Source organism: Brevibacterium sp. 50QC2O2 (assembly GCF_024580675.1).
Classification (GTDB): Bacteria; Actinomycetota; Actinomycetes; order Actinomycetales; family Brevibacteriaceae; genus Brevibacterium; species Brevibacterium moorei.
Genome location: NZ_JANIJZ010000014.1, coordinates 1 through 57,162 on the forward strand (window position 1 = coordinate 1; position 57,162 = coordinate 57,162).

Here is a 57,162-nt window from a genome sequence, read left to right on the forward strand (position 1 = left end):
AGGGACCCGATCGCGTCGAAGACCTCGTAGAAGGCCTCCTTCATTACCTGTCGTTCTGCTCTGGTCGGCATCGTGGCCGTACCCCCATGTGGTGAGGGGTGTTGCAACGACCACGTGAACCCGCCCGAACGGCCCAATCTGAAACAAACGGCCCAATGATCTGTACGCAAGAAGAGGAGACCCCATGTCGGACACATTGCACGAACTGTTGCGCTCCGGCGCACCCACCCGGGCTCATCTGCCCGCCCTGGCCCGGGCCGCCCAGGCGCTGCCCGTGGCCGAGCTCCTCTACGTCATGCGCTCACTGCCACCCGCCCGCGCCGCAATCCTCTACCGGGTCCTGGAGAAGGACACCGCCCTGGACGTGTTCGACCAGCTCAGCGCCGCCGACCAGGCCGAGCTGATCGGCGGGCTGCGCACCGACGAGATCGCCGAGCTGATCGGCAACCTGGACCCCGACGACCGTGCCCGGCTGCTCGACGAGCTGCCCGCCAAGGTGGCAGACCGGCTGCTGGCCGGCCTGGACCCGCAGGAACGCGCGAACACCTCGGTGGTGCTGGGGTATCCGAAGGACTCGATCGGCCGCCATATGTCACCCGAGGTCCTCCTGCTGCGCGCGGATTCCACCGCCGGGCGGGCCCTCGCGCGGGTCCGCGAGCGCATCGCCGAGCCCGAGACCGTCTACCTGCTGCCGGTGGTCGCGGCCAACCGGAGGCTGGTGGGCGTCCTCGGCCTGCGCCGGCTGCTCGCCGCCGACCCGGAAACACCGCTGCGCGAACTCATGCAGGAACCGGTCGCGGCCTCGGCCACGGATGACAGGGAGCCCGTGGCCCGACTGTTCCTGCGCGAGAAGCTCATCGCGATGCCGATCGTCGACGGCGAGGACCGGGTCGTCGGGATCCTGACGGTCGACGACGCGATCGACATCATCGCCGCCGAGGACGCACAGGACGCCGCGCGCTCCGGCGGCTCCGAGCCCCTGGCCGGCTCCTACCTGTCCACCCCGATCCTGCGGTTGGTGCGCTCGCGCATCGTGTGGTTGGTCGTGCTGGCGGTATCGGCCATCCTGACGGTGCAGGTGCTGGACCTGTTCGAGGACAAGCTGCACCAGGTCGTGGCCCTGGCGCTGTTCGTCCCGCTGCTCACCGGCACCGGCGGCAACACCGGAAACCAAGCGGCCACGACGGTCACCCGCGCCCTGGCCGTGGGCGAGGTCAGGTCCCGGGATCTGCTGCGCGTCGTCTGGCGCGAGGTGCGGGTCGGGGCGATCCTGGGCCTGGTCCTCGGCTGCCTGGGCTGGTTGGTCGCCGGCCTGGTTTATGGTTTTGCGATCGGAGCGGTGATCGGCCTGACCCTGCTGGGCATCTGCACAATGGCTGCGACCGTGGGCGGCTTGATGCCGCTGGTGGCCAAGGCCGTGGGTGCCGATCCCGCAGTGTTCTCCAATCCGTTCATCTCCACCTTCTGCGATGCCACCGGACTGCTGCTGTACTTCGGCATCGCGACGGCGGTACTGGGCTTGAGCTGAGACCTCTTAGCCACACCTAAACAAAACCGCTAGGCTGGCTTCCATGACCGAAGACAACGCAGCCGTCGCCCAGACCCCTGAGACCCCGACTTCGCCCGTGAACCACCACATTCCGCACACTGTGGAATCCCGCGCTCTGGTCCCCACCGAGCGCCCTGGCCGCTACGGCAAGCAGCTCGCAGCGCATATGGGCCGCAAGGTCCCCGCCACCTGGGACGAGGTCACGCAGACCGGGGTGATCACGTTCTTCGACGAGGCCGCCCGCGCCCGCCTGGCCGCTACCGACGACGGCCTGGACATGACGATGACCGCGATCGACGCGGCCGCCCTCGACAGGTTCGAGTGGGTACTGGGGATCCACCTGATCCGCTTCGGCGCACGCGAGGACATGGAGTGCCACTGGATCCGCTCCGATGGCGCACCGGGGACTTCGCAGACCCCGCATGATCTCGAGGAGCGCGCCAAGGAGAAGGCCGCGCAGAAGGAGGCCGCGCAGCAGCAGGAGAGCTGAGGCGCGCGGGCCGGGTGCGACTCAGCCCCGGCGCCGAGCGCCCTGCTCGGCGGCTTCCTCGACCATATCGGTGAGCAGCTCGATGGTGCGGCGCACGGCTTCCTTGTCCGCGTCGCTCCAGCTCTTGGCGTGCGGTTCCAGGGCGGTCTCCGCCATATCGCGCAGATGGATGAGGCGCTCACGCCCCTCATCGGTCAGCGACACCTTCGATACCCGGCCGTCGGAGGCCGAGGCCGCGCGCTGCACCGCACCCTTGGCGGCCAGCCGGTTCACGATCTTCGTAGCGGCCGGCTGCGAACACCCGTAGGCGCGGGCCAGGCCACCGATCGTCACGGGTTGGTACTGGTCGACAATGGCCAGTCCACGCCAGTCGGCGACATCTTCGGGTGGGTTGACCTCGCGTGTCACCCGGCGGACGAAGCGGCCCGCAACAATGGTCAGGTCGGTCAGCAAACGATCGTCTTCCACGGGGTCAGTCTACCCGGGCAGTCCGCGGCCTGTCCCGGTCAACCACGGGACAGGCCGCAGACGTCCACTATGTGAACTCTCAGTTCCGGTGCACGGACTGCTGGGACTGCGCGGACCGCTTGGACAGCGGTGCGCAGACGATCGAGCCCACCAGCGCGACCAGGATGCCGATGACCGGCGGGATGCCGATCCCCAGGGCGCCCAGCACATAGGCCAGCACGCAGGCCACCACGTAGATGCCCAGGTTCACCCAGTTCACGCCCGGCAGGGATTCGCCCTCGGGCATCTGGGTGCGCCGCCAGCGTGCCAGGTAGTCGCCGATGATCACGCCGCCCAGCGGCGGGATGAAGGTGCCCAGCAGGCCCAGGTAGTCCGGCAGGTGCTCGTTCACGCCCACCAGCGCAAGCACTGTGCCGATAACGGAGCCGGCGATGACGAACGGGGTCTTCGAGCGCTTGGAGAACAGTTCGGCGCCGGCCACCCCGAAGGCGTATGCCGCGTCTGCGTTGGACTTCCACAGGTTGCCGAACAGCAGGAACAGCCCCCAGCCGATCAGGCCCAGATTGAACAACACGAGCACGAAGTCGCCCTCGCCGAAGGTGATCGCGCCGATAGCACCGAAGAAGATCATCAGCCCGTTGCCGATCAGGAAGCCGATCACGCATGCCCAGACGGCCGGTGCCCCTGACTTGCCGAAGCGCGTCCAGTTGGGAGCCTGGGTGCCGGCGGACACGAAGGTGCCCACCACGGTCGTCACGGCCACGGCCAGGGTCATGTGCCCCGGCGGGTCGATCGCGGCCAGGCCGGACCAGCCGCCGACCTCCTCCAGTGAGCGGAACATGACCCAGAAGGCCAGGATCAGGATGAGCGGGGTCGACACCAGCGACACCCAGTACATGCCGTGGTAGCCATAGCAGGCGGTGGCGCACATGAGCACGCTGACGACCACCATGACCGCGGCGCGCGCGGCGTAGGACTCCCAGCCGAAGGCCTGGGACGTCAGGTCGCCGATCGTGCCGACGACCACCCCGTACCAGCCGATCTGCGTGCCGCCCAGCAGCACCGAGGCCAGTTTCGACCCCTTGGTGCCCAAGGTATAGCGGGACATGACGACGGTGGTCAGGCCGGTCCGCGCGCCGATCCAGCCCAGGGTCGCGACATAGGCGCCCAGCACCACGGAGCCCACCAGGATGACCATGAGCAGGCCGGACAGGTCGAAGGACTCGCCCAGGCTGGCGCCGGCCAGCATCGTGGGGGTGAAGATCGTGAAGCCCAGCAGCACGACCATGAGCGAGAAGAACCCCTTGCGGGCGTGCCGGGGCACGGGGGTGACGGGGTAGTCCGGGTCGACGGGAACCTGCTCCGCGCTCATGCGAGTTCTGCGGTTTCCACGCCGATGTCCTCGGCCCAGATCTGCGGGCGCTCGTCGAGCATTTTCTGCATCAGCGCCACGCAGCGGGCGTCGTCGGCGTTGATGACCTCGACGCCGTTGGCACGCAGCCAGTCCTCGGAGGCCTCGAAGGCGCGGTTCTCGCCCATGACCACGCGCGGGATGTCGTAGAGGATGGCGGAGCCGGCGCACATGGTACACGGGGACAGGGTCGTGTAGAGGGTGGATTCACGATAGACATTGGCGGGCAGACGGCCGGCGTTCTCCAGGCAGTCGGTTTCGCCATGGCGGATCGCGCTGTCCATCTGCACGCGCTGGTTGTGGCCCACCGCCAGGACCTTGCCGCTCTTGTGGACCAGGGCCGCGCCGATCGGCACGCCGCCCTCGTTCCAGCTGATCTCGGCCTGTTCGATCGCCAGGTCCAGGTACTTCTGATCGTCGGCGCCAAGCGCGCTGGGTGCTGTTGCAGTCATACCCACAACTTTAGAGGAAGCTGAGTGTTCGGCTACAGCACGGGTTTGCCACCGGAGCGCGCCGCGTGCCCGCGCCAGTGGAACCACCCGAGGACCACGCCGGTGAGCAGCAGGGCGACGCCGATCCAGAACAGCACGTGCGCCGGGCCGATCCACTGCACGGTCGTGGTCTCCCAGGTCGGGGCGCCGGCGGGTCCGCCGCCGGGGTCTCCTCCCCCGGACTGCCGGCAGACGAGAACGGGCGGGAAGAAGCGGAGTTCGATCATAGATGAGGACGTTTCACCGAGCGCCGCGCCCGGATCGCACCCGTTCCAGCTCTCGGCGGAGTGTTCGGCTTGCCTCGACTGGAGCAACAGCATCGGGTAGGTCAGCAGCAGGCAGAGCACCCCGAAGGTGGCGCAGACCCGCGCCGGACCGGATGTGTGCTTCTCATTGCGCATGCCCGCCAGCTTAACCCGACGGCGAGACGCCCTTGCGGAACTCGATTCCAGGGTTTACTTTTGAATACGTGTTCCGGGGACGGTGAGATTCCGTACCGGCGGTATAGTCCGCGACCCGAACGCCGTGTCCCGAACGGGGCCCGCGCGTCCGGTTGACTCGGTGGGATTCCGAGACCGACAGTGAAAGTCTGGATGGGAGGAACAACAGGCACCGTGCCTGTTCGCATTCGCGACGCCCTGGTTCCTCGAGTCCTCCTCGAAGTCCGGTACCGCCGCATGTGGATGGCCCGGGTGGCGGCGCATACCGTCACAGCACTCGCACCGTTCGGCGCACCTCCCTCACCTCGGGTAGAAGGTGAGGTTGAGAGTGAACCGGACGGTTTTTTCGTCCCCCGGGGCCATGGGCTTCACAGCCGCCGAGGCCGCGGCGATGGACGCCGCCCTGGCGGCAGCAGCACTCGGAGTCCGCGGGGCGAACCCGCTGGTGGGGGCCTCGGTCCTGGGCGCCGACGGTGACTGCGTGACCGGCTACCACCGGGGAGCCGGCACCCCGCATGCGGAGATCGACGCACTGGCGCGCGCCCGGGCGGCGGGCATCGACCTGGGCACGGCGACGCTGCTGGTGACGCTGGAGCCCTGCAATCACACCGGCCGCACCGGCCCCTGCGCCCGGGCCATCATCGCCGCCGGCATCCCCCGGGTGATCTTCGCCCAGGCCGACCCGGTACCCGGTCACGGCGGCGGCGCCGAAACCCTGCTCGACGCCGGCGTCGAGGTTCGCTCCGGTCTGCGCGGCGCCGCCGCCGGCGCGCTGAACGCGCGGTGGTTCGCCGCCGCTCGGGGCGCGCGACCCTTCGTCACCGCCAAGATCGCGCAGTCCCTGGACGGGTTCTCGGCGGCGGCCGATGGCACGAGCCAGTGGATCACCTCGGCGCAGGCCCGCGAGCACGCCCACGGGGTGCGCGGCCGGGTCGATGCGATCCTGGTGGGCACCGGCACGGTGCTGGCCGACGACCCACGGTTGAGCGCGCGCCTGCCCACGGGCGAGCCGGCCGAGCGCCAGCCGGTACCGGTGGTCATCGGCTCCCGGGACGTGCCCGCAGATGCACAGCTGCGCGCAAATCCGGGCCTGCGGCAGTACCGGCCAGCGGGCTCGGGGTTGCGGTCCGAGGCCGCGGGCGGTGCCGGCGAAGGTGCAGCCGAGCCGGAATTCTTGCTCCGGGTCCTGCGGGATCTCAAGGCAGACGGCTGCGACCATGTGCTGGTTGAGGGCGGGCCAGGCCTGGTCGGCTCGTTCCTGCAGGCGGGACTGGTCGACGAGCTGCTGGTCTATACCGCTCCCCTGCTCCTGGGCGCGGGCACGCCCAGTGTTCGCCTGCCCGGCATCGGAACCCTGCGCGATGCCCTGGCCTTCACCCCGGACCCGGCCTCGGCACCGGCCTCTGCCCCAGTCCGCTTGGGGCCCGACATGCTGACCCGCCTGGTGCCCGTAGAGGCAGACGGGCCGGGCTCGGCGGGCCCCGGTCCCAGCTCCGGGCAGCCACCCGCCGACTCGGCACCACAGACTTCCACCGACAACTCTCAAGGAGACGCATAGTGTTCACCGGAATCATCGAGGCCCTCGGCACCGTCACCGCCCTGGAGTCCCTGCCCGACGGCAGTGCCCGCATCACGATCGACGCGGGCCGGCTGATCGAGGACCTGCCGCGCGGGGGCTCGCTGGCGGTCAACGGCGTCTGCCTCACCGCGGTCCCCGCACCCCGCGCCGAGTCGTCACAAAAGTGCGACGAAACCTCCGCCGAACGCACATTCATGACGACTCGGCGGGGGGCGGACGGAGTCTTCACCGCCGATGTCATGGGCGAGACCCTGCGGTTGACCTCGTTGGGGGACCTGGCTCCGGGCAGCCGGGTCAATCTGGAGCGGTGTCTGAGCCCCTCCGGGCGCTTCGACGGGCACATCGTGCAGGGCCATGTGGACGGCACCGGCGTGCTGGCCTCGATCGCCGACCACGGATCCTGGGCCGTCTACCGCTTCACCGTGCCGAGCGACCTGGCGCCGTTCACCGCGCTCAAGGGCTCGATCGCCATCGACGGGGTGTCCCTGACGATCAGCGGGGTCAGCCCGGCGCCCGGGACCTCGGCGCCGGAGGACGGTGCCGCGCACTGGGTCGAGGTCAGCCTGATCCCGGCCACCCGAGAACACACGATCCTGGGCGAGGCCGCACCGGGGCGCCGCGTCAACCTCGAGGTCGACGTCATCGCCAAGTACGCCGCCCGCCTCACCGCATTCGCAACCGTACCGACAGCACAGAACGCAAGCACAGAAGGAGCCACCGCATGACCACCACATCCACCACCCCACAGGCTCCGGCCACCCAGCCGGCAGGGACCTCGGCGCCCGAAACGCCGGACACGCCCACCGCTCTGAACACCATCGACCAGGCCATCGCCGCCCTGCGCGCGGGCCGGCCGATCATCGTCGTCGACGATGAGGACCGGGAGAACGAGGGCGACCTCATCATGCCCGCAGCGACCGTGACGGCCAAGTGGATGGGCTTCATCATCCGCCACTCCTCGGGCGTGGTGTGCGCGCCGATGACCGCCGAGCGCGCCCGGGCCATGGAGCTGCCGCCCATGGTCGCGAACAACCAGGACCCCAAGGGCACTGCGTACACCGTCAGCTGCGACGCCTCGGCCGGCACCAGCACGGGGATCTCGGCGGCGGACCGCGCACTGACCGCCCAGGTGCTGGCCGACCCTGCCGCACTGCCCACACAACTGCACCGGCCCGGGCACGTCTTCCCGCTCATCGCCAAGGACGGTGGGGTCCGCGAACGCGCCGGCCACACCGAGGCCGGGGTCGAGTTCGCGCGCCTGGCCGGTTTCGAGCCTGTGGCCGTCATCGCCGAGGTGGTCCACGACGAGGGCCCGATGATGCGGCTGGACGACCTGCGGCCCTTCGCACGCCTGCACGGGCTGATGCTCGTATCGATCGAGGAGCTCATCGCCTACCTGGACGCCCGCGATATGGCGGGAGCCACGGAGGCCGCAGCCGGGGACGGGATCACAGCCGGCGCAGCCACCTCGACCGATCCCGTCGTCCTGCCGACCGAGTTCGGCACCTTCACCGCACGCGCGTGGACCGTCGACGGGGTCGAGCACCTGAGCCTGAGCGCAGCGGGGAGCGCTGCTGGTGCCTCGGCTGCCGGAGCAGACGTGGCCGAAGCCGGCGCCACGGCTGACTCTGCCGGAGCAGACGTGGCAGGAGCGGAGGTGGCCGGAGCCGGGGCCTCGGCCACGGAATCCGATGCGCCGGTGGCCGGCCATGCCGGCCAATCCGCGCCGTTGGTGCGGGTGCACTCGGAGTGCCTGACCGGCGATGTGTTCGCCTCGCACCGGTGCGACTGTGGCGAGCAGTTGGCCGCGGGGCTGCGCGCGATCGCCTCGGCCGGGGGCACGCTGATCTACCTGCGCGGGCAGGAGGGCCGCGGGATCGGCCTGTTCAACAAACTGCGCGCCTACGCGCTGCAGGACGGCGGGCTGGACACCGTGGACGCGAACACGCACCTGGGACTGCCGGTGGACGCCAGGGACTACGCGGCGGCCGCGGCGATCCTGACCGGCATGGGGATCCGGCGGGTGCGCCTGCTGACGAACAATCCGGCGAAGGTCTCGGCCCTGGCCGAACACGGGATCGAGGTCGCCGAGCGGGTGTCCGTGGACATTCCGGCGCGGGCGGAGAACGCCGCCTATCTGCGCACCAAGCGCGACCGCATGCACCACCTGATCGGCGGAACCGGAGTCGCCGGGGCCGGAGTCGGCAGTGCCGGAGTCGCCGGGGCACCCGACGCCCGGCACGCCCAGCCTGCGCACCCGGACCTCGCCGCAGAGCACAGCGCACCCGCATCCGCACTCATCGAAAGGAAGGCCTCCTGATGGCCCAGCACGGGGCACCCACCGCACATCTGGACGAACTCGCAGCCGAGCACCCGCAGCTCAAGGAGCTGACGCTGACGATCGTGGCCGCCAGCTGGCACACCGAGGTGATGGACGGGTTGATCGCGGGCGCCCTGCGCGCGGCCGCGGTGGCCGGGATCGAACCTCGGGTCGTCCGCGTGCCTGGCAGTTTCGAACTGCCGGTGGTGGCACAGAAGTACGCGCGGACCTCGGACGCGGTGGTGGCGCTGGGCGTGGTGATACGCGGTGGCACCCCGCACTTCGACTATGTGTGCGCGGCCGCCACCGACGGCCTGAACCGGGTGGCGCTGGACACCGGGACCCCTGTGGGATTCGGGCTGCTGACCTGCGATGACGATGCACAGGCCCTGGCACGCGCCGGCCTGCCCGGGTCGACCGAGGACAAGGGCTTCGAGGCGACCGAGGCGGCCCTGGCCACGGCCCTCATCCTGCGCGCCTAACAACCCCGGCAGTGGCTCCACACATGCATGGGTGGCAGCAAAACTCACGATCTTTGCTGCCACCGGTGCCATTGTGGAGCCACTCGACAAGGCGCAGGCACCTGGCCCAACGGGCGCCCAACTGGCGAGAGCCACTCGGCAAGGCGCGGCACCCGGACATGCGAAACGGGCCCGGATCTTTCGATCCGGGCCCGTTTCCCCCATAAAGACTCTCCAACCAAGAAGAGAAGTGAGGCCGGTCCATAAAGTTCGGTACCACTCCCCAAAAGACGAGCCCCGCAGCTCGCCACCGAAGAACCGGCCTCACTGGTGATAACCATACGGAGCCACCCTGGACCGGCCCTGGGATGGCCGTGAACGCTTCATGGCAATGGAATGGCAGAAAGCTGAATCAGTCCGATCCCTGTCCGCCACCGGCCGACCGACGACCCTCCGCCACCCCACCCACGAACCGCCCGGCGAGGTATTTGACCGCGGCCCGGGCGAAACGAAAGTATATAAATTGCACATTGAGACTCAGACCACAGTAGTTCAGGGCGCATCGGCTCCGAACACAGTGGCTCTGAGTCCGCTACTTTCAACGACGAAAGGCATCATGACTACAAGCGCAGTGCAGCACCGAACATCTGCCGCGGCCCCGCCCGCCTCCAAGCACAAGGGCCTGCTGGCCGCCGGGCTGATCGGCTCGTCGATCGAATGGTACGACTTCTTCCTCTACGGCACAGCCGCCGCGATCGTGTTCCCCCACGTGTTCTTCCCGGAGACCAATGCCCTGGTCGGCACGATGCTCGCGTTCTCCACCTTCTGGGCCGGTTTCATCGCCCGGCCCATCGGAGGCCTGCTGGCCGGCAACTATGGCGACAAGCTGGGGCGCAAGCCCATGGTCGTCATCGCCCTGACCGGTATGGCGGTCTTCACCTTCATCATCGGCTGCCTGCCATCGGCGGGCACCATCGGCGCGGCCGCCCCAGTCCTGCTGGTAGTCTGCCGGTTCGTCCAGGGTGCGGCCTGCGGAGCGCAGTGGGGCGGTATGGCCCTGTTGCTCAGCGAGTCCGCCGGCCCCAAGCACCGCGCGTTCTCCGGCTCCTTCACCCAGCTGGGCGTGCCCTGCGGCGCGCTGCTGGGCAACCTGGTGTTCGTGGGCGTGTCGGTGGCTCTGAGTCAAGACGCCTTCACCACCTGGGGCTGGCGCATCCCCTTCTGGGCCACCGCCCTGCTGGTCCCGATCGTCATGTACATCCAGCTCAAGGTCGAGGACTCCCCCGAGTTCAAGCAGCTGGAGGAAGAGGTCGCAGCCGGCCAAGCGGACAAGCCCGCAGTCGTCAAGACCCCGCTGTGGCAGGCCGTCAAGTCGAACTGGAAGACCATCCTGTTGGCGGCCGGCACCCTGTCCGGCACCAACTGCATCTTCTACATCTCGATCGCCGGCGTCCTGTCCTACGGCACCAAATATCTGAACATGGACTACAACCAGATGTTGTTGGGCGCCATGGCCTCCTGTGTGGCCGGAGCGATCTTCATGGTCATCGGCGGCAAGCTGGCCGACTCCCACGGCCGCAAACCGGTCATCCTGATCGGCGGAATCGGCGTGCTGGCCTTCGCATTCCCATACTTCGCCCTGGTCAACACCGCCAACATCTGGCTGTTCACCGTCGCCGTGACCATCGCCAGCTGCTTCCAGTCACTCATCTACGCGCCGATCGCGGCCTACTTCGGTGAGCTGTTCGCCCCGCAGATCCGCTACTCCGCCGTGTCCCTGGCCTATCAGCTCAATGCGATTGTGGTCTCCGGTTCGACCCCGGTGGTGATGACCTGGATCATCGCGAAGATGAACGGGTCGACCCTGGGCATCACACTGTTCGTCTGCCTGACCGCGCTGTGCACGATCCTGTGCACCCTGCCCCTGCGCGAGACGAACCCCAAGCACGTCCGCGAGAACCCCACCGCAGTGCCGGGTGAACACCTGCACTCGAACGCCTGAGCAAGGGCAAAAGGAATGGGGCCGAGGTCCCGGCCGGGGTACACACCCCCGCCCGGGACCTCGGCCCCATCGCCATTCAGCCGGCGCCTCAGCCGACCGGCGTTCAGTCGACTTCGATGCTGCGCTTGAGGATCTTGCCCGTGGCGCCCTTGGGCAGGGACTCGACGAACACGATGCGCCGCGGGATCTTGTAGGCGGCCAGGTTCTCGCGCGTATAGGCCTCGATCTCGTCCTCGGTCAGGGTGACGCCGGGCATCGGCGTGATGACCGCGGTGACCGTCTGGCCGTACTTCTCATCGGGGATGCCGATGACGGCGACCTCCAGGATGCCGGGGTGCTCGTAGAGGACCTCTTCGACCTCGCGCGGGTAGACGTTGTAGCCGCCGTGGATGATGAGGTCCTTGAGCCGGTCGACGATGTAGAGGTAGCCGTCTTCGTCCATCCGGCCCAGGTCGCCGGTGTGGAAGAAGCCCTCGTCGTCGAAGACCTTGGCGGTGGCCTCGGGGTTGTTCCAGTATCCGGCCATGACGTTGACGCCCTTGACGCAGACCTCGCCGACCTCGCCAGGGGCGACCCGATTGCCCTCGTCGTCCTTGACACACAGTTCGGGCTGGCCGTTGGTGGGCAGGCCCACGGAGCCCACGACGATCCTGCCGTCGCGCGGATTGACCGAGGCGTTGGCCGTCGTCTCCGTGAGCCCGTAGCCCTCCGTGATGGTCGCGCCGAAGCGCTGCTCGAACTGGCGCATCACCTCGGCGGCGATAGACGCCCCGCCGGAGATCGCGATGCGCAGGCTGCTGACGTCGTAGTCGCCCGGTGCGTGCACGACCGCGTTCCACATGGTGGGCACGCCGCCGGTGACGGTGACCCTGTCCGTCTGGATCACCTGCAGGTATTCGATCGGGTTGAAGCGCGGCAGCAGGGTGATGGGCGCGCCGCAGTTCATAGCCGACAGCAGCACGCTGACCAGACCGAACACGTGGAACAGCGGCAGCGCGGTGGCGAAGACGTCATCGGGGGTGCCGCCACAGGCCTCACAGCACATCCTGCCGGTGGCCACCAGGTTGTCCACGGTCAGAATGGCACCCTTCGGGTTGCCCGTGGTGCCCGAGGTGTAGAGCAGGACCGCGACGTCCTCGCCCGTGCGCGGCACGGGTTGGTAGGACTCCCAGCCCGCTTCCGTGGCAGCGCCCAGCCGGGCTGCGTCGATCAGCGCGATATCGGCGTAGGCGAGGGCCGGCGCGGAGCCCGCTGCGGCCTCGGCGTCCGTTGCACCGCCGGCCGGGGCGGCCCCGGTGCCGGCCCCCTCCGAAAGTTCGGCTACGGCCTTCTGGGCCGCGGAGTTGCAGACGGGGTGGGCGATGACGGCCGAGGCGCCGGAGTCGCTGAGGAAATGCCGGAGTTCGCGCGCGGTCGACAGGGGGTTGACGGGAACGACGATGAGGCCCGCGGCCTGGGCTGCGAAGAACTCGACGACGAATTCCGCGGTGGTCGGGCAGATCAGCACGATTCGCTCGCCCACACTGTAGGCCGCGGTGAGTTCTTGAGCGCGCGCCGTGACCAGGCCGGCCAACTGGGCTCGGGTGATCTCCAATCTGGGGTCACCCGGTTCCGCGGGCAGGGGGCCGCGGACCGCGATGCGCTGCGGGTCGGCCTGCGCATTGGCGAAGACGATGTCGGCGACGTTCCGGTGCTGGGACGCGGGGTCGGGAGTCGGGCCGGTCGTTGCGGGGGTGTGTGCTGGAGTGCTGGATGTTGCCGTGCTGGATGCCACGATGCTCCTTCGAATCATGGAAATGCGTGCGGGCGGACTCGGACATCCGCCGTCGTGTTCATGCTATCGCAGGGATGTTACCCGGATCACTACAGGTGGTGGATGGCGGGTGCTGTGCGTGCGAACCGTCGCCGGGCCAGGAACTTCACGAATATGCCGATGGGGACGACCAGGACGGCGTAGGCGAACATGAACCAGATCCCGAACGTGTACTCCTCCAGCCACGGCACGAACAGGCACAGGGACACCAGCGCGAAGTAGCAGCCCAGCAGCGACCAGAGGATTGCCGCGCTCCAGCCCGGGTGTTTGAACAGGAAGGTCACGCTCAGGTCCAGCAGCAGGCACGGGACCGCAATGAAACCGACTATGAGAAAGTAGAACCCCGCCACGTCCAGCGATCCGTAGTCCCGATCCCAGGGGCGGTTGATGAGCAGGCTGAGCACCATGCCCGAGGTGATCGCCGCCGCGGTCCACCCGATCAGCGCCGAGGCGTACGGCCGGCCCGCCATTGCATGGGAGGTGCCGTGCTCCATCGTGCGGGAGTCCCCGTGCGATGGCGAACGGATGCCGTCGCCCGCCGAAGCGGGCATCGCGTTCTGTGTCATGGCCTCATCATATGGTCCGTTATATGTTCCATCTCCGTTCGCGCAGGCGCAGGATGAGGTAGACGATCCAATAGACCAGCGCGAGGACGATGAAGCAGGCCGCGACGAAGATGGCGATGATGGCCATCGCTCCGATCGTGATCCAGCCTTCCTCGGCATTGCGAGCCCAAATCCACATGGCAACCGCGATGGCAGTGGACACACAGGCCAAGCACGACATCACCCACAACAGGGGCTTCCAACCGGCCGACGCCGGCCTCTGCGAATCGGGCTGCGCCGGTCCCGGCGACGCTGTCAGCGAATCGGTCATCACGTCCTCCACTCCCCTTGTAGGCGAATCGGGCTCACCGGACTCGCCGCCGGTCCCGTCTTACGATGATGATGCCACTGAGGCCCAGGGGAATCAGTGCCGCAAGACTGATGACGATTGCGGCGGGGGCGGACTCCTGTACGAACGCGGGTACTGAAATCGCCGCCCACAGAATCAGGAACACCCCGAGCACGGCCCAAGTGCTCGCGTGAAGCGGCGTCTTACGATCCGAGTGCATCATTGCTCCTCCTGTCGGACGTACTGGACGGACACACCTCCACGTACATCCCCATCGCCTACTGGAGTGAAGCCACCATACCCGGCGCCCCCTATTTTAACAATATTGCTTGTTCTCTTTACGATCGCGGCAACTGGCACTTCGATAGGATCACGCCAGCCTCACGACATCACATGCGCAAACCTGCAAGGCATACGCATATATGCGTATGCCTTGCAGGTTTGCGCATGTGATGCGGCAGCGACCGGCCCGGGCCGTCCCACCATGCCGACATGAGATGATTTGCCTATGACCCAAGCACCGGCCCCGATGTACACGCGCGCGGCCGGACGAGCGGCCCGCACGGTGATCGGACGCTACTCCACCAGCTTCTCCCTGGCCTCCCGCCTGCTGCCCAGCCCCGTTTCGGAACGCATCGGCCACCTCTACGCGATGGTCCGCGTGGCCGACGAGGTCGTCGACGGCGCCTGGCCGAACGCCACCGGCGCACAGAAGATCGCGGAGCTCGAGGCCTTCCGCGCCCGCATCGTCCGTGCGGTGGACTGCGGTTTCTCCTCCGATCTGATCGTCCACGCCTTCGCCCAGACCGCCAGGGCGACCGGGATCACCGCCGAACTCTGGGACCCGTTCTTCGCCTCGATGGCCGCCGACGCGGACCCCGAACCCCACACCCCCGAAACGCTGGCCGCATATATCCACGGTTCCGCCGAGGTCGTGGGACTGATGTGCCTGCGCATCTTCCTCGCCGACGCCCCGGTCCCGGCCGCGCGCCTGACCCGGCTGGAGGACGGGGCCCGGGCCCTGGGCTCTGCGTTCCAGCGCGTGAACTTCCTGCGCGACCTGGCCGAGGACGCGGACGATCTGCACCGCGCCTATCTGTGCGCATGCCCCGAAACCGGGGAAACACCCCCGGATACCGGGGCATCTTCCCGGTTTGGGGGCATGAACGCCACTGGCATGAACGCCGAGGCCAAGGACCGTGAAGTCGCCGTTATCCGCGCAGACCTGGCCAGGGCGGCAACCGTCATCGACGAATTGCCGACCCCCGTACGGCCCGCCGTCTGGGCTGCCCACGACCTGTTCGCCGAGCTCACCGAGCGGCTGGACGCCGCACCGGCCGAACTCCTGGCCACCTCCCGGATCCGGGTGCCCGATGCGAAGAAACTGGCGATCGTGGCCGGCGCCGTGTGCCGGGGCGCGACCTCCCGCTCCGGGCAGGCGGGCTCCCCGACACGCACTCTGCTGGAGCGCGCCCTGCTGCCGCACGCCCCGCGCAGCCTGCGCCGAAAGAACCGGCAGCAGGCGGACCAAGCCCGGGCGGACCAACACCGAACAGACCGGCATGACGAGGACCGGCACGCATGAGAATCGGTGTGATCGGCGGGGGGATCGCAGGCCTGGCCACCGCCACCCTGTTGGCCCGCGCAGGCGCCGATGTGGATCTGTGGGAGAAGAATCCGCAGCTCGGAGGCCGGGCCGGCATCATCGAGGACTCCGGTTTCACCTTCGACACCGGCCCCAGCTGGTACCTGATGCCCGAGGTCTTCGAGCACTTCTTCAACCTGTGCGGCACCTCGACGGACGAACAGTTGGACATGATCACACTGGACCCCGGCTACCGCATCTTCGATACGGCCGGCTCCGGTTCCATCGACGTCCCCGGCGCCATCCCGACCGGAGGTCACAGCCCTGCCGCCACAACCGCGCCCATCCACACCGGATCGACCGGAGGTCACAGGGTCCCCCGTGAGCGCGTGCTGTCCCTGGCCGAAGCCCTCGAACCCGGCTCGTCCCACACATTGGACGCCTACCTGGACGAAGCGAGCGACACTTACCGGCTCGCCCTCGACTCCTTCCTCTACACGACTTTCACGGGCGCGCGCGGCTACTCCGCGCTGGCCTCGGCCCGGGTGCTCAGCAGGCTGCCGCGGTTGCCGGGACTGCTGGCCGGCAGCCTGGGGCACCGCGTCGAGCGGACGGTCGAGCACCCGCTGCTGCGCCAGATGCTGGGCTATCCGGCGGTCTTCCTGGGCACCGAGCCCCGGCGCGCGCCCGCGCTGTACCAGCTGATGAGCCATCTGGATCTGGTCGACGGCGTGCAGTACCCCCTGGGCGGGATGCACACGATCATCACGGCGATCGCGGGTCTGGCGCGGGCCGCGGGCGTGCGCATCCACACCGGCGCCGAGGTCGTGGCAGTGCGGGCGGACCGCCCCACCTCCCGCGGCATGCGGGGCTCCGGCCGGAGCGGCAGTGTGCACGAGGTGCTGATCCGGCGCTCGACCCCACGTTCGAACCCGCACACTGCCCCACATTCGAACCCGCAGAGGGACCCAGCGGGAACAGGGCCCGCGCTGGAGTCGGTGCCACTGGACTTCCTGGTCTCGGCCGGGGACCAGCACCACTTCGAGACGCGCCTGCTGCCCGGATGGGCGCGCACCGTGCGTCCACAGGCCTGGGGACGCACGGTGCCTGGTGGGGCGGCTATCCACAGCCCGGTGACGCACGGTGGCACACGCGAGCGCGTGGCATCGGCTCTGGGAGGCCGCAAGGACCCCGGCTTCGGGGCGCTGACCCTGATGTTGGGGGTGCGTGGACGCCTGCCCGAGCTGACCCACCACAATCTGTTCTTCACCCGCGACTGGGACCGCAACTTCGACCAGATCTTCACCGAGCGCGTCCTGCCACAGCCGGCCAGCGCCTACGTGTGCACACCATCGGTCACGGACCCATCGGTGGCACCGGCGGACTGCGAGAACCTGTTCGTCCTGGTCCCGGTCCCCGCAGATGAACAGCTGCGCGCAGGCCGGAACGACGTCGAGGACTATGCCGACGGCATCGTCGATGCCGTCGGCGCACGCATAGACGCCCCGGATCTGCGCGAACGCACACTGGTCCGCCATCTGCTGGCCCCCGGTGACTATGCGCGCTCCTATTACGCCTGGTCGGGCACCGCACTGGGACCTGCGAACACGCTGTTCCAGTCCGCGATGTTCCGGGGGCGCACACTGAGCCGGCGCGTGGGGAATCTGGCCTATGCCGGAACCTACGCCGCGCCGGGGGTGGGCCTGCCGATGGCGCTGATCAGTGCGGAGAACGTCCTCAAGGCCCTGTTGGACGACCGCTCCACACATCCGCTGGAGCCCGCGGCACTGCGCAAAGAAGTCCTGCGCGGGGAAACACCGTGCCCGGGAACGCTGCAGCCGGGCGCCGGCCGCACGGGGGTACAGCACCCATGACCTTCGCCTACCTCGGCTGCCTGCTGGGCGGGCTGGCCTGCATGGGGCTGTTGGACTGGCGCTTCGGCCTGTTCTGGTTCGCCGACGCCCGCCGCGCCGCCTGGGTGCACGGGATCGGCTTCGTGTGCTTCATCGCCTGGGACCTGTTGGGGATCGGCTTCGGCGTGTTCACCCGCGGCCCCAGCCCCTATCTGTCCGGTATCGAGATCGTCCCCCACCTGACGCTGGAGGAACTGTTCTTCCTGGCCTTCCTCATCTGGTGCACCATGGTCCTCTACACGGGATCGGCGAGGATCTTGCTTACCCTGCGCAAGCGCCTCGGCGACTCAGGGGACAGACGATGACCTATACCCTGATCAACCTGGTCTTCCTGGTCCCAGCCGCCATCGTGTTCGGAGTGGCGCTGCGCCGCGGCGGACTGTCGTGGCGTGCGGGGCTGGGCGCCGCCGCGATCCTGTTCGCGCTGACTATAGTGTTCGACAACATCATGATCCTGGTGGGGTTGATGGAGTACAGCAGCGCACACTCCAGCGGAGCGCGCATCGGCCTGATGCCGGTGGAGGATCTGGCCTACTCGCTGTTCGCCGCCCTCACCCTGCCGGCGCTGTGGAGCCTGTTGGGTCCGACACCACAGCGCGGGCAACCGAGTACCCTGGCCGATACAGGCGAGTCGTCGACGGGAGGAACGCACACGCATGCAGACGAACGCTGAAACCATCCAGAAAGCCGCCGGTCACGCATCCCTGGGCGATGTCATCCGCTCCTCGCGGCCGATCTCCTGGATCAACACGGCCTTCCCCTTCGGCGCCGCCTACCTGCTGGCCGGCGGCGGCCCGGACTGGACGTTCTGGATCGGCTGCCTGTTCTTCCTCATCCCCTACAACCTCGCGATGTACGGCATCAACGACGTCTTCGACTACGAATCGGACCTGCGCAATCCACGCAAGGGCGGCGTCGAGGGGCACCTGGTGCCACCGGGCCACCATCACACGATCATCACCTCGGCCATCCTGAGCTGCCTGCCCTTCGTCGCGTACTTCGTAGTGGTCGGCTCGTGGGCGATGGTCGGCGTGCTGGCGCTGAGCCTGTTCGCGGTGGCCGCCTACAGCGTCAAGGGACTGCGGTTCAAGGAGGTGCCGATCCTGGACTCGGTCACCTCGTCCGTACACTTCTCCTCCCCCGCCTGGTTCGCCCTGGCCTGCGTGGGCGCCTGGCCCGACGCCACCGGCACCCGCGTGCTGCTGGCCTTCTTCCTGTGGGGCGTGGCCAGCCAGGCCTTCGGCGCGGTGCAGGACGTGGGCCCCGACCGCGCGGCCGGCCTGAAGTCCGTGGCCACCGTGCTGGGCGCCAGGGCCACCTGCCAGCTGGCGGTGCTGCTCTACGCGGTGGCCGGCGTCCTCGTCGCCTTCGCGCCCTGGCCCCTGTGGCTGGGCTCGCTGCTGGCCGTGCCCTATCTGGTGATGGCCGGGCGGTTCTGGAACATCTCGGACGAGGACTCCGCCCGTGCGCACGACGGCTGGAAGTTCTTCATCCGCATCAACTACGTGGTGGGCTTCTTCACCACGGTCCTCATGATCATCTGGAAGGTAGTTCTGTGACAGACGCTGTACCCGCCGGCTTCCCGGCCGCTCCCGCCGCCCATGACGGGTCCGCCCCGCTCATCCACTTCCTGGCGCTGGGCGGCACGATCGCCTCGGTCCCGGCGGATTCCGGGAACGCGGGCGTGACCCCGCAGGTAGGGGCCGAGGCCATTGCGGCTGCCGCGCGCCTGGACACCCTGCCGGGCACCGGGCTGGCCGGCGGTCCGGGACCCGAGCTGCTGGGCCCGGAGGGCGCGCCGGCCGGCGGGGTGCGCGTGACCTTCGAGCAGATCGCGCAGGTGGGCTCCGGCGCGATCACCCTGGACCACCTGGCACGCGTTGTGCGCGCCACCCGCCGAGCCGCTGCGGCGGGCGCCCGCGCCGTGGTGCTCACGCAGGGCACCGACACCCTGGAGGAGTCCGCCTTCGCGCTGTCGGTGATGAACGATGCGGGCATCCCGATCGTGCTGACCGGCGCGATGCGCGGGCCATCCCTACCAGGCGCCGACGGTCCCGCGAACGTCCGTGCAGCCGTGGTCACCGCGCTCGACGAGCAGATGTCATTCCTGCCGGCCGTGCTCGTGTTCAACGACGAGGTGCACGACCCGACGTTCGTGCGCAAGGCGCACGCGTCCTCGGCGTCGACCTTCACCTCGGGTCCCGCAGCCGGGCCCTTGGGCTGGGTGTCCGAGGACCGGCTCGTCCTGGCGCATATGCCCGCCCGGGTGCCCAGCCCCTTCGGCGTGCCCGAGCAGGAGCCGGGGCCGGAAGGCGCGGCGGGCGCTGGCGTGAATGGCGCGACGGCCTTGGGCGAGCCTGGCACCGAGCTGCCGGAGATCACCGGGCGCGGCACCTATCCGGACGTCGCGCTGATCGAGGTGGGCATGGGCGAATCGCTCAAGCTGCTGTCGTACCTGCCGGATGCGGGCTATGCCGGCGCGGTGATCGCGGGTGTGGGCGGCGGCCATGTGCCGTTCTGGGCCCTGGACGAGGTCGAGGCCCTGGCCAAGCGGGTGCCAGTCGTCTACGCCTCGCGCACCGGCTCGGGCCGGACCCTGGAGTCCACCTACGGCTATCCGGGCTCGGAGTTGGACCTGCAGCGGCTGGGGCTGATCCCCGCGGGCTTCGTCGATGCCAGGAAGGCCCGCCTGCTGTTGACCCTGGCGCTGGCAGCGGGCGCCGAACCCGAGCAGATCGCCCAGGTCTTCGCCTTCTTCCGCGGGTAGGTTCCCACTCGATGGGGCGTGCGTCCATCGAGAGTCCGGTTCTTGCGGATCCTGCGCTTCAAGAACTGCATGAACCGGACTCTCGATGCTGCCGCGGATCATCGAATGTCCCGGCGCTGTGAAGTTCTAAACCCCGAGGGGCCCCCACGTTTCGGGAGCCCGCCACTGCGTCCATTCCGGAGAGAACGCCCAGTGGGCCGGGTGTGCCCCGTCTTCGAGGGCAGCCAGCGCGATCTGCGAGTTCGCGCGGATCCGCTCCGTGATCCGGGGTGTCCACATGCCGAATTCGACCGCGCCGGCCAGCTCATCCTCGTCCTTGAAGCGCCGGCTCCCATCGGGGCGCACCACCACGTCGAGGATGTGGTCGGCGGTGAACAGGTCTGCTGCGACTCCGACGTCCCCGCTGTCCAACAGCCGGTGCTGCTGTTCGAGGTTGATGTACCAGGACTTGTGCGCCCCGGTGCGGTCGCGGAAGACCCAGACGGAGAAGGGGCTGTCCGCCGGCACGATGCGCAGCACCCCGCTGCCGTACCAGGAGCCGGGCACCTGCACCCGGGTGGGCGGATCCGGCACGAAGCGCACGTCGAAGGGCACCAGGTGCGGATTGATGTCCGCGTAGCCGACCAGCCGGGACTCGACCGTCACGCTGTCCCCCGCCAGCCACAGCACGATGCCGCGCTCATCGTGGGCGACCACGCGCAGCGGCTGGACGACCTCGGTCAGGTGACGCGGGTAGTCGTGGCGGCGGAAGTGCCAGCGCACCACATCGCCGTGTTCCAGGTAGGGGCCCGAGGCGACCGGCCGGGTGCCGACCGGCAGGTCCAGTCCGAAGGGGTCGGCGGCACCGCGCACCGACTCCGAGGCGCCAGAGCCCTCTGCGCCCGAAGCCCTCACGCCTGGCCCACCAGCTCTTCCCACTCCCAGCCCAACCAGGGGCTGAAGGCGAAGGGGGTCGCGCGCAGCGCCTGAGTGAGTTGCTCGGGGGCGACCCAGGCGAAGTCCATGACTTCGTCGGCGCGGGCACGCACATCGCCGTCGATCTGCGCGGTGTAGACGGGGCAGATCTCGTTCTCCACGATGCCCGAGGCGTCGATCGCACGGTAGCGGAAGTCCGGCAGGACCTCGGTGATGTCGGTGATGCGCATACCCAGTTCGTCCTGGGCGCGCCGCGCGATGGCCTCGGTGTCGGGTTCGTCCGGACCGGGGTGTCCGCAGAAGGAATTGGTCCACACGCCGGGCCAGGTCTTCTTGCTCAGCGCGCGGCGGGTCAGCAGGATCTGGCCCTGTTCATTGTGGACGAAGCAGGAGAACGCCCGGTGCAGGGGCGTGTCCTCCGTGTGCACGGTCGCCTTGGGCGTGGTGCCGATCGGATTGCCGGCGTCGTCCAGGAGTACGACCAGTTCTTCGCTCATTGCGCGCGGGTCCCTTCGAAGATGCTGTTGGCTGTGTGCCGTATGACTGTGTGCCGGGGCCCGGATGCGCAATGGCGCTCGGTATCCTCGGCGGTCATCCCATCCTAATCAACGGCACTGTCACACCGTTCATTCCGGTCACACCCCTGAATGACTTCCACTACTTACCGAAGTGGTGAAAATCCGGCATTTCGGCTCGGAAATCAACATTTCGGTAAGTAGTGGAAAGAGAGGGCCCGGGAGCCGTCGTCAGCGGAGTGGAGCCGGGGCTCGCACTCCGGGGGATCTCACCGCTTGGAGGCGCGGTAGCCGGCATGACGCGCGGCAGCTGCCGAGGAGAAGCACTCCTCCGGGTTGGTCCGGTCGTAGTAGGTACCGCCGGGCACATGGTAGATGCCGGACTGGTTCCCCTTGATCGGGTACGCCCTGGGGCAGTTCCAGCCCGAGGGGACGTAACGCGTCCCGCGCTTCTTCTTGGCCTTCGCCTTCGTCTTGATCACCTTGAGCGTCTGCTTCTTGGAGACCTTGTAGACCTTCTTCTTGCCCTTGAGCGAGTACTTCACGGTCGTCGTGACCTTGTATGTGCCGGCCTTGAGCTTGACGGACTTCTTGTTCTTCGCGACCGTCTTCTTGCCCTTCTTGACGGTCAGCTTGGCGGACTTGACCTTGACCTTCTTGCCCTTGGAGTACTTGGGCTTGACGGTGGCCTTGGCGGATCCCTTGACCTTCTTATTGGGGATCTTCTTGACGGTGACCTTCTTGGCCGCCGAGGTCGCGGCCTGGGCCGTGGCGACCGTCGCCTCGGGTGCCAGGGCCTGGATGGCGGGGGTGCCACCGGCGACGAGGCCGAGGGCCACTGCCGCAGAGACGAGGACGCGGGAGATGCGGGATGTTGCGCTCATATTCACTTTCATGAGTGGGTCCGCCCAATGCGGACTACCTGAGCAGAACTTTAGCGGAAGCTCCGAGAAACATAAGGTGAGGTGCATTACAGTGCGATGGCGAGGAGCACCCCGTATGTCGGCGGAACAGTCCGATGTCAGACCTCCCGGCTAGCATGGTCGCATGACCACTAGCCCGCTCCAGACACCCACGCTGTTCGATGATCCTCTACAGCGCGCCAGGAGCTTTCCGCGTCTGCGGTACATGGGATCGAAGTACCGGCTACTGCCCGCGCTCTGGGAAGTCTTCAATCACGTGGGTGGCACCACTGCGGTTGATGCTTTCTCCGGATCCGGAGTGGTCTCATATCTGTTGAAGTCCATGGGGTTCTCCGTGGTCAGCAATGACTTCCTCCATTTCCCCACGACGATCACCCGGGCCACGGTAGAAAACCAGCACGCCACCCTACCTACAGACCTGGTGGAGAAGATCTGTGGACCGGCAGCAGATGACCGCGACTTCATCCAGAGCACATTCGACGGATTGTACTTCAGCGCCGAAGACAGGGCATTCCTCGACTCGGCTTGGTCCCATATCGACCAGTTGGACGACTACACCCGCGACATCGCGCTTGCCGCCTTGGTTCTGTCCGCCGCCCGCAAACAGCCGCGAGGCGTCTTCACCTTCACCGATTCGTCCCGCTATGCCGATGGCCGCCGCGACCTCCAACTCCCACTGCACCAGCACTTCCGCGAACACGTCACAGATTACAACTCAGTGGTCTTCGAATCGGAGCGGACCAGCATGTCCGTCCATGGAGACGTGTTCGAACTCCCGCAGGACTCCCCCGACCTGGTCTACCTGGACCCGCCCTATGCCCCGCCCAGTGACGACGCCGACTATATGAAGCGCTATCACTTCCTCGAAGGCCTCAGCCTGTACTGGCGCGGAGTCACCATCATGGAGAATACGAAAACCAAGAAGATCGAGAAGAAATACACTCCCTTCGCATACAAACGGACGATTGAAGATGCGTTGGACCGCACTTTCGACAAGTTCAAAAACGCCGGGGCGATCATCCTGTCCTATTCGTCGAACGCGTTGCCCGGACGCGACCGCATCATTGAAATCCTTCAGGCCTACAAACCGCGGGTGGAAGTACGCGAAGTAGACCATACCTATGCGTTCGGAACGCACTCCGCTGCCACCAGACGAAACGTAACCGAATACATCTTCGTGGGCAGGGACTGATGAGCACTCCTGTCACCTTCGACGACTATCTATCCTCGCTCGGCCGATTGACACCCCATATCGACCCGACTTCGACAACTGCCCAAACAGAAGCGATCAAGGGTGCAGCCCAGAGCCTTGAATGCATACAGGAGATCAGCGTAGAGGCCCTTGCCGATTGGGTTATCCGCTACCCGGCAGACGTCCCCGTCCTCGGGCTCATGGTCGGGCTCAGCCAGGAAAAGCTCAAAAACGCCCTGCGCAACCGCTTCGACACATCCGGCTGGACGACCTTGGCCAAAGCAGAGCCCGAAGCTCTCATCACCTGGTTCGATGAAGAGTTCGACCTGGTCAGGCTGACGGCCGCACAGCTGAACCACTCCTACACCCTGGGCGACATCTTGGTGGCCAGGGCCGGTACCAGAGTCACGGCTACCCGTGCGGGCGTATCAGGGCGCAGAGTTGAGGACCGAATCGAAGCGGTAGCCATCGAGCTCGGTCTGCCCTATGCCACTCGGACACGATTCACCGGCCGCAATAACCGCAGCGCGCCGTGCGACCTCGTGATTCCAGGAACTGCGGACCCACAGATCGTCGTAGCGGCCAAGGGATTCGATTCAACCGGAAGCAAGCTGACCGATGCGGTCAGGGAGATCGAGGAAATGGCAGAAGTCCGCTTGCCCCGCCAATACGTTATGGCAGTCATCGACGGCATCGGCTGGAAGTCCCGTCAATCGGACCTGCGGAAGATCCATCAGTTGTGGACCGACCGGCAAATCGACGGAATGTACACCCTGAAATCCCTCGACACATTTCGGGATGATCTGCGATCCGCCGCGTTGAGGACGGGGCTGCTTCCAAAGGTCTAATCGGATCACTTCCAGCCGCCGCCCCCGCACCACACCCACCCCACCCCGCTCCCATCGCGGACAGCACCCCGACCCAATCGGGAGACATGTATAGCATGGCTATATGTCTCCCCGCTCACACGCTCAGCCCACCCCAGCACATCCCCCCAAGGCCCCCGGCATCCTCTTGTTCGTGCTCGTCGCGACCATGGCGATCGGCCCGATCTTCAACTACTCGCTGGGCGCGCTGAGTTCCGAAGTGGTGCGGACCTATGGCATCACCGAGGGACAATACGGCCTCATCATCACCCTGCTGTTCATCATCGCCGGCGGCAGTTCGATCGTGCTGGGCATCCTGTCGGACCGCATCCCCGTACGCCTGCAGATCACTCTGATCTTCCTGACCATGGTCGTCTCCTTCCTGGTCAGCATCACGGCCCCGACCTATGCGGCACTGCTGGTCGCCGCGGTCTTCGCAGGCCCCGCGGCGGCCCTGTCGAACCCCGCGACCAACCGGATCATCGCACACAGCGTCCCCCTGCGACAGCGCGGCGCATGGATGGGCTGGAAGCAGTCGGGCGTGCAGTTCGGCCTCCTGTTCTCCGGTTTGACAGTCCCGCTGGTTGGCGGCCTGGCCGGCTGGACCGGCGTCGCCATCATGTGCGCGTCCGTCGCCGGCGTACTGCTGGTCGTCGCTTGGTTCGTCATCACCCGCCTACAAAACTCCCCCACCGAGGCCACCACCCGGCAGGTGCTCCCCGAGGACGCGACGGACGCCACCGACTCCGGCGCGGAACCCGCCGGGGCACCCCGGCCGAGCGATACCGCCGGCCCGGCCGAGGCCTCGGCCGGGGAACCGCAGCCGGCGCGCCTGCCGCTGGCCGTCTGGCTGTTCGCCGTCTGCTCCTTCCTCAACGCGGTGGGCACGCAGGGCCTGAACGCCTACGCCTCGCTGTTCGCCGTGCAGACCGTCGGATTCCCGATCCAGTTGGCCGGCCTCCTACTGGCCGCGATCGGCGTGGCCGGCATCCTCAGCCGCAACGCCTGGGGCCGGATGGCAGGCCGCTTCGCCCGGCCCGCGGCGATGATCAAGACGATGAGCCTGGGCGGAATCGTCGGCCTGGCCTGCCTGGCCGCCGTCGCCCTGTGGCACATTCCCGTGTTCCTGTGGCTCGGCGTGCTGCTGCACGCGGCGTTCCCCCTGGCGGCGAACGTCGTCATCAACTCCGGCGTCATGGCGGTTGCGCCGAGGTCCAAGATCGGTGTGGCCTCGGGCCTGGTGGCCGCCGGGATGAACTTCGGGTTCGCCGTGGGCCCCGTGCTGGTGGGCTTCGGTTTCGACAACTGGAACAGCTACCTGCCCGGCTGGATCGTACTGGCGATCATGTACGCCGCCTGCTTCGCAGTGGCCGTGTGGTTGGGCCGCGCCCAAAGGGGACACGGCGCACCCGCGGTGGGCTGAGCACTGCCCAGCCGACCACCAGCCGTCCGGGCGCCGGCCAGCCGCCCCTTCCCACCTCGTGTTTCACGTGAAACACCACTCAACCGACACACCACTCAACCCGCGGCCGGCTCCCCCACCTGCAACGAGCCCGCACCGTGCCCGGACACCCAATCGCGCACAACGCCGTGCCGATCGATGTGGACAGTGGGTCCCGTTGTCGATGAGGAGACGACCTCCGCGCCCGACTGCACGGCCCGAATCGCCAGGTCGGCCGCGTGCAGCCGCTGTTGCAGGGGCCCGTAGGCGGCGTCGTTGATCGGCACCAGCACCAGGTCGGCCTCCCCGATCCGGGCGACACTGTCCGGATAGTGCATGTCATAGCAGACGTAGGCCGTCACCGCGCGCCCCGCCAGCCGCACCGACCCGGCGGAGTACTCCCCCGTGCCGATCTCGTCCGGGGCGATGTGGAGCTTCGCATTGACCAACACCTGGCGCCCCTCGGCGTCGACCATGATGACCCGCTTGAGGTGGTCCGCACCGCGCACCTCGACGGCGTGGAAGACGATGGCCACGTCCAGCTCGCGGGCCGCCTCGGCCACCCGGGGCCGCAGATCCCAGGACAGCGAGTTCTCCGGCCATACGACCACGGTCGGCCCCGCCGCGGCGCTCCGCGCGCCGGATTCCTCCAGGGCCGCCGAAGTGGCCCGTTGCAGTGCGCCGACGTCCTCCCGAGTCGCGGGCACATCGACGCCTCCGGCGGTCGGTTGCTGGAGCGCGAGGATCCGCGCGGGACCCGACGCCGGCCCCGCACCGGGCATCCGCCAGACTATGACGTTGGCCCCGGCGACCACGCCCATGAGCACCACGGCGAGCGCGGGACCGGCCAGCGTCCGCGCGAGGCGCGCCCGCGGAGTCGGCAGCGCTCGACCGGCGAGCCCGGCCCTGCCGGCGGACGGCCTCCCGCTGGCCGGCAAGGTCCCGCCAACAAGCGCCGCCCGCCCCACGCCCACGAGCAGCCACGCGATCAGCGCATTGGCCAACACGACCGCGGCCTCGAGCGTGGTCTCGCCGCCGAGGGGGCCCGGCCCCAGGCCCGCCAATTGCAGCACCCCGCTGTTGCGCCACACCGCATACCCCAGGTGCGGGATCCACCAGTCCTGCGTCACGGGCAGGTGCATGCGGACGAATGTCAGCGCGGGCCAGCAGACCACCAGCAGGGCCAGCACGAACGGGAATGCGAGCCGGCGCAGTTCGAACAACCGGAACAGATTGGCCGCCAGCGCCACATAACCCACGCTCGCCAGCACGGCCAGCCACACGGGCATGAAGGTGTAATACCAATACGTGGTGGGCAGCAGCCAGGCTGCGAAGAAACACAGTCCGGCCGGGTAGCAGCGTCGCGGGGGAATCCGCCGGGCCAGGGCCAAGGACGGCGCGATGGCACAGAAGGCCGGCAGCTGGAGCCACCACACGTCGAGGAAGGTCGCCAGGGCGACCATCGCCCCACCGGCCGCGAAGACGAACCACGCGCCCTTACCGAGGAGCACACCGGACGGTCGGCCACCGAAGCCCGCCGCATCGCCCGCCGCGCCGCGCCTCACTGTGTGATCGGCCATGTCCGAACCCCGTCCCCGGGCCGACTGTGGCCCGTCACCCAATCATCGTAGTAGCGGCTCAGCAGTCACACCGCCCAGAACGGTCTAAGGTGGACCTCGGCCCGCGCACGGTCGGACCGGTGCGCAGCGGACAGTTGCACCAGGGCCGATCCGAAGGGAACACCATGCCCACACCACCGAACAACGGCCACTTCGCACATTCGGGCACGCACGAACAGGCGTGGCCGGCACTGTGGTCGATGATCATCGGCTTCTTCATGATCCTGGTCGACGGCACCATCGTGTCGGTCGCGATGCCGCGCATCGCCGGGGACTTCGACCGCAGCGTCACCGATGTCATCTGGGTCGTCAGCGCCTATCTGCTGGCCTATGCCGTGCCACTGCTGGTGACCGGGCGGATGGGAGACCGCTTCGGCCCCAAGCGCGTCTACCAGATCGGCCTGGTCGTCTTCACCCTGGCCAGCCTGTGGTGCGGCCTGTCCGGCGGGCTGGCCATGCTCATCGTGGCGCGCGTGGTCCAGGGCCTGGGCGCAGCCCTCATGTCCCCGCAGCCCATGGCCGCCATCACCCGCCTGTTCCCCGTCGAACGGCGCGGACCGGCGATGAGCGTCTGGGGCGCCACCGCCGGCGTGGCCACCCTGGTGGGCCCGATTCTGGGCGGGGTGCTGGTCGATGCGGTCGGCTGGCAGTGGATCTTCTTCATCAACGTACCCATCGGGATCGTGGCCTTCATCCTGGCCGAACGCAATGTCCCGCGCATGGCCGTGCACTCCCACCGCTTCGACATCCTGGGCGTCTTCCTGTCCGCCGTGGGTATGTTCCTCATCGTCTTCGGCATCGAGGAGGGCGCGAAGTACCGCTGGGGCGTCATCACCGGGATCCTCTCCATCCCCCTGCTGATCGGCCTGGGCGTGGTGTGCATGGTCGTCTTCGTGATCTGGCAGGGGGTGCAGCGCCGCACCGAACCACTGGTGCCGCTGCGCCTGTTCCGCGACCGCAACTTCACCCTGGCCAATGTCACGGTGGCCACGATCGGCGCGTCCATCAGCACCTTCGCGCTGCCGCTGGTGACCTGGGCGCAGACCGTCCCCGGGTATTCGCCCGCACAGTCGGCCCTCATCATGGCACCGCTGGCGGTGATCGGCGGGGCCCTGTCGCCCATTGTGGGCAAGAACCTCAACCGGTGGAGCCTGCGCTGGACGGCCTGCATCGGGTTGGCCTGCTTCGGCATCGGCCTGGCGCTCGAGGCCGCGGTCATCTCGACGAATCCGCATTGGTTGTGGGTCGCCCTGGCCTCGATCCCGATGGGCATCGGCAACGCCGCGATGTGGGCGCCGCTGTCGATGCTGGCCACCCGGAACCTGGGCCCGCGCGAGGCCGGGGCGGGTTCGGGCATCTTCAACACCACGCGGCAGATCGGCTCCGTGGTGGGAGCCGCGGCGGTCGCGGCGATGATGACGGCGCGCCTGAACACCCGGCTGGCCGAGGCAGCAGCCGGGATGGGCGGTACCGGCGGCTCGGGTGGTGGCGCGGGTTCCGCCGGGACCGGCCAGGCCGGCGCTGGTGCCGGCGATGCGGGTGCCGGTGCGGTCGAGCAGGGGGCGGGTGCGGCCTCGCTCCCGGACTTCCTGCACGGCGCGTTCTCCCAGGCCATGGGCGACACGCTCTTCCTGCTGGTGGCGATCGTGGCCGCGGGCGTCGTCGCCACCCTGTTCATCAGCTCGGGGCGGGCGCTAAGTAGGAAGTGACGGGGCGGGTGCAGCGCCTGGGGTGACTGCGCACACGTAGGCTGGAGCCCTATTCATTCATCCGCCTTGTACACAAAGGAGGCACCCATGCGCATGCCCATCGGCGAGTTCCTGCTCACGCGCCTGGTCCAGGCCGGCGTCACCGAACTCATCGGCGTCCCCGGCGACTTCAACCTCAATCTGCTCGAGCAGGTCCCGCAGGTTCCCGGCATCCGCTTCGTCGGAACCACCAATGAGCTCAATGCCGCCTATGCAGCAGATGGCTACTCGCGGGCCCGCGGCCTGTCCGCCCTGCTGACCACCTATGGAGTGGGCGAGCTCAGCGCCCTGAACGGGATCGCGGGGGCTGCGGCCGAACACGTGCCGGTCGTCTCCATCGCCGGCGCTCCCCCGCTGTACGCCACCGAGGGCCGCTGGGAACTGCACCATTCGATGGCCGACGGCGACTTCAGCAATATGCTCTCCTCGATCGGCCAGTTCACCGCCGCAGCCGTGCGCATCACCCCGATCAACGCGGCCGAGGAGATCGACCGGATCCTGCACACCGCGATCCGCGAGAAGCGCCCTGTGCACATCCAGGTGCCCAGCGATATCTCGCATCTGACGATCGAGGTCCCCGACGCCCCCTTCGACCCCGGACTGCCGAGTTCCGATCCGGAACGTCTGGCCGCCGCGGCCGATGCCGTGCTCGAGCTATGGGCCAGGGCCCAGCGCCCGGCCATGCTGATCGACCAGGATGCGGACCGCCACGGTTTCGCCACGGCTCTGCAGGCCCTGTCCCGCCTGACCGGCACGCACTATGCGCAGTTGGGCACCGGCAAGGGGATTCTCAGCGAACACGATCCGCTGTTCCTGGGCACCTATGGCGGGGCCAACTCCCCCACCGGGGTCCGCCTGGCGATCGAGGACGCGGACTTCCTGCTGACCACCACACCGCGCTTCATCGAGACGAACTCCGGCTCCTTCACCCATCATCTGCCCCAGCAGGCGATCGTCGACATCGGCGACCAGCACGTCAGCGTGCACGGCGCCGAATACGTGGGGATCACGGTGAGCGAGCTGCTGGCGGTGCTGGTCGAACGCCTCGAGGACGGTTCGGGGGCCGCTGCGCCGGGCGGAAGCGCCACGGCGGGTGACACCGCCGCCGGAGCCGGCGTGGCCTCGGCCCCGGAGGCACCCGCCGCAGACGTGGCCGGCCCGGACATGCCCGGCCCGGACGCCCCGCTGGACCACGCGCGCCTGTGGCCCCGGATGGCGGCCTTCGTGAACCCCGGCGACACGGTGATCGCAGAGGCCGGGACCTCGCACATCGGCCTGTCCGTGCAGACGCTGCCGGAGGGCGTGCGCTACATCAACTCGGGCATCTGGGGTGCGATCGGCTTCACCCTGCCGTGCCTGTTCGGTTCCCAGCTGGCCGAACCGGAGCGTCGGCATCTGCTGTTCATCGGGGACGGCTCGTTCCAGCTGACCGCGCAGGAACTGTCGACGATCCTGGCCCATGAGCAGGCGCCGATCATCTTCCTGCTGAACAACCGCGGCTATACGATCGAGCGCTGGATCATGGGCATGGACGCCGCCTACAACGATGTGGCCGACTGGGACTACGCCGCTCTGCCGCAGGTGTTCAAGCGCGACTCCGCGATGCGCAGCCACCGCGTGCACACCTTCGGGCAGTTGGAGGAGGCGCTGGCCGCCGCCGGCGCGGCGCAGGAGCGCGGCGTCGGTTCGTTCGTGGAACTGCACCTGGACGCCGAGGACGCGCCGGCCGGGCTCAAGGCCTTCGGTCCCGCGACGGCCCGGTTCGACTACGGCCCGCGCGGTCCGGTCAACGGCTGAGCCGCACGGCTGAGCTCGCGTACCCCGGCATCTTGGGGTCATTTGTTTCAGATGGGACCGTTTGAACAGTGGGATCTGAGACAGGCGACCCCAAGATGCCGCACGCCCGGCCGCCCGCAGCCACCTGCATAAGTGACACCTGTCACATGCGTGAAACATCGACTCACTACGGTAGCCGCATGACATCGACTGCACAGACCCCGGCCGCAGCCGGCCCCGAAGCCCTGGTGGACATCCGCAATGTTGAGAAGTACTACGGAGACTTCCACGCACTCAAGGACATCAACCTGCAGATCGCCCCCGGTGAGGTGGTGGTGGTGATCGGGCCCTCGGGCTCCGGCAAGTCCACCCTGTGCCGGACGATCAACCGGCTCGAGACGATCGAGTCGGGCACGATTTCCGTCGATGGTGCACCCCTGCCGGCCGAGGGCGCGGCGTTGGCGAATCTGCGCTCGGAGGTCGGCATGGTCTTCCAGTCGTTCAATCTGTTCGCGCATATGACGATTCTGGAGAACGTCACCCTGGGTCCGATCCGGGTGCGCCGGCTGTCGAAGGCGCAGGCCGAGGCCGAGGCGATGGAGTTGTTGGCCAGGGTGGGAGTGGATCATCAGGCGCAGAAGTATCCCGCGCAGCTCTCCGGTGGGCAGCAGCAGCGTGTGGCGATTGCGCGGTCTTTGGCGATGAAGCCGAAGGTGATGCTCTTCGATGAGCCGACCTCGGCTTTGGATCCGGAGATGATCAACGAGGTCCTCGATGTGATGGTGGGCCTGGCCAAGGAGGGGATGACGATGGTGGTGGTGACCCATGAGATGGGGTTCGCGCGCAAGGCCGCGGATCGGGTGGTGTTCATGGCCGATGGGCAGATCGTGGAGGTGGGCACGCCCGAGGAGTTCTTCACCAATCCCCAGTCGGAGCGTGCGCAGACGTTCTTGGCCCAGATCCTCGGCCACTGATGCGAACGGCTCGAACCGCCGCCGGCACCACGGCCTCTGAAACCCCCACGGGATCCGCGCCCACCCACCCCATGCGGGACCTCGCCCGCGCCGCGGCTCTGACGGACCCGGCACCCGATGCCCCGATCGTCTGGGTCTCCGAACCCATCGCGGCCTCGGCAGTGGCCGAACTCTCCGACTTCCTGGTCGTCCCCGGCTACGGCCCCACCGCGGTGCCGTACGCGCGGATCGCCCCGATCGTGGCCGCCGTCATGCTGCGCAGCAGGGCCTTCCCCGCCGCCGAGGTCGCGGCCGGCACGAGCCTGCGGATCATCGCCAGGCACGGAGTCGGCTTCGACGCCGTGGACATCGGCGCGGCGGCCGCCCGCGGCATCCCCGTGACCAACACACCGGGCGGCAATGCGGTGGCCGTGGCCGAGCTGACCCTGGCCCTGATCCTGGCCGTCTACCGCCGCCTACCGATCGCCGCACACGCCACCGACCGGACCCCGGACGGCTTCGAGGCCCTGCGTGGGCACAACGTCCAGGGCAAGACCCTGACCCTGGTGGGCGCGGGCTCGATCGCCAAGGCGGTGGCCGTCCGCGCGCTGGCCTGCGGAATGCGGGTGCGCCTGGCGATCATCGACTCCGAGGACGTGGACCGGGTCGAGCGGATCCGCCGGACGGCGGCGGAACTCACCGAGGTGGCCGCCGCACTCGGCTCGGCAACGGCGCCACCAAGCCGGGCCGGGGCCTCCCCCGGCTCGGCCACGGCACCGACAGTCGAAACGGTCGAGGCCATCGACCTGGATACCGCCCTGGCCGACACGGACGTGCTCAGCCTGCACGTTCCACTGAGCGACCGGACCCGCCACCTGATCGACGCTGCGGCCCTGGCCCGGCTGCCGGACAGGGCGATCGTCGTCAACACCGCCCGCGGGGGCATCGTCGACGACACGGCCCTGGCCTCGGCCATCGCCGCAGGGGAACTGGCGGGCGCCGGGCTGGACTGCACAGAGGTCGAGCCGGTTCCCACCGACCACCCACTGCGCAAGCTGCCGGGTGTGATCGTGACCCCGCACATCGGCGCACTGACCGCGGAGACCGCAGACATCGTGGGCTGCCAGGCAGCTCGGCAGATCGCCGCTGTGCTACACGGCGGCCGGCCGCAGCACGTGGTGAATGCGCATCTGCTGCCCGCGGCGGACTGATCCGGCGCCAGGCTGACGCCATCGGAACCCACCCGCTTCGAAACACCTCCGAAACACGCTCTTCGCTCGGCCGATACACCCCACTCCTAGGCTCGATACCAGTGATGCACATCACACTAGAAGAATGTGAGTACCAGATGAAGAAGCTCGTCACCGGAATCCTGTCCATCACCGCAGTGGGCGCCCTGGCCCTGACCGGCTGCGGCAAATCGGGCAGCCCCACCGATTCCGCCGACGGCGGCACCGAGGCGCCGGAATACACCGTCGCCTCCGATGTGAAGCTCGACGGCAGCCCCACCATGAAGCGGATCGAACAGAACGGCAAGATCAAGATCGGCATGGCCATGGACTCGCCGGGCCTGAGCTACAAGGGCACCACGGACAAGGAGCCCAAGGGCTACAACGTGGAAGTCGCCAAGATCGCAGCCGCCTCCCTGGGCCTGGGCCCGGACAAGATCGAATACGTCGACACCTCCACGCCCAACCGCGAACCGTTCCTGCAGAACGGGCAGGTCGACATGGTGGTCTCCAGCTACACGATCAACGATGAGCGCAAGAAGGTCATCGACTTCGCCGGGCCCTATTACAACGCGGGCCAGGACCTGCTGATCAAGGACGACGACGATTCGATCAACGCCAAGGAGGACCTGGCCGGCAAGACCGTGTGCTCCACCGCCGGATCCACCCCCGCGCAGAACATCAAGGCGAACTTCAAGGAGACCAAGCTGGTCACCTACGACAACGGCAGCAAGTGCCTGTCGGATCTGCAGAGCGGGAACGTCGACGCCTACACCACCGACGACATCGTGCTGCGCGGTTACGCCGCCGCCAACGAGGGCCTGAAGGTGGTGGGCGATCCGTTCACCGAGGAGCCCTACGGCGTCGGCCTGCCCAAGGGCGACAAGGAGATGCGCGAGGCGGTCAACGACGGCCTGGAGAAGGGCGGGGAATCCGGCAACGGCGATATGAAGAAGGCCTGGAGCTACGTCTTCAAGACCGAGGACGGCTACCAGGACCCGAAGGTCGACCGCTACTGAGCCCGGGGCCCGGGCCGGCTCGGAACCGGCCCGGGCCCTCCGTCCTGCCGAGGGAGAACCCCGCCCATGTCCCTGAGTCAACTCATCGTCAACTTCGGCCACGGCATCCTGGGCACGCTGCAGATCTTCGTCCTGACATTGATCCTCAGCCTGATCCTGGGCGCCTTCCTGGCCGTCCTGCGGGTCAGCCCCGTGCCGATCTTCCGGTTCGTCGGCGGCCTGTACGTCAACATCATCCGCAACACCCCAGGCGTGCTCATCCTGTTCTTCTGCGCGTTCGGCCTGCCCTACCTGGCGGTGCGGTTCAGCTCCGATCCGGGTGTCAATTCGTACTTCTACGCGGTCCTGGCCCTGTCCCTGTACACCGCGGGCTTCATCTGCGAGGTGTTCCGCTCCGGGATTTCGACAGTGCCCTTGGGCCAGTCCGAGGCGGCACGGGCCATCGGCCTGCGGTTCGGCCAGTCGTTGCGTTTCATCATCCTGCCGCAGGCCATCCGGACGGTCATCCCGCCGTTGGCCAGCGTCATCATCACGATGCTCAAGTCCACCTCGATCACCTCGGCGTTCAACAACCAGGAGATCATCTTCGCGATGCAGAACGCGATCGAGAAGCGCGGAGACATCGTCGTGCCGATCCTCATCGGCACCGCGGCCGTCTACATCGTGTTGAACTTCCTGCTGGGCCGCGCATTCAAACTCATCGAGAAGAAGGCGGTGATCCTGCGATGACGAACGCGGCCCTGGCCCACTTCGACGTCCCCGGTCCCAAGCAGAAGCGCACCATCAACATCGTGTCCGTCATCGGCACCGTGGTGTTCATCGGCCTGATCGCCTATGTGATCTACCGTTTCCAGGTGACCGGCCAGCTGGACCCGAAGAAGTGGGACCCCTTCACCTATTCCGATATCCAACTGGCCCTGCTGCAGGGCCTGTGGTCGACCATCCGGGTTGCTCTGATGTCCGCGGTGCTCACCCTTGCGATCGGCTTCATCTTCGGCCTGGCCCAGTTGTCCCGGGTCAAAGCCGTGGCCGGCACCGCCACCGTGCTCATGGAGCTGTTCCGCGGAGTCCCCGTGCTGCTGCTCATCTTCATCATGTTCTACATCGGTGCGGGCAATCTGAGCCCCTACTGGTCGGTGGTGCTGGGCGTGGCGGCCTACAACGGCATGGTCGTCGCCGAGATCATCCGCGCCGGCATCCTGTCGGTGCCGGCCGGCCAGCAGGAGGCGGGCAAGTCGATCGGCCTACGCAGCCCGCAGATCATGATGCTCATCCTGCTGCCACAGGCCCTGCGCGCCATGACGCCGACCCTGGTCAGCCAGATGGTGGTCATGCTCAAGGACTCCGCACTGGGCTACCTGGTGACGTACACCGATCTGCTCTACGTGGTCAACAACATCGGCCGCGACTTCAACAATCTGCTGCCCACCTTCATCGTGGGCGCCGCCCTCTACGTGGGGCTCAACCTGTGCATCTCCGGTGTGGCGAAACTGCTGGAGATGCGACAATCGCTCAAACTGTCCTTCTCACTCAAGGGCGTCGGCCCCGCCGCCCGCCAGTAAGTACCGTGGCACTATCCGCACCGAAGCGAAAGAGGAATGTCCGTGTCCACTGACTCCCCCGCCCTCTACACCCCCGCCGCCGACTTAGCCGCCATGATGGCGGCCAGCCTGCGCGGGGAGGCCACCTCCTACCCCGCCGACTGCGTCGACATCTCGAAGGGCGAACCGGATTTCGACACCCCGGCGCCCATCATCGACGCCATGACCGATGCGCTGCGCTCGGGCTATACGCACTACACCTCGCTGGTGGGCGACCCCGAGCTGCGCGCGAAGATCGCCGCGAAGTACGCCCACTGCCCCACGCCGCCGGATGCCGCCGATGTGCTGGTGACCCACGGCGGGGCGGCGGCCATCATGTCGACCATGTCGGCCGTACTCAATCCGGGCGACACCGTGGTCATCCCCGAGCCCACCTTCTCCGTCTACGCGGACACCGCAAGGTTCCGGCAGGCCAAGGTCGAGTTCGTGCCGCTGACCACCGATCTGCACCTGGACCTCGACGCACTGCGCACGGTCCTGCCGGGGGCCCGGCTGCTGGTCCTGTGCAATCCGGGCAATCCGACGGGTGCCGTGTGCTCCCGGGCGGACCTGGAGGCGGTGGCGGACATGCTGGCCGGCACCGACACCCTGCTCCTGGCCGACGAGGCCTATGAGAACTTCGTGTTCGAAGGCGAGTTCACCTCTGCGCTTGACGTGCCGGGGCTGGCCGAGCGCACCATGCTGGTCCAGACCTTCTCCAAGTCCTATGCGATGACCGGGTGGCGGCTGGGCTACGCCATCACCCCACCGGGGGTCACGCAGGTGGTCCAGCGGATGCACCGGCTGATGAACGGCAGCGTGTCCACCGCGGGCCAGCGCGCCGCGATCGCCGCGCTGGATCTGGGCGAGGCGGGCTATGCGGACATGGTGGCGACCTTCCGGCACCGCCGCGACTACGTCTCGGAGCGCCTGGACGACATGCCGGGCGTCACACACGTCAAACCGCAGGGTGCCTTCTACACGCTGTTCGCCTATCCGCAGGACCTGCCCAGCACCACGATGCTGGCCCGGCTGGGAGAACGCGGAGTGGCGCTGCGGGCCGGTGCGGAATACGGGCCATCCGGCGAAGGCCACCTGCGCCTGTCCTTCGCCGCCGACATGGCGACCCTGGTCCGCGCGATGGACATCATCGAACTGGGGATCAAGGAGATCGAGGGGTAGGCGGGTGCCCGAACACGTCGTTCCCACGGAAACACGGTGCCCTAGGGGCGTGTTTGCGTGGGAACGACGTGTTTAACTCTGCTGACAAGGAGCCACACCCAGTAGACAAGGGCTGCCAGTGTCGAAATCACCCCGAGGAAGAATGCAATGGGCGCCGAGGTGAACCAGTAATCAACCGATACCGTCGTTGGACCAGCAACCGGACCATAACCACACGACACGTGCGGCGGGAACTCCTCGATCGATACACCAGAGCCAAATGTGATCATGTCAGTTTCATGCCCCACACAACCCACCGCTGCTGACCTGGCCCGGATCGACCAGAAATCCAAGTAGATCAACACATAGTAGGACAGTGCGATCAGCAAGGGACCGGCGATGGACAGCGTGATCATCAGTCTTCGCAGGGCGACTGAATTGCTCATCCGGATCTCCTCACAATATGGTTCAGCAGGTTATCAAACATGCGTCCTTGTGGGTGAGCATCTTGGGATCATGCGTTTCAGATTGGGCCGGACGAACGGCCCAATCTGAAATAGACGGCCCAAAGATACAGCACGCGCGGCCGTACACCCCTACAGGTGCAGGAATTTGGCCAGTTCGTGGCGGAGCTCGGCGCCGCGCGCCAGGGGGATGGTCAGCAGGGTGAACAGGCTCAGGCAGGCGCTGAGCACCGAGGGCCAGGGATTGCTCACCCAGCCCAGGGCCAGGAACACCAGCGGCACCAGGCCCAACAGCACCGTCAAACCGCTGTAGACGATGTGCTCGCCCACCTCGATCCGCAGTGAGAACACCGTGATGAGGACCGCCACGATCATCGCGGCGCACACGATCGGCACGGCATAGGTCAAGCCCCAGTCGTGCCAGCCGGTCAGATAGTCCCAGTACACGGCCACCAGGGACAGCACCACCACCAGGGACAGAGCCGTGCGCGCCACATTGCGCCGCTGGCTGGCCGCGGTGAGCACCACCAACCACATGGCAGACACGCCCAACCACAGGGACCGGAACACGCCTACACCGGAGAAGCTGCGCTCGAATAGCAGCTGCACCGCCAAGGACCCCAGCACCACCGCCAGCGACGATGCGGCCAGGGCGCGGAACAGGCGCCGGCGCGAAAAGGTCAGGGGGACCTCGGGGAAGGGGCCGGGCAGAGGATCGCCGGTCAGCGCGGTGGTGCACAGGGGGCAGCGCGTCCAGTCGCCCAGCACGTGTGCGCTGCAGGCGGGGCAGTACCGGCCGGCCGCGCCGGGGTCGGGCTGATCCTGCCCGCTGGGCCGCTCTTCCGGTTCGCCGGCTCCCCTCACGGCGTCCGCCCCGGTCACGAGGCCGCCCTTTCCAGCTCGGCCTCGGTCACCCGGGCGGCTGCCACGGTCACGGACACCCCGCGCTCGGTCAGCAGGCGGACGAACTCGGCGATGTGGCCGGTCTGGGAGAACGGCGAGGTGAAGGTCAGCGTGAAGGTCCCCGCGTGGGATGCCACGCAGAACTGCGGGCGGGCGGCGGAGACCTGGAACTGCAGTGGGCCCACGTGCCGGGCTGCGGCAGGAGGCAGTTCGACGCGGCCCAGGTTCGACACCGCGATCGACAGGCTGTGGTTGTTCAACCAGTTGAGCAGGCGCAGGATCGGGTCCTTGAGCAGGCGTGGGACGGCGCGCAGCAGCGGATTGCGTTCGAAGGCGATGAGCCGGCGCAGCCCGCGTTCGAGTTCGGCGGGTTCGATCAGCGGGACGAACTGCGATTGCAGATCGCGACAGACCGCGGACAGGGAGTCGGGGTCGGTCCGCCGAGCCGCTGCATCGTCATTCGGGCGGGTGGGGTCCCCGGCGCGCAGCGGACCGTAGGCGTGGGCGATGCGCACCGTTGCGAAGAAGTTCCGCGGCGAGGTCGAGGGGAAGAACTGCCGTAGGTTCACCGGCACGGATGCCGCCAACGTCTGGGGCCTTTTGAACGCTTGGGGATCCGCCGCGCGCAGGGCCTGGAAGAACATGGCGGTGAAGTAGATGGTGGGCGAGACCGCTTCGGCCTTCGCCAGGTTCAGGGCGGCACGGGCCGGCATGGTCAGTTCCACCGCCCGCGTGCGGTTGTCCGGGTTCCGGGTGCCGCGGACCCGGTAGGCCCGGCCCGGCCGGGAGCGCTTCGTGTTCGCAGTTGCCGATGCGGTTGAAGTCTCCGGGCCGGGGCGGGAACCTCGCGGGTCCGAGGCATCGGGTTCCGAGCTACCCGGGTCTGAGGTATCCGGACCCGGAGTGCGCCAGGAATTGCGGCGGAAGTGCTGGGCGAAGCTGTCGACGGCTAGGTCGAGTTCGGACTCGACACGGGCGGATCCGGGGTGTGGGCCCGCACTCCCCGCGGCCTCGGCCGGGGCCGCAATCCCGGTATCCGCTGTCCCGACGGTGGCGTCGTCGGCTCCATCCATCCCGCCGGCCGGTGCGGCGGGGAACTCCTGTGGATAGCGCAGGCGCGAATACGCTTCCAACAGATCGCTTAAGAACCACAGAGCACCGGTGCCGTCGGACAGCGCGTGGAAGACCTCTACGCTGATGCGGTCCTCGTGGTAGACCACGCGAAACAGCAGATTGCGCCGCTCCGGATGATAGAGCGCGGCGCAGGTCGGCAGGTCCTCCTGTTCGACCCGCGGACGCAGATCGCTGTCCTGCAGGTAGTACCAGAAGACCCCGCCGCGCAGCACCGCGTGGTAGAGCCGGTAGCGGTCGAAGGTCTCATCGAGGGCGCGCTGCAGAAGTTCGGGATCGACCGGCGCGTCCACGGTGCCGCCCAGTCGAAAGACCTTCGGATCGGACTCGGTGCGCGCGGCCAGAAAGATATTGGAGGCGTTGTCCAGGCGCACCCAGGTGCGACGGTCCGGAACGCTGCGGCGGCCTCGGCGGCTCATGGCGTGCCCTCCCGCGGCTCCGCATCGAGCGCGGTGTCACCGGCGCCCGCCGGGCTGTCCCCGGCCTCGCCGCCGTCGAGGAATTCGTTGATCACACGGTAGGACTCCCGCAGGGCGCTTGCGAAGGTCGGCAGGGTGATGAAACCGTGCAGGGCGCCGGGCACCCGGTGGATGCGCACCCGGTTGCCGGCGGCGCGCAGGGCCCGGCCATAGGCCTCTCCCTCATCGCACAGCAGGTCGAGTTCCGCGCTGATGAGCAGAGTGTCGGGCTGTCCGGCCAGTTCTGCGGCCGGGGCCTCCAGGGGTGCTACCCGCGGGGTCCGGCGGGTGGCCGGGTCCGGCGCGTAGAGCTCGAGGTATTCGTCGATCTCCGTATTGGTCAGCCGGTAGTCCTCCCCGTGTTCCCTGACCGAGGCGAACGGCGAGCTGGCGGGGTCGTGGTTCCAGTGCGTGACGGGGTACAGCAGGATCTGGCGGCGCGCCGTCGGCACACCGCGTTCGGCCAGCACCTGGGAGACCACTGCGACCAGATTGCCACCGGCCGAATCCCCCATCAGCACAATGCGCGAGGCATCGGCGACCCCTGCGCGATCCGGTTCGGCCAGCAGCAGGCCCGCGACCCGCACACAGTCCTCGAGCCCCGCGGGGAACGGGTGTTCGGGTGCCAGGCGGTAGTCCACGGAGGCGACCACGCAGCCGGTCGCCTCGGCCAGGTGGGCACAGGCCGGCGTGTAGGACTCGATGTCCCCTGTCACCCAGCCCCCGCCGTGGAAGAACAGCAGCACGTCCTCGCGGGTGCGCGTGCGCGGTTCGAATACGCGCACGGGGATGGTGTGGGAACCGGTTTCCGCCTGGATCTGCGTGTCGAGGAAGTGATAGCGCGGTACGGGCCGGGCCGCCAGGCCGCGTTGGACCTTCCGGACCTTCTCGTAGTCACGGCCCATATCGATCCGGGGCGCGGCGAAGAGTCGCAACACGGCCCGCAGCAGCGGATTCATGTACCAAGCATAGGGGCCGGGGCTGACACGGGCTCACAGTCTGCGAGCACTGGATGGGCGCGGGGCCCACTCGCTCCCCCGCAAACACCATCCCAGCGCGAGAACGACCGGTAAGCGCGAGAACGCCGTGCTACAGCAAGTCATTCGCGCGCTCAGGTGGTGTCCGTTGAGGTGTTCATGCGGTCGTCGGATAGAGCACGCCGCTCACCGCATCCGCGACGATTCCCACCAACGCCGAGGTCTCCCCCGGCCCGGTCGATTCCCCCGCGGCCGCTGTGCCCCACCGGGCGACACCGGACACCAGGTCCAAGAGGACCGCGAGCGCTGCGAGTCGGCGGGGTTCCGGCGCGTCGAAGGGCTCCAGCACCGCCGAGACCCGCGCGACGAACGCGACGGTGGCCTCGCCCTGTGCGGCATCCGGTGGGATCTGCGCCAGCCAGGCGTGCCTCCGGTGCAGCTCGACGAGCTCGGTGATGAGGCTTTCCAGACGCCCCCGCCGCAGGGCTCGGGCGGCTTCGGTCCCGGTACTGGATCCGGCGGCTGTGCCGGGTACCTCCACTGCCGGCCGGCCCTTCGCTGAGGCGGCGTCATTGCAAACCGCGTCATCGCACAGCACCGCGTCATCGCACGTCGCACCGTGGCACAGCGCAGCGCCGTCCACCACAGCATCGCGTATCGCCGAGAGCAGATCGGAGCGGTTCGCGACGTGCCGGTACAGGGCCGCCGGGGTCGCGGACAGATGCGCGGCCACACTGCGCATGGTCACGGCGCCCAGTCCCTGCTCGTCCGCCAGAGCCACCCCGGCTCCCGCAATGGCCCGCCGTGTCAGCCGCGGCGGACGGCCGGTCCGGGGGCGGCTCGGACGGCTCAGACGGCTCGGACGCGCCGTCACAGTCCGGCCACCCAGGCGCGCAGCCCGGCGGTACTGGGGAGCACCGGGCCGGGCAGGCCACAGACCTCCCCGCCGGACCTGTCCCCGGACTCGCCACCGGACCCACCGGAAACCCGACTCCCGCCGTCGTGCTGCCAACCGTCCCCGGCCTCGGCGGCCAGGGTCCGGCTCAACCGTCCGGCCGCCTCCCGTGGGCCCGGGTCGCCCACCACATGGTCCACCGCGGCCGCAATCGCCTCGGGCGAAGCGCCCTGCCGCCCCACCAGGTCGACGCCCGCGCCCAGGGTCCGCACGCGCGCGGCCCAGAAGAACTGATCGGTGTGCTGCGGCAGTGCCACGGCGGGCACCCCCGCGCGCAGACAGGCCGCGGTGATCCCCGCCCCCGCCTGGTGGATGCACGCCGATACCAGAGGCAGCAACCGGGCGTGCGGCACATCGCCCACCGCGCGGACCCGCCCCGCGGAGTCGGCGAGGATCGACTCCCAGCCCGATCCCTGCACGATGATGCGGCGCCGGCTCGTGCGGACGAATTCGCGCAGGCCCGGATGCGCGCCGGTGGCCACACTCCCCATGCTCACCAGCACGGGGGCCGAGCCGGCATCGGGGACCGCCCCTGCTTCGGCGGCAGCCCCGGCAGTGGTTCCGGCGGCAGCCCCGGGGGCGCCAGGGCCTTCTGGGCCGGCAGCGGCCCCGCCGGTTATCAGGAAATCACGCAGGTCCGCATCGGGACTCCAGTCGACGTCCAAGGGCCACCACGGCCCGTCCAGGCTCAGATTGTCCGGCCAGTCGGCGGGCCGGGGCATGATCGCCGGGCTGATCCCGTGGTGCACGGGCAGGCCGGCGCGCAGTCTGCGCCGCCTGGCGGCCGCCGGCGACTCGCGTGGCAGGCCCAGTTCGGCCCGTAACCAGGCCAAGGCCCGGGTCACCGGACTGGGCATCCGCGCGAACAGTCCGCCCAGGGCCAGGTTTCCCAGGCCGCCGGGGTTGAGCAGGGCTGCAACTCGGGAATCGACCAGGCGGGAGAGTGTCATGGGCGGGTAGGCGCGGCTGGGCTGATCGGGTTGGAGCAGGGCCTCGGCCGAGGGAATCCCCAGGGATTCGGCCAGGTCGTGGCCGTAGGGCGAGATCGGATTGGTGAGCACCGCGCCGAACGGATCCCCGGAGTCCGAGGCCAGCCGCGCGGCGTGCAGAGCGGCTTGCGCACCGGCGCGCATATAGGTGTGCAGATGCGCCAGATAGGCCGAGGCCCCCGGCCGACCGGCGGGCCCGCCCTGCTCACCGGCAGGCTCCGGGGGCTCCAGCGGGACGTCGAACGGCGCCAGACCCGCCCCCGCCCGCTCGACGATCCCGGCATAGTCGCGGTGAGCCACGAGCGTGACCCGGTGTCCCTCGCAGCGCAGGTCGTGGGCGATCCGAGCCGCGGGCTCCACGTCCCCACGCGAACCGGGGGCCAGAATCAGAACGTGCATGGGCGGACACCTCTCGGGTGGGGTTGAATAGGACTTAGTAAACAACGTTAACTAAGTCTACCCCGAGGCTCCCTCGCATGAGCACCCCCGCAAACACCATCCCAGCGCGAGAACGACCGGTTAGCGCGGAAACGTCGCGCTACAGTAGGGTGTTTGCGCGCCAGGATGGTGTCTCCACGATCGCCCGGACCACCGCGCACCCTGCAAGCCCAACCCCGCCCACGAGGTCCGGCTTCCGGGACGATGCGCCCCGCAGCGATGCGGCCTCGTTAGGCTAGGAGCATGAAGTACATCTCCACGCGCGATGCCCAGGCCCGTCCCGTCGGCTTCACCGACATCCTGCTGGGCGGCCTGGCGCCCGATGGCGGCCTCTACCTGCCGCAGGAGTACCCGCAGATCGACGCCGCCACTCTTGAGGCCTGGCGCACAGTTCTGGCCGAAGAGGGCTACGCCGCCCTGGCCGCCCGGGTCATCGGCCTATTCATTGACGACATCCCGCAGGCCGACCTGGCCGCGATGACCGCGCGCGCCTACTCCACCCCGAAGTTCGCGACCGAGGCGATCGTCCCGGTGACCGATCTGGAGGACGGCATCAAGCTCGCCCACCTGTCCGACGGCCCCACTGCGGCCTTCAAGGACATGGCGATGCAGCTGCTGGGCGAGCTCTTCGAATACGTCCTGGCCCACCGCGGCGAGTCGATCAACATCCTGGGCGCCACCAGCGGCGACACCGGATCCTCGGCCGAATACGCGATGCGCGGGCGCGACGGGATCCGCGTCTTCATGCTGACCCCCGCCGGGCGCATGAGCCCGTTCCAGCAGGCGCAGATGTTCGGCCTGGACGACCCCAATATCTTCAACATCGCGCTCGACGGCGTGTTCGACGACTGCCAGGACGTGGTCAAGGCCGTCTCCGGCGACGCCGACTTCAAGGCCGAATACCGCATCGGCGCGGTCAACTCCATCAACTGGGCCCGCCTCATGGCCCAGATCGTCTACTACGTCTCCAGCTGGCTGCGGGCGACCGAGCCGGCTGCCGCCTCGGCCACAGAACAGGCACAGTCCGCCGGCGCCGAGGCCCCCGCCGGGCAGCCGCAGCGGGTTTCGTTCTGCGTTCCAACCGGCAACTTCGGTGATGTCTGCGCCGGGCACATCGCCCGGCAGATGGGCCTGCCGATCGATCGGCTGATCGTCGCGACGAACGAGAACGACGTGCTCGACGAGTTCTTCCGCACGGGCGCCTACCGGGTCCGCGGCTCCGCCGAAACGCAGGCCACGTCCAGCCCGTCGATGGACATCTCCAAGGCCTCGAACTTCGAGCGCTTCGTCTTCGACCTACTGGGCCGCGATGCCGCGCGCTGCGCCGATCTGTTCGGCGCGCAGGTGCCCGCAGGCGGCTTCGATCTGGCCGACGACCCCGCCTTCGCGCAGGTGGGCACGGACTACGGTTTCGCCTCGGGCGCGTCGACGCACGCGGACCGGCTGGCCACGATCAAGTCCTGCTGGTTCTCCGCAGGGGTGCTCATCGACCCGCACACCGCCGACGGCGTCAAGGTCGCCCGTGACTTCCGCGCGCAGCACCCGGATGCCGCACCCATCGTGTGCCTGGAGACGGCGCTGCCGGTGAAGTTCGCCGACACGATCCGCGAGGCCATCGGCACGCAGCCGCCGGCGGACACGGTCCCGGAGCGGTTCCACGATGTGCTCAACGCGCCGCGCCATGTCACGGACCTGCCCGATGACGTGGACACGGTGAAGAACTTCATCCGCCAGGCCATCGACTGAATCTGCTCGCTTCGGTCACAGACACCATCCTGGCGCGGGAACTACCCACTATAGCGAGTCGTTTCCGCACCAGGATGGTGTCTATGCGGTCCAGAAGACGCGGAAACGTCAGCTGAACTGCATGCCTCCGTCGACCAGCATCGTCTGCCCCGTGACGTAGTCGGAGTCCGGCCCGGACAGATAGGACACCATCCGCGCCACATCGTCTCCCACGGAGACCCGGCCCAGGTAGATCGCCTGGGCGTTCTCGGCCAGAGCCTCGCCGCGCTGCTGACCGTGCTTGGCCGCCAGCTTCTCGTCGATCAGATCCCACATCGCCGTGCCCACGATGCCGGGCCCGTAGGCATTGACGGTGATGCCGTGCGTGGCCCATTCCATGGCGGCCGCCTGGGTCAGCCCGCGCACTGCCCACTTGGTCGCCGAATACGGCGCCAGCATCTCGAAGGGGCGGAATGCCACGATCGAGGCCGCGCCGATGATCTTGCCGCCGAACCCCTGGGCGACCATCTGCTTGGCTGCTTGCCGGTAGGAGTTGAAGACGCCGGTGATGTTGACGGCCAGGATCTTCTGGAAGTCCTCGGCGGAATAGTCCAGGAGCGATTCGACCTGGGCGATTCCCGCGTTCGCCACGAAGACGTCGAGCCGTCCTCGTCCGTCACGTCGACGGTGGCACCCGTTGCCGTGCCGCCGGCTTCCGCGATCGCCGCCACCGTCGAGTCGATGCCGTCTTGCATCGCTGGCAGATCGCCGACGATCACGTGGAATCCGTCCCGGCCCAGGCGTTTGGCGATCGCCTCGCCGATTCCGCGGGCCGACCCGGTCACGATCGCCACCTGTTGTCCGGCGGGCGCCTTCGCCCTGGCCGCTTCGACGTAGGATTCCTGGTCGGTCTTCTCAATGCCGTGTTCGGACCTGGTTTCTCCTCCTTGAGAATCGTCCTGCAGTCCGGTCCGAGGCGATGGTAGCCGCCTCACCGACCACGCTAGGCACCCGGCGCACGGCGGGGAAGGGGCGGTTATCGGTGCGCGATAATCGCGCTTTCCGGGGCCGAGGCGGCACTCAGTGCCGGTGCACGGTACCCTGCGCCGGGCCCAGTGCCGCGAGCTCGGCGGCCAGGGCATCCGTGGCGTCGCCCCAACGGGAGACGGACACCTCGTGTAATCCCTGCCAGGCGGCGGCCCGGACGACGGCAGCAGCAGCGCGGGAGGCGAGCTCGGAACCGGATGGGCCGGCCGCACCGCGCGGCCCTCCCCCACGTGCTGTGCCCACCGCCTCCAGCGCCCACGGCTCCCACCAGGCCGACTGCACCAGCAGGCGTCCGCCCGCGCGATCGGCCTTGAGGTCGATCCGTCCGGCGATCCGCTCGCCGATCAGCAGCGGCAGTGAGTAGTAACCGAAACGGCGCTTGGCCGCCGGAGTGTAGATCTCTATCCGGTAGTCGAAGTCGAACATCCGGTGCGCGCGTTCACGGAACCACACCACCGGGTCGAAGGGGGTCAGCAGAGTGGCCGCCTCAATGCGCCTGGGAACCTTGGAATCACGGTGGCGCCAGGCCGGAATCGGCTTGCCCCCGCGCTCCCAGCCACGCACGCGCACCGGCACCAGGACACCGGCCTCGACCAGTTCGTCCACCGCGGTGCGCACCGTGGCGCGCTTCATCCGGTAGTAATCGGCCAGGTCCGACAGGGTCGCCACGCCCTGGGCCCGGGCCGCGCGCTCCACCAGGGTGCGGATCGCCTGCTCGGCTGGGACCCCGGCATCCAACAGTCGCCCCGGCAATACGTGTTCGGCCAGGCCGTAGCGCCGTTCGAAACCGGTGCGCCCGGCGATCACCACATCGCCGAAGCGCCACATCATCTCCAGCGCCCGCTTGACCTCGTCCCAATCCCACCAGGGACCGCGTGGGCCGGACTCCGCATCGCGTTCGATCTCACCTGCGCGCAGCGGTCCGCGCGCCGCCAGTTCGGAGCGCACCCAGTCCACGGTCCGCCGGTTCGCGGCGAACCAGGATTCGGCGTGGCCGTAGCGCTGCCTCATCCGCTCCCGGCGGAAGCCCCACAGGGGCCAGTCGGCAGCGGGGGTGAAGGTCGCTTCGTGCGCCAGGTACTCGATGAACCCCGGAGTCTTGCGCCCGGCGACCGGAGCCAGCACCTGGCGGTCCAGCAGGTCCGTGTCGTAGACGCCCAGCCGCGAGAAGATCGGCATGTAGTGGGAGCGGGAGAACACATTGACCGAGTCGATCTGCAGCACGCCCATCCGGGCGATCTCGGCCTTGATTCGCCGGGCCCCGGGCAACGCTGCGGGCCGGGACGGTTCCTCGGTCCCGGGCAAGGTTTCCGGCAGCGCACGGCCGAAGCCCTGTGCGCCCAGGGCCAGGCGCCGGGCCTCCCCCGGAGTCAACGTGTCCTTCACAGCGCACCTCTATTCGTCGAACCGTTACTTATATCGATTCTAGACCTGAATAATCGAATATTTGTGACGGCTCGGCGAAGGGGTTACTCGGTGAGTTTGTTCAGCAGGTCATCACCGGCATCGACTCCGGTAGCACCACCGGCGCCACTGTCAGCACCCGCACCACCCGCAGCGGCCCCGGCGATCCCACCCCTGGCCCCGTCTGCGACCTGGCGCTGCGAGGCGATCACCGCATCCTGGATCTGCGTCTCACCGCGTTCCAGCGCGTCCAGATTTCGCGCGCGCAGGGCACGGCCGGCCTTGTCGGCCGTGACGATCGCGGAGCACTGGGCCTTGACCGAATCGATCACCGACCAGATGGTCTCCTCCGTGATCACCGGCGCCTGCGCCGCATTGGCCACGGCCTCGACGGACTTGGCGGTCTCCTCGAAGGACCGCTGGATCAGCTTGTTCGTCCCCGCCTGCACGGATTCGCCCAGCTGCGCGCCCTCCTTGGCGAAGGCCGCCTGCTGCCACAGGGCCAGCGACTGCCGAGCCGCCGGCAGACCCATGGTCCGGAACGCCGCCAGGCGCCGCCGCAGGGAGAAGGTCGTGACGACCAGATTGCGGGTCGCCGGTGCGTGGGCGAAGCCCAGGAAGAACTGCGAGCGCCAGTCCGCCCAGGTCTTCTCCGTCTCCGACAGCACGAAGGACAGATTGGAGTGGATCTCGCGCAGCTTGCTCACCGTGACGGCCTCGCCCTTGTAGGTGGCGGATTCCCCGCCGGAAGACTCCGCGGCGCGCAGGGCTGTGTCGACCTCGTCGAATTGGCCCTGCAGTTCCTCGATGACCTGCTCCAGGGCTGCCAGCACGGCGACCACATCGTCCATATTGGACAGCGTCTGCTTGTGCAGCAGCTGACCGCGGCTGATGTTGTCCGCCAGTGCCGTCTCCATCTCCTGGAGTTTCAGTTCGGCCAGGTCGATCTTGTCGGCGATGGGCTTGGATTCGCGCACCATGGTCGACAGCGTGTACTTCTGGCGCTTGAACCAGCTGCGCACCGATTCGACGGCGTTCTCCAGTTTGACGGAGCGCCACTTCTTCTCGAAGCCGTCCATTTCGCGCAGCATGTCGTTGACGACCTGGTCGGCCTCCGGCACCTTGATATGGCGCTGCGCCTCCAGCAGCTGCACGGAGGCGTCGTTCATCTTCTTCATGATCGGCCCGCCGAAGTTCACGATCTGGTTGACGTCGGCGATGAACTTCCCCGCCAGCACCGGTGCGCCCTTGGCCAGGTCGTCCCGCTGTTTGTCGGTCAGCAGGCTGCGGAACTGGAACTGCGCCTGCTGCGGCGTCGCATCGGTGACGGCGGTGGTCTCGGCCGCCGGCACCTCGGCCAGGGCGGTTTCCAGGGGGCTGCCGGCCACTTCGTTCGCCTGGGTGTCGCCCGGGTCCAGGAGGGCGGCGAAGTCGACCGCGACGGTTTCTGCGGCTTGCTGCTCTGACATGGTGTGCTCCTGTGCGTAAGGCCCGGGCTCAGTACCCGGGAGCGGAGGGTGGTGGTCGGTGGTCGCCGGGGGTGCTGTCCGGGGTGTCCCGGTCGCTGTAGACGTCGGAGAGTTTCGCCTCGGTCACAGACCGGCTCAGGGAGTCCAGGGCGACCTGGAATTCCAGGTCGCGGGATTCGTTGACCTGCCGGATGTTGTCAACGGCCTGCTGGTCGACGGATTCGATGGCGCGGCGCACCTCGTCCAGCCGCCCGCCCGGGTTCGACCAGTACTGCGGATTGGCGCGGATGTCGCCGTAGTAGTCCGGGCCCAGGGCCTTGAGCAGCTTGCCCAGGGTGTCCTTGTAGCGGCCCTGCAGCAGCCTCACCTGTTGGTCGGTGCCGCGCTTGCGCACGCGCACGAACAGTTCGGACACGTGGTGGGTCAGGGCGGGCAGTCTGCCGCCGAGGTCAGGATAGGCCTGCGCGATCTCCTCGAGTTCGTCGATCGCCTGGGAGACGAATTCGCCGTCCTCCCCATTCAGGGCGTCGTCCAGATCCGCCTCCAGCCGGCGGTCGGCCTCCTTGCGGGTCAGCACGCGTTTCTTCTTCTTGTTCCGGCGCACGGCGATGACCGTGCCGATGGCCGCGGCGATGACCACGACGCCAACGGCACCGGAGACGAGCAGGCCGCCCGCGCCGGCACCACCGTCGTCCGGTCCGTCCGCTGCGGGCACAAGCTGCCCACTGATCGCGGCAACGGCGGCCCCGCCATCGGCCTGGCCCTGCGAGTACAGGTCCTTCGAGATCTGCGCGGCGTCCCCCGTGCTCGAGACGGCGAAGCGGTCGGACCCCGGCTGGTCCTCGATGACGATGACCGTGTCCTTGCCCGACTGGGCCCGCACGGCTTCGGCCACCGAATTCGATGACACGGCCTGGGCCTGGTCGGGGCGCGGGATCACGACGACCTGAACGCCCTGGGGCAGCGTGGACTGCAGGTCGTCGGCATTGCCGATCTGCGCCCCGTCGTAGAGGCAGACCTGCTGCTTGGCGCAGCTCGAGACGATTGCATCCGTTCCCATATGCCCCAGCCTAGAAGTTGTTCATGACCGACTGGAAGGTCTCCTGGATCTTCGTCGGGTCAGTCGCGTCGAAGACCTGCCCGCCGGATGCCGAGGCGATCTTCTCCAGTGGTTCCGTGTCCGCTTCGCCGGAGTAGGCGATCGCGAAGACGCGCACGGGCTTGTCGTTGCCGCCCTCGCCCTGGTCGGCGTTGATCTTCTGCACGAGGGATTCCAGGCTCATCTCCGAGCCCGCGTCCTCACCGTCGGACAGGACGACGATGGCGTTGATCCGGCCGGATTCGGCCTTCTTCTTCATATAGTCGTAGGACTGGGAGACCGCGTCGTAGAGCGGAGTGCCACCGCGGCGGCTGTTGGCCAGGTCAGCGATGTCGTCCTGCAGGCCCTCCTTGTCACCGCCCAGCTTGCCGAAGGGCCGCACCACGCCGATCCCGGGGTAGTTCTTCTTATCGATCATGCTGTTGATACCGGTGGTGAAGGCCCAGACGCCGATCTCATCACCGGGCCGGACCTGTCCCAGGGTGGTCTGCGATCCTTCGATCGCCCCGTCCAGGCGGGTCTTGCCGGAGCCGATGCTCTTGTTCATCGAGCCCGAGGTGTCGATGATCTGCAGGACCGCGGACGGTTTGCGGATCTTGGCCCACTGGTCCAGGGCCGCCGAGACGACGCCGGGCGCAGGCTGGGGCAGGGTGGTCTTGGGCTGGGCCGGGTCGATGCCCACGTCCTTGTTCAGGTGCTTGGACACGTCGACGCTGCCGTCGATGGGCCGGAAGCCGTATTCCGGCAGCAGTTCCTGGGCCGGCTTGGTCTTCAGGAAGTTCACGAAGGCCTCGGCCCCGGACTTCTGCTCCGGGCCGACCCAGTCCGCGTTGAGCGCCACGGCCGGGTTGTCGGAGAACATCGAACCGTCGCTGGGGTAGACCCCCACGAGCTTCTCCTTGGGCGGGGTCAGCTGTTCGCCCGGCTGCACGGTGTGGGAGTCCGGGTTGCCGATGTTGTAGTTGTAGAGGCTGGTCTCCTCCAACGCGATCGCGCTGACATAGGAGGAGCCGCCGCCCGATGCGCGGTCCGCCAGGTTCTGCAGCACCTTGCCGGTGGTGTCGCCGTAGTGGATCGCCCCGGATTCGAAGACCTGTGAGAAGTCCTTGGCCTTGGTGATGTCGCCGGCCGACAGGTCCTTCTTCTTGCCCGTGGCGGCGTAGGACTGCATGAGCAGGGTGGACAGGCCGGTGGTCGAGCTGTTCGGGTTGGTCTTGGCGACCTTGAACGAGCCCCACAGGTCCTTGCCGACCGCGCCCCAGCCCTTCTTGTCCTTGATCAGGTCGTGGATCTGCTTCATACTGATCTGCTTGCCCGGGTAGCCCAGGGCCTTGGCCATGGATTCCGGCATACCGAAGACCACAGGGGACTTCGCGAAGCTCTGCGCATCGCCGGAGTACACCTTGTTGCCCGCCACCGAGGCGACCCGCTGGGTCCACACGGTCGAGGCGGGCGACCAGATGGCCGGGGCGCTGTCGGCTCCCAGCGGCCAGTCCTTGGTCGATTTGCTCAGATAGTCCGCGGCTTTGCCGGAGGCGACGTTGACCGGTTTGATCGTCACGCAGTCCTTCAGGCCCTTGGCCTCATCGGAGTCCTGGAACCGCTCCCCCAGCTTCTCCATCAGGTTGACCTTCTCCGAAGAGGTCGCGACGACCACCGGGGAGCAGTCGCCCTTGGACTGGGAGCCACCGGGGCCATCGCCGGGCGAGCACGCGGCCAGTGCCGTGGTGCTGAGGCCCAGGACGGCGGCCATGCTCACAATGGTTCGGGTCAGTTTTCTCCTGGACATGAGTCGGCCCTCCACGGCGCGGTCCCTCAGGTCGCCTTGTGACGCCGACCCTCCATTAACGCTTCTCAGTGTATCTCAGCTCACGGACACGGCCCGCTCAGCCCCTGTGCAGTCCCTGCTCAGGGGGCCGAGGGGGTCGGAAGGCCGGAACCCCCATCGGTCGGGGTCTGCGCCGCCGGCGGCTCGACCGCACCGCGCTTGACCTCCATCTGCCCGGTTCCCGCGAACCGCAGGGTCAGCGTGTCCGATCCCAGCTTGTCCTTGGGGAAGAGCGCGTACATGTACTGCGGCGCGGCATGGGCCGTGTAAGGGGTGTAGATGCTCGTCGACTGCATGCACAGGCAGTCGGTCCCGCCCGCCTTGATCGGCTCGGCCAGGAGTTTTCCGCCTTTGTCCCACAACGCCACATTGGCAGCGCTCGGAAGGGAGCTGTCCGTCGCATAGGGATTCGGCCCGAACGGCAGTGCCCGTTCGTTGCCGGTGCCCCCGCCGAAGGCGTTGGCATCGTCCCGGCCCGATGCGGTCTTGAAGCTGTAGACCAGCTTCAGATAGTCTCCGACGTCCTCGAGTTGCCAGACGTCGACGGTCAGCTTCGGGCTCACCCCGCCCTTGGGCGTCGGCAGTTCAGCCGCCGGTTCTTGGCCCGGTTCACCTCGATCGGCTTGCCCTTCGTGTCCTTGTTCGGCACCCGCGGCCTGGTTTGTCCGTAGCCTTTGGTTCGCAGAGTGATCCCCGCGTCCTCGACCAGGGGCCGCAGCACCTTCTCCACCGCCAGAGCGCGACGCTCGGACAACCCCTGGTTGTAGTCCTTCGCCCCCTGATCGTCGGTGTGGCCCTCGATGGTGACGGTCTGCCCCTTGGCGGCCGTCGCCAGTTTCTTGGCGATGGAGCCCAACACCTTCGTGGCCTTGGCGTCAAGCTTGTCCGAATCCAGGGCGAACAGCACGTCGGCGCCCACGGACAGATTCGTGGTGCCCTTCTTCTCCTGCACCGTACTGTCCGTAACCGAGGACACCGACTCGTCCAGATCCACGATGCGCCTGAGCTTCGCGCCGGCACCGTATCGCTCCGGCAGCGCGTCGCCGCCACTGTTGATGAAGGAGAAGCGACCCAGCTCATCGGCTTCGAACCTCTGCCCGGAACTCACCGGCACCTGAGAGAAGAACGCGTCTCCGCCGCCCAGCAGCACGTCGACGCTCGCACCGGCCGGGGCCGGGAAGTCGACGTAGAACAGATTGGTCCGGATGGGAGCTCCGGTCGCGTCCTTGTCAGCGGCGTTGACCCCGTACGAACAGATGCACGCTGCCTTGCGCGCATCGTCGTCAACCTCTCCGATGTCCTGGACGTCGCCCGGATCCGCAGAGCTCCGGCTCTCGGCTCCGTTGGCCTGCAGGGGTTCGTAGAGTTTCTGCGCACCGCCGTCGACCAGTCTGACCCATGGCCGCTGGCTGGCGCCCTTGGACCCGGCCACACCGAGGGGGGAGGAGATCGGCGCACCGTCGACCGGCGGCAGGACCGCTGCGACCAGGCGCGCGTTCTGCCCGTCGGAGTCCAGGGACAGGATCTGCACCTTGGCGCTGGTCTCCCCACCGGCAGCGGGCTGGCGCACCACCTGCTCGGCCACCGGATCGGGCAGGGTGTTGGCCCGCCAGTACCCCTCGGCGTCGACGATGGCGGGGGTCTCCTGCTGTGTGGGCCGACTGGAGGCGGCTGCGCCACCGTCATCGGGTGCGCCGGCAGCGGGAGACTCCCCACCACCTCGCGTACACGAGCTGAAAACGAGCACGGCGGCCAGGGTGGCGCACAGAACCTTCATATTCTTCATCGGTGTCAACCTGCAGCATCGTCACGACTGGTGGATGGGGCGATCGTGTGACACATTACACACTGCTAGGCGATGAGGACCGCCGCCGGGTCGAGGCGGGCCGCGCGCAGCGCCGGATAGGCGCTCGCAGCGGCACCGACCTCAATCCTCGTCCGCGTATTCGGACTCGTTGGGGGTGACCCAGATGTCGCCGGTGTTCGTCGTCGCCCGCAGGCGCACCCCGGGGGTCTTCGCATCGGCGTGCGCGGTGCGCGGCAGCGTGTCCTTGACCCGCCCGGTGGCGGACTTCGCCTCGATATTCCAGGGCTTGAGCGACTGCGCCTTGAATCCGGTGGGCACGTAGAGGTGGACATTGCCGGAGTAGGTCTGCACGTCGACCCCGGACGTCGGCTGGACGACGGGGATGCGCTGGCCCAGATCGACCTTGACGTTGCCATCCGTGCTGTTGACCCGCGCGTTCTTCGACACTGCGCCGTTGACCTCGATATTGCCGGACTTGGTCGACGCGTCAACGGTGGTGAAACGGCCGTCGAGCTCGATATTGCCCGTCGTGGCATGGGCGGTCATGACCTGTACAGCCACATCCGATACGCTCACGTACCCGGACTCGCTGTGCAGGTTCATGCCCTTGAAGCCGAACTTGCGGGCCAGGTCATCGGCCCTGGTGACCGAGTCAATGAATTCGTCCTCCGCCGAACGCGGCTCGTCATCGGCGCCTTCATCCTCGTCGTTGAAATCGTCCGAATCGTAGACCGAGCTATCGGCGTACGCATTGACCGATCCATAGGCCGCGTCCACGTTCAGGGTCATCTCCCTGGCCCGATCCGCCGGAATGTAGACCCGGGCCTCGGCCAGCACCGAACCGAAGATCCGGCGCGAGGCATCCGACCTCAAATCGACCAGCGCCCTATCCCCGTCCACGCTCGTGTTCACCTCGGGCTTGCGGTTCGAACCTCCCAGGTAGCGCAGTTCGACCCTGGGCTTCTGCCCCGTCGGCACGATTCCCACGTCGATGTTGAAGTTCGCCCCGCGCACGGTCAGTTCCCGCGCATCAGCAGGGATGTCCTCGGTGGCCGATACATAGGAGCTCGCCGCCATCACCACGCCGATGCCGCCGGCGCCCACCACCATGGCCAGCACGGTCAGCACCGCGAACACGATGAGGATGGCGCGCACGGCCGTCCGCGTGCCGGATTGGATTGCGATCTTGACCATGGCTCAGGCCCCCAGGAACTTCAGTACGGCCATCACGCGGCGGTTCTCATCGGAATCCGGCGCCAGGCCCAGTTTGGTGAATACGTTCGAAATGTTCTTCTCCACAGCGCCCGCGCTGAGGAACAGTTCGGCGGCGATCGCGGAGTTCGACTTGCCCTGCGCCATCAGCCCCAGCACCTCGCGTTCGCGGGGGCTGAGCATGGCCAGGCCGTCCTGCTTCCTGGACCGCACCATGATCTGGGCGACCACCTCGGGGTCCAGAACGGTGCCGCCGCCGGCCACCTCGTCAACTGCCGTGAGGAAATCGTCCACGTCCGCGACCCGGTCCTTGAGCAGATAGCCGAAGGCGCCCTTGTTCTCCGCGATCAGTTCCGCGGCATAGCGCTCCTCGACGTACTGGCTGAGCACCAGCACCGCGACCTTCGGGTTCTGACTGCGCACCAGCACCGCCGCGCGGATACCCTCATCGGTGAACGTCGGCGGCATCCGCACATCGACGATCGCCAGCTCGGCGTCCGGGTGGGCCGACACCGCGGCCAGGAACTCGGTGGCGTCGCCGGCGGTGGCGGCGACCTCGTGCCCGGCATCGGTGAGCAGGCGGACCAGGCCCTCGCGTAACAGGACGGAATCTTCGGCGATGATTATGCGCATGGGACCTCCACGACGATAGTGGTGGGACCGCCCACCGGTGATGTGAGTGAGAACGTGCCGCGGGCCGCCGCGACCCGGTCGGCCAGGCCCGCCAGGCCCGTGCCGGAACCGTCGCGCGCCACCCGCGCCCCGCCCCTGCCATTATCGGAGATGACGACCTGCAGGGTGCCGGGGGCCGAGGCCGCAGGCCGCGAGGACGGCGCCCCGGCGCCGCCCGCAGGCGTGGCCGCACCCGGCAACAGCGAGACCCGCACCATAGCGCCGGCCGCATGGGCGTGCTTGTTGATGTTCGTCAGGGATTCGGCGATCACGAAGTAGGCCACCGATTCCGCTTCGGCGCCGGCCCGGAAGCCCGCCGGCAGGTCCACCCGCAGGTCCACCGGGACCACCGAGCGGGCGGCCAGAGCCGAAACCGAGGCGTCCAGGCCCCGGTCCTCGAGCACCGCCGGGTGGATGCCGCGGGCCAGCTGGCGCAGTTCGGTGATCGCGGCCTTGGAATCCGAGTGCGCCTCGGCCACCAGGGTCCGCGCGCCTTCCAGATCCTTCGGGCCGCTGCCGGCCGAGGGGTCCTGCGGATCGTTCGGCACCGCCGCCAGCTTGTTCTTCGCCATCCCCAGCTTCATCGACAGGGCCACCAGCATCGGCTGGACCCCGTCGTGCAGATCGCGTTCGATCCTGGCGCGCTCGCCTGCCGCGGACTCCACCGCGCCGGCACGGGCTGCGTCCAGGTCGGTCACCTCGGCGGACAGGCGCTGGGTCTGCGCGGACAGGCGTTCGGTCTCCGCCCGCAGCACCTCGGCCTTGGTCGGCGGGAGCAGCCAGCGGTCGATCGCCCGGTCGCCGTAACCCGCGAACCACAGGCCGGCGAAGGGCAACAGGATGCACAGTCCGGCGATGATCCCGAACAGGATGCGCAGGCCCGGAGTCGTCAGTTCGGGGATCTCGAAGCCGAAGACCAGGCCCTGCTGGGACACGCCCACGGAGTACTGGGCCGCCACCAGCACGATGCCGGCCAGGAACATGAGGAAGCACACCGTGCACACCACCAGGCCGTAGAGCACCTTGAGGTAGTGGTACAGCGCGGTACGCCAGAAGGACCACGACTTCAGGTGGTTCCACTGGGTCAGGACGTGGCCCTTGAAGCCGGGTGCGGGGTTGGGGACGACATAGGGCGGTTGGAAGCCCTCGGCGTAGACCAGTTCCGACCACCAGTAGGAGGCGATGTTGATCCCGCGCTGCAGATAGAACCAGGCGACCAACAACAGGATGCCCGAACCCAGCGCCGGCAACGCGGCGATCCCCCCGGTCAGCAGGCCAACCGGCACCCAGACCCAGATGAGGCCCAGGACCCCGAATAGTATGACGTTGGCGGTGCCCAGGACTCCCGGTCCGCGCCGTCTGGTTCTCTCATTCATAGCCTCAACGCTACGTGGCCGGCGGCGCATGCCACTATGCCGCTTTCCGCCGAGGTCCCCGTCGGGTTTTCCCTACCGGGGAGGCGGG

At 68.0% G+C, this 57,162-nt stretch carries 52 protein-coding genes, 1 pseudogene and 1 riboswitch; of the genes and pseudogenes, 26 read left to right on the top strand and 27 right to left on the bottom strand.

Annotation, left to right across the window (positions count from 1 at the left end; all coding sequences use genetic code 11):
• Positions 1-184 precede the first annotated feature (184 nt).
• Positions 185-1,528 carry a magnesium transporter gene (mgtE, locus tag NQ038_RS11580; RefSeq protein WP_257059505.1) on the top strand — a complete coding sequence of 448 codons (1,344 nt, stop codon included), beginning with the start codon at positions 185-187 and terminating at the stop codon, positions 1,526-1,528.
• A gap of 43 nt (positions 1,529-1,571) precedes the next feature.
• Positions 1,572-2,039, top strand: coding sequence for a DUF2218 domain-containing protein (locus tag NQ038_RS11585; RefSeq protein WP_257049388.1), 468 nt, complete (start codon positions 1,572-1,574; stop codon positions 2,037-2,039).
• Between the two features lie 21 nt (positions 2,040-2,060).
• Here NQ038_RS11585 and NQ038_RS11590 read toward each other — a convergent pair whose 3' ends face one another.
• From NQ038_RS11590 to NQ038_RS11605, 4 genes are all read right to left on the bottom strand, one after another.
• Positions 2,061-2,507: a MarR family transcriptional regulator gene (locus NQ038_RS11590; RefSeq protein ID WP_257049390.1), complete on the bottom strand. Its 447-nt coding sequence runs from the start codon at positions 2,505-2,507 to the stop codon at positions 2,061-2,063.
• A 79-nt stretch (positions 2,508-2,586) separates the two neighbouring features.
• Positions 2,587-3,879: a cytosine permease gene (codB, locus tag NQ038_RS11595; RefSeq protein ID WP_257049392.1), complete on the bottom strand. Its 1,293-nt coding sequence runs from the start codon at positions 3,877-3,879 to the stop codon at positions 2,587-2,589.
• On the bottom strand, positions 3,876-4,370 hold the full coding sequence (locus NQ038_RS11600) for a nucleoside deaminase (RefSeq protein ID WP_257062622.1): 495 nt from the start codon (positions 4,368-4,370) through the stop codon (positions 3,876-3,878). Before NQ038_RS11600 ends, codB begins: the two co-directional genes overlap by 4 nt.
• Positions 4,371-4,402: 32 nt before the next feature.
• Entirely contained in the window at positions 4,403-4,810 is a 408-nt protein-coding gene (locus tag NQ038_RS11605) for a hypothetical protein (protein WP_257062623.1), read from the bottom strand.
• Between the two features lie 65 nt (positions 4,811-4,875).
• A riboswitch (FMN riboswitch) is annotated at positions 4,876-5,018 on the top strand.
• Between the two features lie 192 nt (positions 5,019-5,210).
• On the opposite strand from NQ038_RS11605, the gene ribD reads away from it, so the two are divergent.
• From ribD to NQ038_RS11630, 5 genes are all read left to right on the top strand, one after another.
• A complete protein-coding gene (gene ribD / locus NQ038_RS11610; RefSeq protein ID WP_257049396.1) occupies positions 5,211-6,407 on the top strand; it encodes a bifunctional diaminohydroxyphosphoribosylaminopyrimidine deaminase/5-amino-6-(5-phosphoribosylamino)uracil reductase RibD in 1,197 nt (398 codons plus the stop codon).
• Positions 6,407-7,153 carry a riboflavin synthase gene (locus NQ038_RS11615; RefSeq protein WP_257049397.1) on the top strand — a complete coding sequence of 249 codons (747 nt, stop codon included), beginning with the start codon at positions 6,407-6,409 and terminating at the stop codon, positions 7,151-7,153. Before ribD ends, NQ038_RS11615 begins: the two co-directional genes overlap by 1 nt.
• Positions 7,150-8,748: a 3,4-dihydroxy-2-butanone-4-phosphate synthase gene (ribB, locus tag NQ038_RS11620; protein ID WP_257062624.1), complete on the top strand. Its 1,599-nt coding sequence runs from the start codon at positions 7,150-7,152 to the stop codon at positions 8,746-8,748. Before NQ038_RS11615 ends, ribB begins: the two co-directional genes overlap by 4 nt.
• Positions 8,748-9,230, top strand: coding sequence for a 6,7-dimethyl-8-ribityllumazine synthase (gene ribH, locus NQ038_RS11625; RefSeq protein WP_257049399.1), 483 nt, complete (start codon positions 8,748-8,750; stop codon positions 9,228-9,230). The genes ribB and ribH overlap by 1 nt, the downstream gene beginning before the upstream one ends.
• 595 nt (positions 9,231-9,825) lie before the next feature.
• Complete coding sequence (locus NQ038_RS11630; RefSeq protein ID WP_257049400.1) at positions 9,826-11,211, top strand: MFS transporter; 1,386 nt, start codon at positions 9,826-9,828, stop codon at positions 11,209-11,211.
• Positions 11,212-11,314: 103 nt separating this feature from the next.
• Here NQ038_RS11630 and NQ038_RS11635 read toward each other — a convergent pair whose 3' ends face one another.
• The 3 genes from NQ038_RS11635 to NQ038_RS11645 all read right to left on the bottom strand — a co-directional run bounded on the left by NQ038_RS11635 (position 11,315) and on the right by NQ038_RS11645 (position 13,768).
• Complete coding sequence (locus NQ038_RS11635; protein WP_257049402.1) at positions 11,315-12,985, bottom strand: long-chain fatty acid--CoA ligase; 1,671 nt, start codon at positions 12,983-12,985, stop codon at positions 11,315-11,317.
• An 89-nt stretch (positions 12,986-13,074) separates the two neighbouring features.
• Complete coding sequence (locus NQ038_RS11640) at positions 13,075-13,590, bottom strand: hypothetical protein (RefSeq protein ID WP_257049403.1); 516 nt, start codon at positions 13,588-13,590, stop codon at positions 13,075-13,077.
• Between the two features lie 19 nt (positions 13,591-13,609).
• Positions 13,610-13,768, bottom strand: coding sequence for a hypothetical protein (locus NQ038_RS11645; RefSeq protein ID WP_257062625.1), 159 nt, complete (start codon positions 13,766-13,768; stop codon positions 13,610-13,612).
• Here NQ038_RS11645 and NQ038_RS11650 point away from each other — a divergent pair.
• The 7 genes from NQ038_RS11650 to NQ038_RS11680 all read left to right on the top strand — a co-directional run bounded on the left by NQ038_RS11650 (position 13,767) and on the right by NQ038_RS11680 (position 20,183).
• On the top strand, positions 13,767-14,057 hold the full coding sequence (locus tag NQ038_RS11650) for a hypothetical protein (protein ID WP_257062627.1): 291 nt from the start codon (positions 13,767-13,769) through the stop codon (positions 14,055-14,057). The genes NQ038_RS11645 and NQ038_RS11650 overlap by 2 nt on opposite strands.
• A 369-nt stretch (positions 14,058-14,426) precedes the next feature.
• Complete coding sequence (locus NQ038_RS11655; RefSeq protein WP_257062629.1) at positions 14,427-15,503, top strand: squalene/phytoene synthase family protein; 1,077 nt, start codon at positions 14,427-14,429, stop codon at positions 15,501-15,503.
• Positions 15,500-17,377, top strand: a complete 1,878-nt coding sequence (locus tag NQ038_RS11660; RefSeq protein ID WP_257062630.1) for an FAD-dependent oxidoreductase — start codon at positions 15,500-15,502, stop codon at positions 17,375-17,377. Before NQ038_RS11655 ends, NQ038_RS11660 begins: the two co-directional genes overlap by 4 nt.
• Positions 17,374-17,721 (top strand): lycopene cyclase domain-containing protein, encoded by a 348-nt coding sequence (locus NQ038_RS11665; protein WP_257062631.1) that lies wholly within the window; start codon positions 17,374-17,376, stop codon positions 17,719-17,721. Before NQ038_RS11660 ends, NQ038_RS11665 begins: the two co-directional genes overlap by 4 nt.
• Entirely contained in the window at positions 17,718-18,089 is a 372-nt protein-coding gene (locus NQ038_RS11670) for a lycopene cyclase domain-containing protein (RefSeq protein WP_257062632.1), read from the top strand. Before NQ038_RS11665 ends, NQ038_RS11670 begins: the two co-directional genes overlap by 4 nt.
• Positions 18,073-18,975, top strand: a complete 903-nt coding sequence (locus NQ038_RS11675; RefSeq protein WP_257062633.1) for a prenyltransferase — start codon at positions 18,073-18,075, stop codon at positions 18,973-18,975. Before NQ038_RS11670 ends, NQ038_RS11675 begins: the two co-directional genes overlap by 17 nt.
• Complete coding sequence (locus tag NQ038_RS11680; protein ID WP_257062634.1) at positions 18,972-20,183, top strand: asparaginase domain-containing protein; 1,212 nt, start codon at positions 18,972-18,974, stop codon at positions 20,181-20,183. The genes NQ038_RS11675 and NQ038_RS11680 overlap by 4 nt, the downstream gene beginning before the upstream one ends.
• Before the next feature lie 126 nt (positions 20,184-20,309).
• Here NQ038_RS11680 and NQ038_RS11685 read toward each other — a convergent pair whose 3' ends face one another.
• The 3 genes from NQ038_RS11685 to NQ038_RS11695 form a co-directional block, all read right to left on the bottom strand.
• Positions 20,310-21,077, bottom strand: coding sequence for a DUF402 domain-containing protein (locus tag NQ038_RS11685; protein WP_257062635.1), 768 nt, complete (start codon positions 21,075-21,077; stop codon positions 20,310-20,312).
• A complete protein-coding gene (idi, locus tag NQ038_RS11690) occupies positions 21,074-21,595 on the bottom strand; it encodes an isopentenyl-diphosphate Delta-isomerase (protein WP_257049461.1) in 522 nt (173 codons plus the stop codon). The genes NQ038_RS11685 and idi overlap by 4 nt, the downstream gene beginning before the upstream one ends.
• Before the next feature lie 287 nt (positions 21,596-21,882).
• Positions 21,883-22,497 carry a hypothetical protein gene (locus tag NQ038_RS11695; protein ID WP_257049463.1) on the bottom strand — a complete coding sequence of 205 codons (615 nt, stop codon included), beginning with the start codon at positions 22,495-22,497 and terminating at the stop codon, positions 21,883-21,885.
• A gap of 163 nt (positions 22,498-22,660) precedes the next feature.
• On the opposite strand from NQ038_RS11695, the gene NQ038_RS11700 reads away from it, so the two are divergent.
• The 3 genes from NQ038_RS11700 to NQ038_RS11710 all read left to right on the top strand — a co-directional run bounded on the left by NQ038_RS11700 (position 22,661) and on the right by NQ038_RS11710 (position 26,017).
• Positions 22,661-23,728, top strand: a complete 1,068-nt coding sequence (locus tag NQ038_RS11700; RefSeq protein ID WP_257049464.1) for a DNA adenine methylase — start codon at positions 22,661-22,663, stop codon at positions 23,726-23,728.
• A complete protein-coding gene (locus NQ038_RS11705; protein ID WP_257049465.1) occupies positions 23,728-24,576 on the top strand; it encodes a hypothetical protein in 849 nt (282 codons plus the stop codon). Before NQ038_RS11700 ends, NQ038_RS11705 begins: the two co-directional genes overlap by 1 nt.
• A gap of 103 nt (positions 24,577-24,679) precedes the next feature.
• Complete coding sequence (locus NQ038_RS11710; protein WP_257049467.1) at positions 24,680-26,017, top strand: nitrate/nitrite transporter; 1,338 nt, start codon at positions 24,680-24,682, stop codon at positions 26,015-26,017.
• A gap of 95 nt (positions 26,018-26,112) precedes the next feature.
• On the opposite strand, the gene NQ038_RS11715 is transcribed toward NQ038_RS11710, so the two are convergent.
• Entirely contained in the window at positions 26,113-27,615 is a 1,503-nt protein-coding gene (locus NQ038_RS11715) for a hypothetical protein (RefSeq protein ID WP_257059844.1), read from the bottom strand.
• Between the two features lie 164 nt (positions 27,616-27,779).
• Here NQ038_RS11715 and NQ038_RS11720 point away from each other — a divergent pair, with 164 nt between their 5' ends.
• The 8 genes from NQ038_RS11720 to NQ038_RS11755 all read left to right on the top strand — a co-directional run bounded on the left by NQ038_RS11720 (position 27,780) and on the right by NQ038_RS11755 (position 37,141).
• Positions 27,780-29,363, top strand: a complete 1,584-nt coding sequence (locus NQ038_RS11720; RefSeq protein ID WP_257062636.1) for a DHA2 family efflux MFS transporter permease subunit — start codon at positions 27,780-27,782, stop codon at positions 29,361-29,363.
• Positions 29,364-29,450: 87 nt separating this feature from the next.
• A complete protein-coding gene (locus tag NQ038_RS11725) occupies positions 29,451-31,199 on the top strand; it encodes an alpha-keto acid decarboxylase family protein (RefSeq protein WP_257062637.1) in 1,749 nt (582 codons plus the stop codon).
• Positions 31,200-31,378: 179 nt separating this feature from the next.
• A complete protein-coding gene (locus NQ038_RS11730; RefSeq protein ID WP_373456819.1) occupies positions 31,379-32,152 on the top strand; it encodes an amino acid ABC transporter ATP-binding protein in 774 nt (257 codons plus the stop codon).
• Positions 32,152-33,342, top strand: a complete 1,191-nt coding sequence (locus tag NQ038_RS11735; protein WP_257062638.1) for an NAD(P)-dependent oxidoreductase — start codon at positions 32,152-32,154, stop codon at positions 33,340-33,342. The genes NQ038_RS11730 and NQ038_RS11735 overlap by 1 nt, the downstream gene beginning before the upstream one ends.
• Before the next feature lie 137 nt (positions 33,343-33,479).
• Positions 33,480-34,379 (top strand): glutamate ABC transporter substrate-binding protein, encoded by a 900-nt coding sequence (locus tag NQ038_RS11740; protein WP_257062639.1) that lies wholly within the window; start codon positions 33,480-33,482, stop codon positions 34,377-34,379.
• A 66-nt stretch (positions 34,380-34,445) separates the two neighbouring features.
• Positions 34,446-35,108, top strand: a complete 663-nt coding sequence (locus NQ038_RS11745) for an amino acid ABC transporter permease (RefSeq protein ID WP_257059853.1) — start codon at positions 34,446-34,448, stop codon at positions 35,106-35,108.
• Positions 35,105-35,941 (top strand): amino acid ABC transporter permease, encoded by an 837-nt coding sequence (locus NQ038_RS11750; protein ID WP_257049477.1) that lies wholly within the window; start codon positions 35,105-35,107, stop codon positions 35,939-35,941. The genes NQ038_RS11745 and NQ038_RS11750 overlap by 4 nt, the downstream gene beginning before the upstream one ends.
• A 42-nt stretch (positions 35,942-35,983) precedes the next feature.
• Complete coding sequence (locus NQ038_RS11755) at positions 35,984-37,141, top strand: aminotransferase class I/II-fold pyridoxal phosphate-dependent enzyme (protein WP_257049478.1); 1,158 nt, start codon at positions 35,984-35,986, stop codon at positions 37,139-37,141.
• A 41-nt stretch (positions 37,142-37,182) separates the two neighbouring features.
• On the opposite strand, the gene NQ038_RS11760 is transcribed toward NQ038_RS11755, so the two are convergent.
• The 6 genes from NQ038_RS11760 to NQ038_RS11785 all read right to left on the bottom strand — a co-directional run bounded on the left by NQ038_RS11760 (position 37,183) and on the right by NQ038_RS11785 (position 43,396).
• Positions 37,183-37,566: a hypothetical protein gene (locus tag NQ038_RS11760; RefSeq protein WP_257049479.1), complete on the bottom strand. Its 384-nt coding sequence runs from the start codon at positions 37,564-37,566 to the stop codon at positions 37,183-37,185.
• A gap of 150 nt (positions 37,567-37,716) precedes the next feature.
• A complete protein-coding gene (locus tag NQ038_RS11765) occupies positions 37,717-38,466 on the bottom strand; it encodes a DUF6320 domain-containing protein (RefSeq protein ID WP_373456820.1) in 750 nt (249 codons plus the stop codon).
• A complete protein-coding gene (locus NQ038_RS11770) occupies positions 38,463-40,037 on the bottom strand; it encodes an alcohol acetyltransferase (protein ID WP_257062640.1) in 1,575 nt (524 codons plus the stop codon). Before NQ038_RS11770 ends, NQ038_RS11765 begins: the two co-directional genes overlap by 4 nt.
• Positions 40,034-41,035, bottom strand: coding sequence for an alpha/beta hydrolase (locus NQ038_RS11775; RefSeq protein ID WP_257062641.1), 1,002 nt, complete (start codon positions 41,033-41,035; stop codon positions 40,034-40,036). Before NQ038_RS11775 ends, NQ038_RS11770 begins: the two co-directional genes overlap by 4 nt.
• Positions 41,036-41,210: 175 nt before the next feature.
• Complete coding sequence (locus NQ038_RS11780) at positions 41,211-41,927, bottom strand: TetR/AcrR family transcriptional regulator (RefSeq protein WP_257062642.1); 717 nt, start codon at positions 41,925-41,927, stop codon at positions 41,211-41,213.
• Positions 41,924-43,396 (bottom strand): glycosyltransferase, encoded by a 1,473-nt coding sequence (locus NQ038_RS11785; protein WP_257062643.1) that lies wholly within the window; start codon positions 43,394-43,396, stop codon positions 41,924-41,926. Before NQ038_RS11785 ends, NQ038_RS11780 begins: the two co-directional genes overlap by 4 nt.
• Positions 43,397-43,678: 282 nt before the next feature.
• On the opposite strand from NQ038_RS11785, the gene thrC reads away from it, so the two are divergent.
• Positions 43,679-45,181, top strand: a complete 1,503-nt coding sequence (gene thrC, locus NQ038_RS11790) for a threonine synthase (RefSeq protein WP_257062644.1) — start codon at positions 43,679-43,681, stop codon at positions 45,179-45,181.
• 108 nt (positions 45,182-45,289) lie between these two features.
• Here the strand turns inward: thrC and NQ038_RS11795 are convergent.
• The 10 genes and pseudogenes from NQ038_RS11795 to NQ038_RS11840 all read right to left on the bottom strand — a co-directional run bounded on the left by NQ038_RS11795 (position 45,290) and on the right by NQ038_RS11840 (position 57,074).
• A pseudogene (locus NQ038_RS11795) lies at positions 45,290-46,302 on the bottom strand (SDR family NAD(P)-dependent oxidoreductase).
• Positions 46,241-47,593, bottom strand: coding sequence for a DNA glycosylase AlkZ-like family protein (locus NQ038_RS11800; RefSeq protein ID WP_257062645.1), 1,353 nt, complete (start codon positions 47,591-47,593; stop codon positions 46,241-46,243). The pseudogene NQ038_RS11795 and the gene NQ038_RS11800 overlap by 62 nt, the downstream one beginning before the upstream one ends.
• An 83-nt stretch (positions 47,594-47,676) precedes the next feature.
• Positions 47,677-49,080, bottom strand: coding sequence for a toxic anion resistance protein (locus NQ038_RS11805; RefSeq protein ID WP_257062646.1), 1,404 nt, complete (start codon positions 49,078-49,080; stop codon positions 47,677-47,679).
• A gap of 28 nt (positions 49,081-49,108) precedes the next feature.
• Positions 49,109-50,140 carry a hypothetical protein gene (locus NQ038_RS11810; RefSeq protein ID WP_257062647.1) on the bottom strand — a complete coding sequence of 344 codons (1,032 nt, stop codon included), beginning with the start codon at positions 50,138-50,140 and terminating at the stop codon, positions 49,109-49,111.
• 10 nt (positions 50,141-50,150) lie between these two features.
• Positions 50,151-51,968, bottom strand: coding sequence for a substrate-binding and VWA domain-containing protein (locus NQ038_RS11815; RefSeq protein WP_257062648.1), 1,818 nt, complete (start codon positions 51,966-51,968; stop codon positions 50,151-50,153).
• A 119-nt stretch (positions 51,969-52,087) separates the two neighbouring features.
• A complete protein-coding gene (locus NQ038_RS11820; protein ID WP_257062649.1) occupies positions 52,088-52,570 on the bottom strand; it encodes a hypothetical protein in 483 nt (160 codons plus the stop codon).
• The gene (locus NQ038_RS11825; protein WP_306427963.1) at positions 52,567-53,793 is read right to left on the bottom strand and encodes an OmpA family protein; all 1,227 of its coding nucleotides are present in this window, start codon (positions 53,791-53,793) and stop codon (positions 52,567-52,569) included. Before NQ038_RS11825 ends, NQ038_RS11820 begins: the two co-directional genes overlap by 4 nt.
• A gap of 141 nt (positions 53,794-53,934) precedes the next feature.
• A complete protein-coding gene (locus NQ038_RS11830; protein ID WP_257062650.1) occupies positions 53,935-55,008 on the bottom strand; it encodes a DUF4097 domain-containing protein in 1,074 nt (357 codons plus the stop codon).
• A gap of 3 nt (positions 55,009-55,011) precedes the next feature.
• Positions 55,012-55,659 carry a response regulator transcription factor gene (locus tag NQ038_RS11835; protein WP_257059590.1) on the bottom strand — a complete coding sequence of 216 codons (648 nt, stop codon included), beginning with the start codon at positions 55,657-55,659 and terminating at the stop codon, positions 55,012-55,014.
• Positions 55,650-57,074 (bottom strand): histidine kinase, encoded by a 1,425-nt coding sequence (locus NQ038_RS11840; RefSeq protein WP_257062651.1) that lies wholly within the window; start codon positions 57,072-57,074, stop codon positions 55,650-55,652. The genes NQ038_RS11835 and NQ038_RS11840 overlap by 10 nt, the downstream gene beginning before the upstream one ends.
• Positions 57,075-57,162 lie beyond the last annotated feature (88 nt).

Bases quoted from the DNA above. Each gene is read 5' to 3' on its own strand.
- NQ038_RS11705 (WP_257049465.1), top strand. From the start codon at position 23,728: ATGAGCACTCCTGTCACCTTCGACGACTATCTATCCTCGCTCGGCCGA.
- NQ038_RS11835 (WP_257059590.1), bottom strand. From the start codon at position 55,659: ATGCGCATAATCATCGCCGAAGATTCCGTCCTGTTACGCGAGGGCCTG.
- NQ038_RS11745 (WP_257059853.1), top strand. From the start codon at position 34,446: ATGTCCCTGAGTCAACTCATCGTCAACTTCGGCCACGGCATCCTGGGC.
- NQ038_RS11650 (WP_257062627.1), top strand. From the start codon at position 13,767: ATGGCAACCGCGATGGCAGTGGACACACAGGCCAAGCACGACATCACC.
- NQ038_RS11605 (WP_257062623.1), bottom strand. From the start codon at position 4,810: ATGCGCAATGAGAAGCACACATCCGGTCCGGCGCGGGTCTGCGCCACC.
- NQ038_RS11645 (WP_257062625.1), bottom strand. From the start codon at position 13,768: ATGTGGATTTGGGCTCGCAATGCCGAGGAAGGCTGGATCACGATCGGA.
- NQ038_RS11585 (WP_257049388.1), top strand. From the start codon at position 1,572: ATGACCGAAGACAACGCAGCCGTCGCCCAGACCCCTGAGACCCCGACT.
- NQ038_RS11720 (WP_257062636.1), top strand. From the start codon at position 27,780: ATGCCCACACCACCGAACAACGGCCACTTCGCACATTCGGGCACGCAC.
- NQ038_RS11775 (WP_257062641.1), bottom strand. From the start codon at position 41,035: ATGAATCCGCTGCTGCGGGCCGTGTTGCGACTCTTCGCCGCGCCCCGG.
- NQ038_RS11740 (WP_257062639.1), top strand. From the start codon at position 33,480: ATGAAGAAGCTCGTCACCGGAATCCTGTCCATCACCGCAGTGGGCGCC.
- NQ038_RS11760 (WP_257049479.1), bottom strand. From the start codon at position 37,566: ATGAGCAATTCAGTCGCCCTGCGAAGACTGATGATCACGCTGTCCATC.
- NQ038_RS11815 (WP_257062648.1), bottom strand. From the start codon at position 51,968: ATGTCCAGGAGAAAACTGACCCGAACCATTGTGAGCATGGCCGCCGTC.
- NQ038_RS11785 (WP_257062643.1), bottom strand. From the start codon at position 43,396: ATGCACGTTCTGATTCTGGCCCCCGGTTCGCGTGGGGACGTGGAGCCC.
- codB (WP_257049392.1), bottom strand. From the start codon at position 3,879: ATGAGCGCGGAGCAGGTTCCCGTCGACCCGGACTACCCCGTCACCCCC.
- NQ038_RS11655 (WP_257062629.1), top strand. From the start codon at position 14,427: ATGACCCAAGCACCGGCCCCGATGTACACGCGCGCGGCCGGACGAGCG.
- NQ038_RS11770 (WP_257062640.1), bottom strand. From the start codon at position 40,037: ATGAGCCGCCGAGGCCGCCGCAGCGTTCCGGACCGTCGCACCTGGGTG.
- NQ038_RS11710 (WP_257049467.1), top strand. From the start codon at position 24,680: ATGTCTCCCCGCTCACACGCTCAGCCCACCCCAGCACATCCCCCCAAG.
- NQ038_RS11670 (WP_257062632.1), top strand. From the start codon at position 17,718: ATGACCTATACCCTGATCAACCTGGTCTTCCTGGTCCCAGCCGCCATC.
- NQ038_RS11640 (WP_257049403.1), bottom strand. From the start codon at position 13,590: ATGACACAGAACGCGATGCCCGCTTCGGCGGGCGACGGCATCCGTTCG.
- NQ038_RS11675 (WP_257062633.1), top strand. From the start codon at position 18,073: ATGCAGACGAACGCTGAAACCATCCAGAAAGCCGCCGGTCACGCATCC.
- idi (WP_257049461.1), bottom strand. From the start codon at position 21,595: ATGAGCGAAGAACTGGTCGTACTCCTGGACGACGCCGGCAATCCGATC.
- thrC (WP_257062644.1), top strand. From the start codon at position 43,679: ATGAAGTACATCTCCACGCGCGATGCCCAGGCCCGTCCCGTCGGCTTC.
- NQ038_RS11805 (WP_257062646.1), bottom strand. From the start codon at position 49,080: ATGTCAGAGCAGCAAGCCGCAGAAACCGTCGCGGTCGACTTCGCCGCC.
- NQ038_RS11715 (WP_257059844.1), bottom strand. From the start codon at position 27,615: ATGGCCGATCACACAGTGAGGCGCGGCGCGGCGGGCGATGCGGCGGGC.
- NQ038_RS11600 (WP_257062622.1), bottom strand. From the start codon at position 4,370: ATGACTGCAACAGCACCCAGCGCGCTTGGCGCCGACGATCAGAAGTAC.
- NQ038_RS11695 (WP_257049463.1), bottom strand. From the start codon at position 22,497: ATGAGCGCAACATCCCGCATCTCCCGCGTCCTCGTCTCTGCGGCAGTG.
- NQ038_RS11840 (WP_257062651.1), bottom strand. From the start codon at position 57,074: ATGAATGAGAGAACCAGACGGCGCGGACCGGGAGTCCTGGGCACCGCC.
- NQ038_RS11700 (WP_257049464.1), top strand. From the start codon at position 22,661: ATGACCACTAGCCCGCTCCAGACACCCACGCTGTTCGATGATCCTCTA.
- ribD (WP_257049396.1), top strand. From the start codon at position 5,211: ATGGGCTTCACAGCCGCCGAGGCCGCGGCGATGGACGCCGCCCTGGCG.
- NQ038_RS11825 (WP_306427963.1), bottom strand. From the start codon at position 53,793: ATGAAGAATATGAAGGTTCTGTGCGCCACCCTGGCCGCCGTGCTCGTT.
- NQ038_RS11660 (WP_257062630.1), top strand. From the start codon at position 15,500: ATGAGAATCGGTGTGATCGGCGGGGGGATCGCAGGCCTGGCCACCGCC.
- NQ038_RS11730 (WP_373456819.1), top strand. From the start codon at position 31,379: ATGACATCGACTGCACAGACCCCGGCCGCAGCCGGCCCCGAAGCCCTG.
- NQ038_RS11750 (WP_257049477.1), top strand. From the start codon at position 35,105: ATGACGAACGCGGCCCTGGCCCACTTCGACGTCCCCGGTCCCAAGCAG.
- ribB (WP_257062624.1), top strand. From the start codon at position 7,150: ATGACCACCACATCCACCACCCCACAGGCTCCGGCCACCCAGCCGGCA.
- NQ038_RS11810 (WP_257062647.1), bottom strand. From the start codon at position 50,140: ATGGGAACGGATGCAATCGTCTCGAGCTGCGCCAAGCAGCAGGTCTGC.
- mgtE (WP_257059505.1), top strand. From the start codon at position 185: ATGTCGGACACATTGCACGAACTGTTGCGCTCCGGCGCACCCACCCGG.
- NQ038_RS11630 (WP_257049400.1), top strand. From the start codon at position 9,826: ATGACTACAAGCGCAGTGCAGCACCGAACATCTGCCGCGGCCCCGCCC.
- NQ038_RS11735 (WP_257062638.1), top strand. From the start codon at position 32,152: ATGCGAACGGCTCGAACCGCCGCCGGCACCACGGCCTCTGAAACCCCC.
- NQ038_RS11725 (WP_257062637.1), top strand. From the start codon at position 29,451: ATGCGCATGCCCATCGGCGAGTTCCTGCTCACGCGCCTGGTCCAGGCC.
- NQ038_RS11665 (WP_257062631.1), top strand. From the start codon at position 17,374: ATGACCTTCGCCTACCTCGGCTGCCTGCTGGGCGGGCTGGCCTGCATG.
- NQ038_RS11830 (WP_257062650.1), bottom strand. From the start codon at position 55,008: ATGGTCAAGATCGCAATCCAATCCGGCACGCGGACGGCCGTGCGCGCC.
- ribH (WP_257049399.1), top strand. From the start codon at position 8,748: ATGGCCCAGCACGGGGCACCCACCGCACATCTGGACGAACTCGCAGCC.